Source organism: Streptomyces sp. NPDC048248, from assembly GCF_043201875.1.
Classification (GTDB): Bacteria; Actinomycetota; Actinomycetes; order Streptomycetales; family Streptomycetaceae; genus Streptomyces.
Window position 1 is genome coordinate 84,578 of record NZ_JBICZL010000012.1, and the last position, 56,672, is coordinate 141,249.

The window sequence follows — 56,672 nt, forward strand, 5'->3', positions numbered from 1 at the left end:
CGGGCTGCGGGCTGCGGGCTGCGGGCTGCGGGCTGCGGGCTGCGGGCTGCGGGCTGCGGGCTGCGGGCTGCGGGCTGCGGGCTGCGGGCTGCGGGCTGCGGGGCCAACGAATGTGGGGGTGGTGGGAGGTGGGGTGGGGCGGGGGGGAGGGCCCCAGAGGCGGCGTTTCAGCCTCGGACGCCGCGGAGGACCATCGCCACCGCCGCCTCCGTGATCTGGTCGGGGTCTTCCGCCGCGCCGAGTTCGATGCGGCGTACCGCGGCGTCGACAATGCCTTGGAGCAGCATCGCCGCGAGGCGGGGTTGCTCGTGGCCGAGGGCGGCGAGGGCTTCGACGATCATCGCGATGAGTCCGCCGTGGGCGGCTCGGATCTTCTCGCGTGCGCCTGCGTCCAGTTCGCCGGCCGAGATGGCGACGACGGCTCGGTGGCGCCGGTCGCCGACCAGCGCCAGTTGTCGGCGCACGTACGCCTCGATCTTTTCCTCGGCCGTGTCCGCGCGCGCCATCGCCGTCTCGACCTCGGCGGCCCATACGGGGAAGTCGACAGCGCACAGTTCTTCGACAACCGCGGCACGCGAGCGGAAGTACTCGTACACGGAGGAGCGCGCGAGTCCCGTGCGCTCGGCGAGGGCGGGGAAGGTCAGCGCTTCCGTTCCGCCTTCGGACAGCAAGGTGCGGGCGGCGTCCAGAAGGGCGCCGCGCTGCATCGTCCGGTGCTCGGCCACAGAGGCCGCTCGAATCCTTGGCACGCCTCCACTCTACGGACGGCGCGCCCGTCGTGGCACTCCGCGTCGCATCTCTGTGGCGAGGGTCAGCGTCCGACGTCGGCGAGTTTCGCTCTGAGCTGCAGTACGGACTTGGTGTGGATCTGGCTGACCCGGCTCTCGGTGACGCCGAGGACGTTGCCGATCTCCGCGAGGGTGAGGCCCTCGTAGTAGTAGAGGGTGACCACGGTCTTCTCGCGCTCGGGGAGGGTGTTGATGGCCCGTGCAAGCAGACGCCGCAGCTCTCGGTCCTCGGCGACCTCGACGGGGTTGTCGGCGGCCGTGTCCTCCAGCGTGTCCATCAGGCTGAGCCGTTCACCGCCCTCGCCGCCGGCATGGAGGAGTTCTTCGAGGGCGACGACGTTCGCCAGGGAGAGCTGGCTGAACACGCCATGAAGATCCTCAAGCGCGATGCCCATTTCGCGGGCGACCTCCGCCTCGGACGGAGTGCGGCGCAGTTGTGCTTCGAGGGTGGCGTAGGCGCGTTCGACGGCGCGGGCCTTCTGCCGTACGGAGCGTGGGATCCAGTCCAGGGCGCGCAGTTCGTCGATCATTGCGCCGCGGATGCGGGTGATGGCGTAGGTCTCGAACTTGATGGAGCGTTCGGGTTCGAACTTTTCGATGGCGTCGATCAGCCCGAAGACTCCGGAGGAGACGAAGTCGGCCTGCTCGACGTTGGGTGGCAGTCCTACGCTGACCCGGCCCGCTACGTATTTGACCAGGGGTGAGTAGTGCAGGATCAGCTGCTCCCGCAGTCGCCCGTCACCCGACGCCTTGTAGGAGCGCCACAACTCGTCGAGCGCAGTGGGCGCGGGGGGGCGCACGCTGCCGCGCGCGGCGGGTGGTACTGCCGCGCGGTCGGACCCGGAGGTGTGCTGGGGCATTCGTCGCCTTGAGCCGTTCTGCCGAGACGCTGGTGGGTGGGTGTCTGAAGGGGGGATTGCACGTGAGCGTAGCGTGACCGATGTGTTGCGGTGCGCGAGGATCGGGGGTTCGGGCGTGCGCAGATACGTTCCGCTAGCCGCACCTCGTCGTTACCTCGTACAGCGTGGCGACAGCCGGTCACGGGGTCGGACGCGTGTTCCCGGGGGGTGCGCGGCGGGATGCGGTGACGTGGCCCGCGGGACCCGGGCGGCCGGTTGCGCCACATCGCTATGTCCCCATGGATCGGCTCCGCATGCCGAAGCGAGGCAAACCTGGATTCTGCGGTCATTCCCCTCACCCTTTCACCCGTTCGCCCCAGGTCAAGTACCGCCTCGCCGGGAACCTGGGGTGCGCTCGGCGCGTCGCGCCAACTCCCAGCGGTCACCGCACCTTTGAACGAATCCAAGGGACTGCAGCTCGAAGAGTTTGCTTTGCGCGAGGTCGCGCGGGGTGCCTGATTCGCGTGCCAGGTGGGCGGTATCCGTGCCACCGCGGGCGGGCAGTGCTTCCAGTACGCGAGCTGCGACGGGGTCCAGCAGGTCGCGGGTGAGGGTCGGTCCGCGGCGTTCGGGGGCGAGGTCGCCGATGCTGCCGACGAGTTCGACGACGTCGTCGGGGTCGGTGACCACCACTGCTTCGCCGCGGAGGAGTTGGTGGACTCCTGCGGACAGTGCGCTGGTCACGGGGCCGGGGATGCCCATGGTGTAGCGGCCGAGTGCCGTGGCGCGTCGGGCGGTGACGAGGGAGCCGCTGCGGAGTTCGGCTTCGACGACGACGGTGCCTCGGGTGAGTGCGGCGATGACGCGGTTGCGTTGGACGAAGCGGCTGCGGGTGGGGTGGTCCCCGGGCGGTAACTCGGCCAGCAGGATTCCTTGTTCGGCGATCCGTCCGATCAATTCGGTGTGTCCTCGCGGGTAGGCGTAGTCGACTCCGGAGGCGAGTACGGCGATGGTGGGGCCGTCCGCTGCCATGGCGCCGCGGTGGGCTGCTCCGTCGACTCCGTAGGCAGCTCCGGAGACGACTGTCCAGCCGCGGTCGGCCAGGCCGGCGCCCATGGTGGCGGCGAGGTGGGCGCCGTACTCGGTGCAGGCTCGTGCGCCGACGATCGAGACCGAGCGCAGGGCCCAGAGCCGGAGGTTGGCGCGTCCGCGTACCCATAGGCCGATGGGGCGGCTGTCGCCCAGGTCGTCGAGTTGTCCGGGCCATTCGTCGTCGCCCGGGCAGAGGAATCGGCCGCCGAGTGCGGTGACGGCGGCGAGGTCGGCGGCGGGGTCTGTGCGTTCGGCGCGGAGTCTCAGACCGGCGAGCTTGTCCCGTCCGGCGCCTTTGGGCGGGTCGGCGTCAGGGGAGGACAGTGCCCGCCACAGGGCCACGGGGCCCATTTCGCGCAGCCAGCGGCCGGCGGTTTCGTCGCCTGGTTCGAGGATGCGGGTGAGTGCCGCGCGGGCTGTGCGCTGCGGCGTGTCGGGGTCGTGTCGGGGCGGCTGCTGGGCGTGTGGCGGACGGGGCGCCCGTTCCGGTGTGGTTCGGTGGGCCGCGCCTTCGTTCTCGCTGCCGCTCGGGCGGTCTCGGGTGGTGTCGTGGGCATCGTATGTGGCGAAGCCCCATGCGTCGGTCCCGCTCATCTCTCCCCCGTCCTGCGGCCGTTGTGGCTGCGTGATTTCCCGGTCCGTGTCACCGCTGCGGCAGTTGTTTGCGGGGCCGCAGCGGCTCGCGGGGTGCGCTCATGCTCCGGCGGTGGCCGTCACCGCTCCTCGTCGTACGCCGGTGCGGAGTTCCAGTGCCCAGTTGACGTCTTCGGTTGTCGGGCGGTCGCGGCCGGCGAGGTCCGCTGCTGTCCAGGCGACGCGGAGGACGCGGTCGAGGCCACGGGCTGTCAGCAGGCCGCATTCGAGGTCGCGTTCGGCTTGCGCGAGTGCGCCGGGGTGGACTTGCCAGCGGGTTCTCAGTTCGTGGCCGGGCACTTCGCTGTTGGTGCGCCAGGGGGTCTCGGCGAAGCGTGCCGCTGAGCGTTCGCGGGCGGCGCGTACGCGTTCGGCGACCGTCGCGGTGGATTCGGCGCCGCGGCCGAGGGCGATGAGTTCGGAGCGTGCGACGGGTTCCACGGCGATGCGTAGGTCGACGCGGTCCATCAGGGGTCCGGACAGGCGGGCGCGGTAGCGCCGGATCGTGGAGGGCCTGCATTCGCAGCCGCCGCCGATGGTGCCGTGCCGGCCACAGGGGCAGGGGTTGGCTGCGAGGGCGAGGAGGAAGCGGGCGGGCAGGCGCATCATGCCGGCGGCGCGGGCTACGACGACGTGTCCGGATTCCAGTGGCTGGCGCAGGGCGTCCAGGACGCGTGCGTTGCATTCGGCTGCCTCGTCGACGAAGAGGACGCCGTGGTGGGCGAGCGATACGGCGCCGGGGCGGGGCAGCCCGCTGCCGCCGCCGACGAGGCTGGCCATGGTCGCGGAGTGGTGCGGGGCGCAGTAGGGCGGGCGGTCGACGAGCGGTTGTCCTGGTGGGAGGGTGCCTGCGACCGAGTGGACGGCGGTGACCTCCAGGGATTCCTTGGGTGACAGGGGCGGCAGCAGCCCGGGGAGGCGTTCGGCGAGCATGGTTTTGCCGGCTCCGGGCGGGCCTTTGAAGAAGATGTGGTGGCGTCCTGCTGCGGCCACCTCCAGGGCGCGGCGGGCGGTGTGCTGGCCGGCGACGTCCGACAGGTCGAGGGTGCGGTCACCGGGTGGCAGGCCGGCGCCGATTCCGGTACCGGGCACGATCAGTCCGGCGAGCAGGGGGTCGGGGCGGCCTTCGCCCGGGGTGTCGTCCTCTTCGGGTACCGGTTCGTCGGTGAGGACGGCGATGAGCTGGCGCAGGCTGCGGACTCCGAGGACGGAGATGCCGGGGACGAGGGATGCCTCGGCGACGGTTCGTTCCGGTACGACGACCTGGCGGTATCCGGCGTCTGCCGCGGCCAGGACGGCGGGCAGCACGCCGCGTACGGGGCGGACCCGGCCGTCCAGGCCCAGCTCGCCGATCATCATCAGGTCGGTGAGTTCCCGTGGGTCGAGACGCTCGGCGGCGCCGAGGACGGCGCAGGCCACGGCGAGGGTCGAATCCGGAGTCAAGACATGTTTCAGGCGTACCATTACTGTCATGGCAATACAGACAAATGACGCTCGCCCCATCAGGGCTGCCCTCTACACCCGCATCAGCAACGACCCCACTGGCCGGCAGGCCGGCGTGAAGCGGCAGGAGGCCGACTGCCGCGCCCTCACCGAGGGGCTCGGGTGGGAGATCGTCACGGTTCACCGCGACAACGATCTCTCCGCTTATTCCGGCAAGCCGCGGCCTGGCTACCGGGCCCTCCTGGAAGATCTCCGCTCCGGCCGCGTCAACGCGATCGTCGCGTGGCACTCCGATCGCCTTTACCGGCGTCTCCAGGATCTGGACGAGCTGGTACAGGTCGCCCAGGAGCACGGCACGGAAATCCGCACCTGCCGGGCGGGGATCATCGACCTGAGCATGGCGTCCGGAGTACTCACCGCCGAGATTCAGGCATCTGTCGCGAAGCACGAGGTTGCCCACGCCATAGAGCGCATGGTGTCGGCGAAGGCCGAGAACCTTCGCGACGGCCTATATAGGGGAGGGCCGCGCCCGTTCGGGTACGAGGCTGACGGCGTCACCATCCGCCCTTCCGAACAGCAGCCGATCGAGGCGGCCATGGACGCGATCATCGCGGGCGACTCTCTGCGGTCGGTGTGTCGACGGTGGGAGGCCGAAGGTATCCGCACAGTGCCCCGCCGCAGGCGCTCGCCGGACGGCACCCGGAGCGAGCCCATCGACCACGAATGGAAGCCGACGGAGCTGCGGCGCATGCTGCTCCGCGCGCGCAACGCGGGCTTCACCGAGCATCACGGCCAGGTCATCGGCAGCGCAGTGTGGCCGCCGCTGGTCAGCGAGGAGAAGTGGCGCGCGGTGAAGGCGATCCTGGAGAACCCGACCCGCCGTACGACGACAGGTAACGCCCGTTCCTGGCTCGGTTCCGGCCTCTATATGTGTGGGGTGTGTCGAGACGCGCTGCGTTGCTCGACCAGCGGCGTCGGAGGGAAGACGAAAGCCGGGGTGGACGGGCGTACATGGAAGTCCGCGTACCGGTGCCGCTCGGGCGGGGCGAAGCACGTAGTTCGGGACTCGGCACACCTTGACAAATATGTCGAGCAGATCACCGTCGAGCGCCTCTCCCGTCCAGACGCGACCACCCTCCTGCGTCAACCCGAGTCGCCTGCGCCGACGGTGGATCTGCCTGCGCAAGCGAACGCCCTCCGGGCGAAGCTCGATGCGATCGCCGCGGACTATGCCGACGACCTGATGACCCGAAAGCAGATGATCGACAGCACCGCCGCAACCCGGCGACGCCTGGTCGCCCTTGAGGTGGAGATGACGGAACGCGCCTCAGTACCCGTTCTTGCGTCGCTGCCGCTGGGAACACCTTCGATTGCGGATCTGTGGCCCAAATGCAGCCTGGACCGGAAAAGGGCGATCGTTGACGCATTGATGACCGTCACCGTGAACAAGGCACACCGAGGCCGTCCGCGCGGATATAGACCGGGGGTCGACAATAACGGCTACTTCGATCCGGCCGCAGTCGAAATCGAGTGGAAACGCTGATTGCACGCACCCGCGCGATGAACGCCCACGTCAATTTCACTGTCATGCCGACTATTGACAGTGTGGACTACCCCACACCTGCCGAATTCGGACCCCTCAACACCCCTTGCTTCGCGGCACGTTGGTCAAGCTGAACCCTTGGGATCGAGAATCACCGAAAGCGGCTGAACGATCCACTGGATTCGGGCCGTGCTTCGTGCGTAGCATTTCTCGGTAGCAGCCGCGACTCCTTCGTGGATCACCCTCCTTTCTACGAGGGAGTTCTCCCGATGCCGATCCACCCCGAGCGCTCAAAACAGCGCGCAGCGATCGCCGCAAACAAACGCTGGCACCGTGACCGCCCCGAACTTGTCGAAGACGCCCAGCGTGAGCTGCGCACGCAGACCCTCGCCGACCACATCAAGCGCGTCGTGGACCTCGCCCCGTCGCTGACGGCCGAACAGCGGGACCGCCTCACCGTCCTGCTCCGCCCTGAGGGCGGCGACCGCCATGCCGCGTAATCCGAAGATCCGCCGCACGGGCGCAACAACTGCGGCCGAACGCGTCGCCGCCGCCTACCGCTGCTCCCACTGCCATTCGACGACGGGCGGCACCTGGCGGGACCGGCACGGCATCCAACACCTCGCAGTCGCGCACGACGACGGATGCCCCGTCCTGACGGGCGCCCTGCCCGACGCACCCGACGCACTGCGCGCCGCCGTCACGGCCGGATGCAGCGCCATCCTCGTCGCGTGGCCGCCGAAGGGCGGTGCGGCATGACGTTTCCCGCGCCTCTCCGGTACTTCGCCCTCGGTGCGGACGCCCACGCAGCGAAGGCCGAACTTTGGGCGACCATGACCGCCGACGAGCAAGCCACCACCGTCGCCGTCTGGAGTCAGCATCAGGACTCCGGGCACTGCTACCCCGGCGGGGAGACGACAGCGATGGCCGGTGCCGAGACGGCCCAGGAGCCCGATCTGGTCTTCCGGCCCCTCGCCGACGTGGCCGCCGACGTCGACAGCCGCGCCCCCCGACAGTTCCTCTTCGAACCGGTCATGGTCGCAGGCGACTACGGAGTTCTGTGCGCCGAGGACAAGGCAGGCAAGACGTGGGGCGGACTCGACGCGGCCGTGTCCTGCGCAGCGGGGATGCCGTGGATGGGCCAGTGGCCATGCCACGCCCCCGGCCCTGTCGTCGTCTTCTACAGCGAAGGCAGCGACGCCAAGTTTCTGCGCCGCGTCCGGGCCGTGGCCGCATCCAAGGGGCTCAGCCGAAGGCAGGCTGACGCGCTGCCCATCGTGCCCTGCTTCCGCTCCCCGCAACTCCGCAACCCCCAGCACCTCCACCTCATCCGCAAGGCTCTGGCCAGCCACCAGCCCGCACTCGTGATCATCGACCCGCTGTACCTGGCAGCTGCCGGCGCCAAGAGCTCCGACCTGTTCGGGATGGGCGAACTGCTGCTCGCGGTGCAGAAGATCATTCAGGACGCCGGGGCCAGCCTCCTCATCGCCCATCACTGGAACAAAGGCGGCAGCGGCGACGGCCACGACCGGTCCAGCGGGGTCGGTCCCGGCGCTTGGGGCCGCTTTCTCATTTCCGTGGCCGTCAAGTCATCCCGCACGGACCCGGACACCGGAGAGACGGCCGTCAAGCTCAAGTGGCAGTTCAAGGGCGACGAAATCCCGGAGACCGCCGTGATGCTGCTCCGCCGTGTCCGCGCCAAGGCCCCTCACGATCTGAACTCACCCATGCAGTACAGCGTCGAGTGCACTGATGACGACACCAGCGAGACCGATGACGGCCTGAAGCCCGCCGAGCGCAAACTTCTGGATGCTCTCCGGGCCGAACGGCGGGCGGTGACGGTGCGGGAGATCGGCGACCGCATCGCCGCGAAACACGGGACCGGCCTGCGCCGCGAAACCTGCTCGCGCGGGCTGAACCGCCTCGCCCACCTGGGGCTGGTGGATCAAATCCGCGGCTCCGGATTCGGCAAGCCCGACCAGTGGATCGCCATTGAAGAAACCGCAGGTCAATGACTCTGTGATCCGTTGTGACATCACAGTGACCGCTCACTAGTGACGTGATGTGACGGGCCCTAGAGGGCCGTCACGTCCATCACAACGGGACAGTGACGAGGAAGGACGTAAACCGTTGCCCGAAGTCCGTGATCCGCCCAACGAACCGGCAGCCACAGCATGGGCGGAAGAAAAGCCGCCCGAAACCTCGCCACCTACAGCCCTGGCCGCCCCTCGGAGGCCAAACAGGCGCCGACCGCCCCCGTGGTGCCCGACATGCCACAACTACGGCGAGATGGGCGTACACGACTTCGCGTGCGTGGTCGGCAACGCCATCACCAAGAAGAAAGCGACGAAGGAGAACTGACTATGGGCAGTCAGGACACCCACCGCGACCGCGGCCCGATGGCCGACCCTTTCGGCCCGAAGATCGCCAAAATCATCGGTGCCGCAATCAATCGCCTCACCCCCGAAGAACTCGCCGAACGCATTCGCCGCGTTCGGGAGGGTGAAGCCCCGCCAGGGACCGTCGAGCGGCTGAGCGGCGACGGGATTCGGACATTCATCTGGGCCGGAGAACCCTTGGCAACCGCCCCTACCGAGCACCCCGACTCGGCCACCACCGGAGGTAACGACAACATGCCTGACTACTCAATGGATGAGATCCCCGACTACCCGCCCCTCGCAGAGCCCGGCGACCTCGTGGCCGCCGCCTTCAAGCGGCACGCCCTCACGGGGAGGGACTGGACGAAGTTCGTCGACGGCACGCAGCGCTGGACCACCGAATGGAAAACGATGATCGGCCACCTGGAGCGTCGCGGGGGCGAAATACGCATCTCGCCGAAATGGCTTGGGAGCCCTACCGACCAGATCCAGCACGAGGCCAATCGCCTCGAAGGGCTCGGCGAGCCGGAATGGCGCCTGTGGAATGCCTGGGCGGAAGAACGTCGCCAACAGGGCTAGCTTCCCCCATTGACATTCGGGTACATTCTTCATATCTCCACGGGTTGATGGGGGGTCGCCGGGCTGAACGCTCATGGTGCGGGACCATCCGGCGATTCCTATCAGGAAATGGAGAAGCTCAACGTCACGAAAATTCTGCGGAGGCCGCAGGGTTTCGTGCGGGGGCTACCGGTCACAGCGGGCGGGGTGGCTTCCCTGGCCGTGGACCGCGAGGTCATGGTCCTCGAAAACCGGCGGAGCAGGTCGTGGCCGTCCAACGGAGCAAGCAAGCCGATTCCATCAGCATGCTCCGAAAAGGACGACATCATGACTCAGCACCATTTTCCCGCGCTCACAGAAGTGAAGCGCCAGATCCGGCGAGTGCTCGACGAGATCGGGCCGGATCTCAAGGCAGCGTCGCCTTCCCAGTACCAGGAACTCAAGCGTCTCAACGAACGGGCCGAAGAACTCGCGGGCCTCGGCGCGAAGGCATGCGGCACCGAGTCCGGCGACGGGGCCCGCCCTTATCAACTTGGCGAGGGTGTTGACCGGCGTGGCTCTTCCTCCATCGCCGAGGGCACTCGCAACTGGGCGGCCGAGACGGCCGCGAAGCTCGCCAGGACGGCCACCGACCGGGGAATCAAGGCCCTCACCTCCGGCCAGGTGGACGCGCCGCAGATGGTGCGGACCGGCCTGTTCACGATGCCGACGAACCCGGCGCGGCTCCTCGACCTGATCGTCGATCGCATCCAGATCCCCGGAAACGAATACGAGTACCTTCGGCAAACGACGCGGACCGACAACGCGGCGGCCGTCGCCGACAATGCGACGAAACCCACCAGCGTGTACACGGTGACCAGCATTCAGGACCGGGCGAGGGTCTACGCGCATCTGTCGGAAGCTGTCCCGCTGCGGATTTTCGCCGACCACAAGGACATCGAGCAGTTTCTTGCGACGGAGATGGCGCGCGGCGTGCTGGACCGCCTGGAGAGCGACATCGTAAGTGGTGCCGCCGCACAGGAGAACGTCACCGGGATTCTGAACACCGCGGGCATTGGCATCACGGCCTTCACGACGAGCCCGCTCATCACCCTTCGCAAGGCGCGGACAGCCATGGAGGCGGCACATGAGGAGCCGACCGCATGGGTGCTCCACCCGAACGACGCGGAGGTTCTTGATCTGACGACCACCGCCGACGGCGAATTTGTCGTCGACAGCTCAGGGTATGCGAATGTCTTCGGCACCATCCCCAAGGTCATCAGCACGAGCGTCCCGGCCGGCACGGCGCTCCTTGCGGATTGGCGGCAGTGCAGCTTGTACGTCCGCGAGGACACCACCCTGGACGCCGACCGCAGCGGCGTGCTCTTCGAGAAAAACCAGGTCAAGCTCCGCGCCGAGGGCCGTTTCGGCTGGGCGGTCAACAGGCCCGCAGCGTTCCGGACGATCGACCTGGCCGCGTAGAAGGTCACGTTGGCGGGGCCCTCGGAGTAGACCCGAGGGCCCGTAGCTTCTCTCCGTCTGCTTCGCGTCAAGCCGCAGTTCTCTCACGGCAAGGCGCCCTCACCCGCCCTGGGGGCCTGCGCGAAGCAGACGGGCACTACCACGCTGCTTATTCGGACGGCTGGCGATCAAACCACCGGATGCTGTAATGGAGTTGGGGTGCCAATGACGCGCCCCGATTTTATCCCTACGAGTGTTTTAGTGGCCCGCTTTGGTGTGGGTAGCGTGGCTTACATAGAACGGCCCCTATATATGGGGTTGCAGGCGGATGCCATATGCCGCATGCGCCCCACACCCCATTGGCAAGTGCCCATATCCCCTATTGGCAAATTCCCTAATAGATCATATCCTCATTACCTACACACTCAATGCGGCATTGTTGTATATAGATCAACGCACCCATGTACCAATTGCGCATATGGGCATGCAACCCATGCGCCATTACCCATGCAGCGCCATGGCAATAGCATAGTAGTTAGTGCATGCACCCAATACGCATATACACATACACCTATTGCCAACGTATGCAGTAGTAGCTAATACCCATACACCCTATGCCCATACCCCATGCATGGTGCCTAGCAGTAGCACCCCATACCCACTACCCACTACCCCATGGCGCCCACCCACCCATGCCCCCTACCCCACACCCCCTATGCCCTACCCCATACCCACTACCCATACCCCATGTGCCCATGCCCATAGGTGTATGGCATGTGTGCATAGGCAACACGGTCACATGGGTTTTCGGGTTTTGGGTTTTGGGTTTTCTCGGAATTTCGGAAACCGAATTCGTTTTTCGAAATTCATGAAACGCACCAGCCGACGACCACCATGCAACGCAACGCCACCCATAGGCCGCCTCATGGGCGCGCAAGGTGGCAGCCACGCACGGCACCGATGGGTCCCGTACGACGCCCGAGCGCGGAGACAGCCGTTACGGGCGACCCAGGGTGCACAGGTCAGCAGCCGATGGGCCCCACCCGGCACCCGCCGACCGATGGCCGACAGGAACGCAGCCGGGCCGGAAAGGGGGCCCAATGGGGCCCCGACCAGGCGGTATGTAGCAGGCAATGGGCGAGGACAGGGGAATTCGTGCAACGGCGACGCGATGCGCACGGATAAGGCGGACGGGGGCGGGTCTGACGCGTCGAACGAATTGGGCGTGGGTGACACCGCTGCCACCCCTCTCTCCCCGATGTGCAGATTTTGGGGGAGATGCTCACCCGGAGTAAATATCTCCGTACAGGAAGTGGTATCCGCCCAGCGGCCTTGAGGTCATTGAATTGCAAGGCTAGGCCCAATGCATGGAGGATGCGTATCGCCCGGTCGATTTCTTCGCTCCGGATGGTCGAGGAGTGACTGCTGCTTCCTATCGCCTGGTTCTCCCTTACGTCATAGAGCGCTAGGCACAGTCCTTCAAACTGCTTCATGGTGATGGCTGAACGCTGCTCAGTCATGGCCGCCTCCCATGTGGCTAGGAGCTCTTGATCTCAAGCTTAGCGGTGTGGTTCTGGCTTGTCCTGGCCAGAGATCAGAGGAACGAAAACCGGGCCTCGCGGGCTGCTTCCTAGGGAGTTTGACACCCTGGCTGCACCTATTCGAGCGCGCCAATGGCCGAGGTGATGAGGGCGCGCGCATCGCTGCCGTATACCGCCATCCTCGAAAGTTCGGAGAACGCTTTGACGTACAATCCGATTTCGCTGGGCTGGGAGACGGTGACTCTGGCCGACAATAATTCAACGGAGACCAGTTCATCGTCATAGGTGTGGAATGTTTCCATCGCCCATACGCCTCTGGGGCTAGCGGCAAAGGGAATCACGCCGAGGGATACGGAGGGTAGCGAGCCGACGGCAAGAAGGTGGCCGAGTTGGCCGGCCATCGTGTCGGCTTCTCCGATCTGGTATCGGAGAACGGATTCCTCGATGAGGAGAGCGAATCGATGTTCGCGCCTATGGAGGACTCGGCTTCTGTCCAGGCGGGCTTTGACGGCCTCTTCGACGTCGTTGGGGATTTCCCGGAATTCCGTGATGGAAGTGAGGAGGGCCGTCGCGTAGGCCTCAGTCTGTAGCAGCCCCGGGACCGTGTTCGACGCATAGATTCGGAACAGTCGCGTCTGCTCGAACAGTGCGTTATAGGACTCTTGCAGCCGCCGGAGACCGGTGCGCTGTTTTCTCCGCCATTCGGTCCACATCGAGTCGGCGGTACGAGAAGCGGCGACTATGTCGGCCGCCTGGCCTTCGGCGTCGCAAGCCACGCACCAGGCGCGGATGTCGTCATCTGACGGTGGGGTCTTCGCGTTCTCGATGCGCGATGTCTTCGCGGGATGCCATCCGGCGATCGACGCCAGGTCGCGTCCGGTGAGTCCGGCATCCTGGCGGATTTCTCGGAGCCTGGCGGCGACGGACTCCCGTGCAGCTTGGGCGCTGGAGATGGGGGACTTGGGCATGAGCTTTGGTTAGGTGCTCGTCAAACCTGGTATTCGTCGTGCGGTGTGGCGCGGTCCCATACGGATTCGAACGCCGCCATGCATAGCTTCACGACGGCCAGCTCGTGGCGCATTTCCCCGCCAGCAGATGCGCCGTCTCCGGTGAAGTGGTTGAACCGAACCAGTCGGTCATCGAAGAGCCAGAAGTCCGTACCGGGCAGGCACAGGTCTGCGGCCTGGCGACGGGGGAGCCACCTGACCTCTTCCCCGGCGGCGACATTCGTGAATGTGACGCTGTGCTCGAAGGCGATGTACTCCGTCACTGGCTCGCCGACGATCCTGGCGCGCCGCACGTTTACCCCTCGGGCGACCGTATCGGAGATGAGGTCGAGCCACGGGCGCCACCACGACGCACGGTCCTCAGGCTCCAGCCGGAAGCCCGCGCGCCACGCCTTGAGACCGGACTTCTCATAGTCGACGGCGTAGCTGTCGCGCATCTCCAGGTGGACAGCGGAGCGCTCGCAGCCGCCCAGCAACTCCGCGAAGCTAGGCGTGGGCCCGTTCTGCGGCATCAACAGCCTCCATGATCATGTGCGCCATGCGTGCGGGCACCCGAACGACCGCTTCGGATTCGGGGATCGGACCTACGTCAAGGCATTTCGCCTGGAGGGCTTCATCAGCCTTCCAGCCCTGGATGACGAATTCCTGGGCGGTGTCGTCGAACCAGACGGTCGGGCACTCGCCGTCGGTGCTGTTGGGGTCCTTACCGAAGAACGTTAGAGCCATTGCTGCCTCCTCTGTCGAGCCGGTTGCACCAGCTTGCACGACCCTACCCAGATGGGTGAGGGCGTCAAGAGCACGCTCATGCCCGGGAATTGGCGTGCAATCAGATGCAATCTCCTTGAGCCGGCCAACGGCGCCTCCCTACGGTCCTGAGGCATGGCGAGCACACGAGCAAAGGCGAAAGTCGGCCCTACCGCTGCCGATGCGGTCGAGGAACTGCGGGAAGCCCTGGCGGGTGCGGACATCACCTTGCCGTCTCTGGCCGTCGACCTCGGAAGCATCTACGACGTAGGCCTGGTGGACCTGGGCAGGGTGAACCCTCAGACGGCGTTGAACCTTGCGGCGGCGGTGCGCTGTGAAGGCCGCTGAGCGGCTCCCAGTGGGCACCGTGGCCCGGGACGCTGGCAAGGGCCGTGTCGGGCTTGTCATGGGCCATGAGGGGCCGTACACGCAGCTCCGGCCACTTGCTGGCGGCCGGGAGTGGGATGCCACCCCGGAAGACGTGAAGGCTGCCGAGCGCAGCCAAATTCTGTTGGCGCTCATGGAGGAGACCCCCACGCGCGCCGACCAGCGGGGAGACGACGAGACCCCGCCGTCCACACCTTGAAGCTCTCATCCTGGCCGGACAAGCGGCCGGGCCGGGCCTCCGTCGAGAGGCACACCCACCTCAGCAATAGGGGAGAACCCATGCCGCAGTCTGCCCGATCGTTACTGACCGACGAACAGTTCCGCTCTGTCTGCTCCACTGTCACGGACGCCAACCCCGGTATGGCCGAGGACATGGCGGGACGCATCGTCGAGGAGGGCATCAAGTTCGTCGTCGCGTGCGCCCGCTTCCCCGGGGTCCCCATCGCCCCGTCCCGCATCGTTGACGAGGGCTGGCATGCGCTCATCCTGCACACTCACACCTACGCAGAGCTGTGCGCCCGGTACGGCGTGTTCGTGCACCACTTCCCCGGCTACGACGCCGGCAACTTCGCCGCCGAAGGTCTCGACCGCACCCGCGCCCTAATCGGGGAGGCCGGATACTCGGCCGATCCCGAGCTGTGGTCGTCGCCGGACAGTGAGCTGGTGTCCGTCGCCGCGAAATGCCAGCACAGCCCCAGCTGCGGACCGATCCGCCCCATGCCGAAGCCCGAGTGGCCGTGAGATGGTGGCGGGCATGACCGAGGATCAAGCGCTGATGGTGCAGAAATTCGCCCGGCTCCGTGGCCTCGACGCTGAGGCTGCGCCCCTCGACGATCCAACGGGCGAATGGCGTCTCTACCGTGATGGCGCCGACGTGACGGCGCAGGTTGTGGCGGCGCTCAAGGAAGCGTTTGCCCGACCCGATCCCGCACCCGTCCGGGGTTTCATCATCCCAACGGCCGCGAGTCGCTGACCAGCGGCCTGCGGCAACTCCGGCTACCATTCCAGTCCTCCGGCCCGTCCCCTCTCGGCAAGGGGCCATCGGAGACCCCCGTGGGCGCAGCCCCCCGTTTCCGCCCACAGCGAGCAAGCCACCCCCGTCCGGGGTGGCTTGCTCTTTGCCAGGTGTCCTGGGGTATCGAATTCTGCCGCGCGTAGCCACGCGATCACCGCCCCCACTTCCGCAGCAGCCTTTCCCGAATCTCGGGGTCGCCCTGGTCCGGGTGGTCGCGGAGGAAGGCCGTCAGCGTCGCCTCAGCGACCTGATCGATGGAGCGGCTGCGCCGCGCGGTGATCGGATCGCCGTCGGAGTTGCGGTTCATCCTGTCGAGCGACTCGATGAGCTGTCGTCGCCCCTGCTTCTTGATCTTCCGGTTGCTCGTCATCGCGGCTCACTTCTCGTGAGGTCCGAGGGGGCTCCAGGCCCTACCACCATCATCTCGCTCGTCCAACCCACTCGCCGGTTCGATCCCCCAGGCCGAGGTTCTTGGGCTGGTAAACCTGTCACAAGCGTCTCTAGGCGAGGTCGAATCCGCTGCCGCCTTTGGGGACGGATGCGGGGCTGAGGCCGACGGTGAGCTTCTTCTGTGGCCATTCGGCGCCGGAGTTCACCACCGCGGCGCGTACGCGGTCCTTGGACTCGACGAGGCTCTTGTCGGGCAATCCGACCAGGGTGAAGGCGGCGACCCCTGGTTCGAGGTCGGCCTGGACCTCGACCACGACGCCTTCGACTCCGACGAGGGCCACGGAACAGGTGCGGGCGAAGCCCATCACGCCACCCCCCGTGCGTGGTCGACGACCGGGGCGCCGCGGGCGGGGAGCAGGACGCCGACGACGTCGATGCGCACGCCGCCGGGCGGCGGTCCGCCGTGCCGCTCCAGCCAGCGCTCGGCCAGCAGGCGCAGGCGCTGGGTCTTCTCGGGACGGACGGCTGCCATGGGATGCTCGTACCAGCCGGCGCGGCGGGTCTTGACCTCGCAGATCACGAGGGCGTCGCCGTCGGTGGCCACAATGTCGATCTCTCCGTCGCGGCAGCGCCAGTTGCGATCCAGGATGCGCATGCCGGCCTGGATGAGGCATCGGGTGGCGAGGTCTTCGCCGTAGCGTCCGAGGGCTCGCCGAGCGTCTGGACGCTTGGGAGGGGCTGCGTGGGATTCGGTCGCGTCGGACGTGCCTGGTGGGGGCGATGTGCGTCCGTCGGCCTCGGGGCGGCGTGTCTTGGCGGTAGAGCGGCGCCCCGGGTTGGGGCCGGGCCCGTTGCGGGTATCGGGTGCCGGGTTCGTCCGCGCCTCGCCGTTGCCTCGGCGTCGGGTCCTGGGCCGGCCTCGGTCCCGCTCCCCCGGCGGCGTCTGGTTCCCTGGCGGTGGGCACCCGGCGGGCGTCGCTTCTCCGCCTACCGCTTCACCGCCTACCGCTCCGCCGCCGCTGCCCGGAGTCCCGCCGTCACCGGCCACTCCCCGGCCTAACGGCATCCCCCCGGGCCCGCGCCCCGACCCGTGACCGTGTCCCCCGGACCCGCGCCGTGATCCGTGACCGTGTCCCCCGGGCCCGTTCTCGTTCCGAGCCCCGCCGACCCCGTACCTACTCAACGGCCCGTACGCACTCGACGTCCCGTACGCAGTCGCCATCCGGTACGCGCTCGACGGCCCGTCCGGACCGGCTCCACATCCTGCGTCCTGTGCTCCACTGCCGGCCTGCCGGCCCGCCTGCATGGCGTTCATGCGGCACCACCTCCGGCACCGACTGTGAGGCCTTCACACTGAGCTGTTGGATCTTGGTGGATAACCCTTCAGCTGTGGATAACCCGGTCACCCACATCGGTGATCAGCGGCGCACGCGCAGCACAGCCGGCCTCCGGCAACCCGCCAGGGAGCCGACCAACCAGAAACAACGGACACCCGAACAGGCCGAGCCCAGCCCTCGGGCGGCCCTAGCCTTCGGCTCAGCCCCTCAGCTCCCCGGCAGATCGAGATCGCTCTTGTTGAGCTCCTCGATGTTCACGTCCTTGAACGTCAGTACGCGCACCTGCTTGACGAAGCGAGCCGGTCGGTACATGTCCCAGACCCAGGCGTCAGCCATCGAGACCTCGAAGAACACCTCGCCCTGTACCGAGTGCACCTGCATCTCGTAGTCATTGGTGAGGTAGAAACGTCGCTCGGTCTCGATCACGTACTTGAACAGCCCGACGACGTCGCGGTACTCCCGGTAGAGCTTCAGCTCCATCTCGGTCTCGTACTTCTCGAGGTCCTCGGCGCTCATGGCAGATCCCCTTCAGCCGTGCGTCCCCCTATTGTGCGTCAGACCCTCTCGGTCTCCAGGAGCACCGGCGCACCGGGGGGCCCTTCGTCGAGCAGCGTGCGCAGCAGCTCGGCGAGTCTGGTCGGATACACCGTCTCATGCGACGCGGACAGTTCCTCGAAAGTCCACCACCTCAGTCCCGAGACGCTGCGTCGCTCCAGGTCCGTCTGCCCCCTGGTGTCGGTCTCAGTCCGGTCCGTCCGCCCCAGGTAGTACCACTCGTCCTGCTCCCATTGACGTCCGTCGAAGGGGAATGAGCAGCGGCGTTTCCACAGGACGGGGCCGAGGGCTGCCCGGGTGATTCCGGTCTCCTCCGCGAGTTCGCGACGCGCCGCCTCTTCGCGGGTCTCCTTGCCTTCTACGCCGCCGCCCGGGGTGAACCACCAGGTCTCGGTGGGGCGGGCCGGTTCGAAGCCGTGCAGGAGCAGGATCCGGTCGTCGGGATCGAGCAGGACCACGCGGGAGACCTGGCGCACCTCGGTCTGCCGGCCTGCGACCGCCTCGTCGCGGCCGGCCGTCTCGTCCCGGTCGACTGCCTCGTCCTCGCCCTGGCCGGCTGCTGCCCCGCCCCCGGCCTTCTCGTCGCGATCAGCCACGGGTGCGGCTCTTGCGCCGGGTGAGGGGGCCGTGGGCGGCGCCGCCGAGGATCAGGACGGTGCCGGCGATGACCGCATAGGTGATGGGCCGCAGCGGGCCGGGCTGTGAGGTGCCGCCGGGCAGCTCGGAGAAGGCCTCCGGGCGGTTCATCATGCCGATGCTGCCGACCGGCCAGGCACGGGCGTCCACGCGGGCGCTGACGGCGCTGCGCGGCACGGAGCCGTGGTCGCCGTCCGTGAGGTGGACGCGGGAGTCGAGGGAGTCGCTGCGGTGGTCGCCGAGCAGGAAGAGCTGGCCGGTGGGGACCTTGGCCTTGAAGCCGGTGGGTGAGGCGGGCCCGTCGCTCTGCAGATACGGTTCCTCGACCGGAACGCCGTTGACGGTCAGGCGGCCTTCCTTGGTGCAGCAGGAGACCTTGTCGCCGCCGACGCCGACGACGCGCTTGACCATCGGCAGGTCGCCCCACACCGAGTCCTTGAAGACGACGACGTCGCCCCGGCGTATCTCGGAGCCGTCGACCCGTTCGGCCAGGACACGGGCCCCGGCCGAGATCGTCGGTGCCATCGAGTCGGTCGGAACCGTGTACGGGCGGTAGATCAGCGCCCCCCATACGAAGCCGCCCAGGAACAGCGCACAGCCGACGGCCACGGCCAGACCGGACAGCACACTGCCCGTGGTCCGGCCGCGGCCGTCGGTCCTGCGTTCCGTACTGCTGCTCATCCCAGCGCTCCCACCCCGCGGTACCGGCCCGCGTCGAAGATCTGGGACGGCACCCTACCTGGGGGTACGTTCCGTGGTCAGCCTCCTGCGGCGCCACAGCACGATCGGGACCGCCCCGACGAGCCCCAGCGCGGCCGGCGCCGCGGCCATCGACGTGTTGATCCCCGGCTGGTCGAAGGTGTCCGGGACCGGCAGCGTGGACCAGCGGTTGATGGGCCAGGCGATGGTGAAGGCGCGGCCTACGACCTCGTCCACCGAGACGGTGCCGTTGCCCTTGAGGTTCTGGTGGTAGCGGGAGTCGAGGGAGTCGTCCCGGTGATCGCCCATGACCCAGATCCGGTCCTTGGGGACGTGGATCGGGCCGAACTCCCGGTCGCCGCAGGGGGTGGCCCCGGGGAAGACGTAGGAGTCCTCCTTGAGTGCCTTGCCGTTGACCTTCACCGGGCCGGTGCCGTGGCACTCGACGGTGTCCCCACCGACCGCGATCACTCGCTTGATCAGGTCCTTCTCCTCGGCCGAGGGCATCAGACCGATGAAGCTGAGGACCTTTTGCACGGGGTTCGGCTCGGGGGTCGGTGCTTCGTTCAGCCAGCCGCCCGGGTCGTGGAAGACGACGACCTCGCCGCGCTCGGGCTTCGAGCCGAACCACGGTGTCAGTTTGTCGACCAGGACCCGGTCGCCGCGCTGCAGGGTGTCCTGCATGGAGTCGGACGGGATGGAGAACGCCTGCACCAGGAACGTTTTGATCAACAGCGCGAGGATCAGCGCGATACCGATGAGAATCGGTAGCTCTTTCCAGAAGGCGCGCGGCTTTTTCCCCGTCGTCATGCTGCCGCTCTCCTCCTCGGCCACCGACCGGTCCGTCGGTGATGACTGCTGCGCCTGCGACTGATGCACGGAACTCGTCGCCGCCCGCGGAATTTCACCGCGCCCCGCCGGCTCCTCGGGCTCTTCGGTTCCGGACCGCGCGCCGACCGCCAAGTCCCCCACATCTGCTCCTTACTCCACGCTCACGCCCGCCCGTCAACCGGTGCAGGCCCACCACTCCCATAACGAGCGGGAGTTCCGCAGGGGTCGGGAGTACGGCCAAAGTCTCGGAGGACACCCTATGTGGCGCACCGGCTCCGGACGCCCTGGCGCCCGGCGAGTCGTGCACGGTTGAGAAGGTGTCCGGCTCTTCGAGTTGCCGCCAGTGGCTGAACGGCCAGGCGATCACCACGGCGCGGCCGACGACATTTTCCTCCGAGACCGTGCCACGGTACGGCTCGTCGAGGTGGAAGCGCGAATCCGCGGAGTCGGAACGGTGGTCACCCATCACGAAGATCCGCCCGATGGGAACGTTCACGGTGAATTTCAGCGTGGAGGGCGGATTTCCGGGGTGGACGTACGGTTCGGTGAGTGGCTTGCCGTTGACCGTCACGCGGTTCTGCTTGTCGCAGCATTTGACGGTGTCGCCGCCCACGCCGACGACGCGTTTGATGAGGTCTTGTTCATCGGCGGACGGCAGCAGCCCGATGAAGGTCATGAATTCCTTGAACTGCTTCACGCCCGGTCCGTCTTCAGCGGTTTGCGCCTGCTCGCCCTTGAGCCAGCCTCCCGGGTCCTTGAAGACGACGACCTCGCCGCGCTCCGGCTTCGAGCCGAACCACGGCGTGAGTTTGTCGACCAGGACCCGGTCGCCGATTTTGATCGTCTGCTCCATGGAGCCCGACGGGATCACGAACGCCTGCACAAGGAAGGTCTTCAGCACCAGCGCGATGGCCAGCGCCACCCCGATGAGGATGGGGATTTCCTTGATGTAGGAGCGTTGCCTGCGGCGCTTGATGCGCTTCGCCTGCCGTCGTCGCTCGGCCCGTCCGCCGGTCGCCCGGTGGCCTCCACGGCCGTCTGCGGGCTCCCCGGACTCCGCGGGGGTTCCTTTGCCGTGGCGGGTTCCTGTGCTGTTCTGGTGCCCGTGACGGGGCCGCCCCCGATTACCCATGGGGGCCTGCCGGGGCCGGTATGCCGTCGAAGGCCCGCGGCCGGTCGAGGGTGGTCCAGCGACCCATGGGCCAGGTGATCCAGTCCGCCCGGCCGATCACCATGTCGACGGGGACGGTGCCGCCGCCCGCCTCACCGAGGTGGTCGCGGGAATCGCGGGATCTGGCACGGTGGTCGCCCATCACCCACAACTTCCCCTCCGGCACCTCGATGTCGAACTCCACCGAGGAAGGTGCGTTCCCCGGGTAGAGATAGCCCTCGGTCACGGGCTCACCGTTCACTTCGATCCGCCCCCGTTTGTCGCAGCAGGTCACACGGTCACCGCCGATCCCGATCACGCGCTTGACGTAGTCGGTCTCGGCGGGCCGGGCCAGGCCCAGCGCCGCGCCGGCACCGCGCAGCAGCGCCGTGACGGGATTCTCCCCCGGCTCGCTGTGAACGAAAGACCCCGTGCCGTCGAACACCACCACATCGCCGCGCCGCGGGTCGCCGCCGAAGCGGTACGCCAACTTGTTGACCAGCACCCGGTCGCCGATCCGCAGGGTGTTCTCCATGGAGGAGCTGGGGATCAGAAAGGGCTGCGCGACGAAGGCGCTGAGCAGCAGGAGGAAGGCCACGCACAGGGCGAGGAGGGTGACCGGCCGCTGCCGCATCCGGGCCGAGCGGGCCAGGAAACGCGCGGAGCGCGACCTCTGCTCCGGCCCCTGGTCGGGGGCGGGAGAGCGGTCGCGCTCCGAGAGCTGTGCGTCGTTGTCCATCGGGCCCTGAGCCTATCCGGCCGGGTCCGGACGTCGGACGTGAGCTTGGCTTTGCGTTGCCCCGGCGCAAAAAATCGCGGTCCGGGGCGGCACGACTCAGTTGTCGCGCTTCTCCTTGATCTTCGCGGCCTTGCCGCGGAGCTCACGGAGGAAGTACAGCTTGGCGCGACGGACGTCACCGCGGGTCACGACCTCGATCTTCTCGACGATCGGGGTGTGCACGGGGAAGGTGCGCTCCACGCCGACGGAGAAGCTGACCTTGCGGACCGTGAAGGTCTCGCGCACGCCGGCGCCCTGACGGCGGATGACAACGCCCTTGAACTGCTGCACACGGGAGCGGTTGCCCTCGATGACGCGGACGTGGACGTTGACGGTGTCACCCGGGCGGAAGGCCGGGACGTCGGTACGCAGCGACGCGGAGTCGACGGAGTCGAGAAGGTTCATGACCTACTGCTTTCTTCGCTGATGCCACAGGTCATCAACGGGATATCGGGATGATGTTTCGGATGCCGTTCCGTCGGGCGGGCGTCGTTCCCCCTGTGGCAGGGGCGCGCGCCGGACGCACACAGCAGCGGCCTATTGTTCCACGCCGTCACTCGTACGCCCAAATCGGCCGTCGTCACCGGCGGACCAGCCCAGCGCGGCGAGGATCGCGCGGTCGTGTTTGTCGAACGCGGCGGGGTCGGCACGCTCGATCAGGTCGGGGCGGTTGCGGTCGGTGCGGCGGAACGCCTCGTCGCGTCGCCAGCGGGCGATCTTGCCGTGGTGGCCGCTGACCAGGACATCGGGGATGCCGCGTCCGCGCCACTCCGGGGGCTTGGTGTAGACGGGGCCTTCCAGGAGGTCGGCCATAGCTCCGGGGGCGAAGGAGTCGTCCTGGTGGGAGGCGGCGTTGCCGAGGACGCCCGGCAGCAGGCGTGCGACCGCCTCGACCATGACCAGGACCGGGGCCTCGCCGCCGGCCAGGACGTAGTCGCCGATGGAGACCTCGCGGACGTCGAGGCGGGAGCCGTACTCCTCGATGACGCGGCGGTCGATGCCTTCGTAGCGGGCCGGGGTGAACACCAGCCAGGGCTTGGCGGAGAGTTCGACGGCGAGCTGCTGGGTGAAGGGCTCCCCGCTGGGGGTGGGCACGACGATCACCGGTTCGCCTTCCCCGGAGGCGAGCACCTCATCGAGCGCCTCACCCCATGGCTCGGGCTTCATGACCATGCCGGGGCCGCCGCCGTAGGGGGTGTCGTCGACGGTGTTGTGCTTGTCGTGCGCCCAGTTCCGCAGGTCGTGGATGCGGACGTCGAGCTGTCCGCGGGCACGGGCCTTGCCGACGAGGGAGACGTTCAGCGGTTCGAGGTATTCGGGGAAGATCGTGACGACGTCGAGCCGCATCAGGTGTCCTCGCGGCCGGCGGCGACCTCGGCCTGACTGTCGTCGAGGAGGCCGGGCGGCGGGTCGATGACGGCCCGCTGCTCCTCAAGGTCGATCTCCGGCACGATGTCGCTGACGAACGGGATCATGACCTCGCTGCCGTCGGGCCGCTTGACGATCAGCAGGTCCTGGTAGGGCAGGTGGGAGACCTCGGAGATGCGGCCGATGGCCGTGCCGTCGCGGGTGACGACGTCGAGGTCGACGAGCTGGTGGTCGTAGAACTCCTCGGGGTCCTCGGGGACTTCCTCGGGGTCGACCTCCGCGATCAGCAGGGTGTTGCGCAGCGCTTCGGCGGCCGTGCGGTCCTGGACGCCTTCGAAGCGCAGCAGCAGCCGGCCGCTGTGGACCCGGCCGGTCGCGATGGTGAGCGGTCCGACGGAGGAGGGTTCCGTGGCGAGGACGGCTCCGGGTGCGAGCCGCAGCTCGGGCTCGTCGGTGCGCACCTCTACGGTGACCTCGCCCTTGATGCCGTGGGCGCGGCCGATCCGTGCGACTACCAGCTGCACTATGGCTTTCCTTTTCTCATGCGGCGACGACAACGGGCCGGGGTGGGCCGTAGCCCTCCCCGGCCCGTGCCGGTGTATCGATGCTCAGCGGACCTGGTCCACGTCGACGAGGTCGACGCGGATGCCTCGGCCGCCGATGGCGCCCACGACGGTCCGCAGCGCGCGGGCGGTACGGCCGTTGCGGCCGATCACCTTGCCGAGGTCGTCGGGGTGCACCCGTACCTCGAGCACGCGCCCGCGACGCAGGGTGCGCGAAGCTACCTGCACGTCATCGGGGTTGTCGACGATGCCCTTGACGAGGTGCTCGAGGGCTTCCTCGAGCATGCTCAGGCCTCGGTCGACTCGGAGGTGGACTCGGCCTCAGCAGCCTCGTCCGCCTTCTTGTCAGCCTTCTTCGCCTTCGGGGTGATGGCCTCACCCTTGGGCTCGTCGCCGGAAGCCTTGGCGGCGGCCTCGAAGAGGGCGCGCTTGTCGGCCTTCGGCTCGGCGACCTTCATGGGCGCCGGGGCGGGCAGGCCCTTGAACTGCTGCCAGTCGCCGGTGACCTTGAGGATGGCCATGACGGGCTCGGTCGGCTGCGCGCCGACACCCAGCCAGTACTGGACACGCTCGGAGTTGACCTCGATGCGCGAGGGGTTCTGCACCGGGTGGTACAGGCCGATCTCCTCGATGGCCCGGCCGTCACGGCGGGTACGGGAGTCGGCGATGACGATGCGGTAGTGAGGCGCGCGGATCTTGCCCAGACGCTTCAGCTTGATCTTGACTGCCACGGAAGTGGTGTCTCCTGGTCTTGACGTGGTTGGGCACAACGGGATGCCACGTGGGGTTGCGGTACTCGGTATGCCCGATGGACGCGTCAGCCGGAGGAGAGAGGGGTCCTGTGCGACTGTCGAGTACAGCTAGCCATTGTGCCACACGCCCCGGGGTCAGCCGACCGCGGCCACCTCGGGGATACGGAAGGGCTTGCCGCAGCCGCCGCACACGATCGGCGCCTGGGCCAGCACCGAGGGGACGACCCGGACGTTGCGCCCGCAGTCGCAGACGGCTTTGACGCGGACGCCGCCTCCGGAGGAGCCGTGCCGGGCCGCGGGACCGCGGAAGCTGCGGGTGGTGTCGGTGGCCGTGGCGGCGGTGTGCGCCTTGAGGGCCCTGGCCAGTCGTTCGATGGTGGGGCGGTAGCGCCTTCTGGCTTCGGGGTTGAGCGTGACCAGGGAGAAGCCGCTGCTGGGATGCGGCTCGTCGACGTGGTCCAGGCCCAGCTCCTCCGCGATCGTCAGGAACCTGCGGTTGTGGTAGCGGCCTGCGCGGGAGGTGTCGCGGATGCCGCGGGCGGCGGCGATGCCGTGGACTGCCTCGTGGAGCAGCCTTTCGAAGGAGAGCTCCGCGCCACAGGCGGACGAGGACTCCCCGATGAGGGATTCGGGCGCGGCCAGATCCGGCAGCTCGGGGTGGTGCCGTTGAATATCGGCCCACGCGAGCGCCAGTTCGGCGGCGAGAACAGGCGGTGTCGTGCTCACGTCGTGACAACGAGCCGGGGAGGCCCAGTGTTCCGATTCCGGGGCATCCCAAATAATTTGCACGTACCAGTCAGTTTCTGGTCATGGGTTATGCCGAGGGCCGGGTGCGCCGATCTGCGGAGAAGGCGCCCAGCGGCTACCAAGCCGGTACGTACCCCCGCGTACGCCGCACGGCGTAGTGCGGTCGTATGCCCGGACGGCGATCACGGCCGCGATGGTACGGGTGATCTCCCGTGTCCGCGCGGCCGGGCCCGGGGGCGTGTTCTCCCGTGCGCCGTCGCGGACCGGGGCCGTATGCCCCACCGTAGGGGTACTCGGCGTGGGGTTCGGCGGCGGGAGGCGCAGGTGGCGGTCCTGCCGTGGCGAAACCCGGCGGGCCGGGGCACCCTGGAACGGCGCTCCAGGGAGCGGGCCCGGCGCATACGGGGGCGCGCGGGAGACAACACCGGCGCAACCCCTGGACGCCCGGACGGATGCGCAGTTGTCTGGAACTCGGGGGCGCACAACGCGCGAAAACGGGGGCGATCTGCACTGAACAGCTTCGGGTTCTCGGCGAATAGGGGCGCATTCGATGTCACCCACGCTCGTACGGCACGACCTTCCGAACTCCGGTCCCATGGGATCCGATGAGCTTCCCGCACCGACCGGCACCAAGGCGCGCGCCCGTGACTGGGCCGAGATCCAAGAACGCATGCTGGTGCCGCTGTACGAAGCCGCTTACGACCGTTTGGGGGTCGGTTCCGGCACCCGGCTGCTGGGGCTGGGGTGCGGTTCCGGCCTGGCGCTGCTGCTCGCCGCGGGGCGGGGGGCTCAGGTCAGCGGTGTCGATTCGGATGAGTGCCGGCTGGAGCTGGCCCGCGAGCGGCTCACGCCGGACGGTATGCCGGAGGTCACCCGGCTGGTCAGCGGCGGGCTGGAGGACGCGGCGGTGGACGAGGCGCCGTTCAATGTGGTGACGGCGTTCCATCCGGTGGGCTGTGTCAGCACCGTGCAGGGGCTCACGGATTCGCTGACGGCGGCTGCCGGGCTGGCGGAGCGCGGCAGCGCGATCGTGCTGGGCGGCTGGGGGCCGGAGGAGCGGTGTGCGACGGCCGGGGTGCTGCGGGTTGCGCAGCGGCTGGCCGAGCCGTTGCGGGCGGCGGGCGGTTGGCGGCCCAGTCGCCGGGACGATCTGGAGGACCTGGCGGAGCGTGCGGGGCTGCGGCCGGACGGTTCGGGCCGGGTGGCCTGCCCGTTCGGGTATGCGGATCTGGCGAGTGCGGTGCGTGGGTTGCTGTCGACGGGGCTGTTCGACGCGGCGCTGGAGGTCACCGAGCAGCGGCTGGTGGAGAAGGAGCTGGCGGAGGCGTTGCATCCGTATCAGCGGGCGGACCGGACGGTCTGGATGCCGAATGTGTTCCGGTATCTGATCGCGCGGACGCAGTAGCGGCCGGAGGGCCGGCGGAGGGCGCCGTCGGCCGGCTGCCGTGCATGCGCGAGCCCCCGGTCACCTGGAGGTGGCCGGGGGCTCGCGGATGACAGGGGCCGGGTCAGCCCATGAACTTCTTGAATTCCTCGGGGAGTTCGAAGTCCTTCTGGTCCTGTCCGCCCTGGGGCAGGCCCAGCGGGTTGCCGGACTGGGCGGCCTCGCGGCGGGCCGCCGCGGCCTCCTCGTCGGCCTTGCGCTTCATCGGGTTACCGCTCTTGCGCTTGCCCTTGGCCTGCTTGACCTGCTTCTTCTTCTTGGCGCCGCCGCCACCCATGCCGGGCATCCCTGGCATGCCCGGCATGCCGCCGCCCTGGGCCATCTTCGACATCATCTTGCGGGCGTCGAAGAAGCGCTCGACGAGGTTCTTGACGGCGCTGACGTCGACGCCGGAGCCCTTGGCGATACGGGCGCGGCGGGAGCCGTTGATGATCGTCGGTTCGTGGCGCTCGGCGGGGGTCATCGACTTGATGATGGCGGCCGTGCGGTCGACCTCGCGCTCGTCGAGGTTGTTGATCTGGTCCTTCATCTGCCCCATGCCGGGCAGCATGCCGAGCAGCTTGGAGATGGAGCCCATCTTGCGGACCTGCTCCATCTGGGCCAGGAAGTCGTCGAGGGTGAACTCCTTGGGGCCCTTTTGGAGCTTGGCCGCCATCTTCTCGGCCTCGGCCTGGCTGAAGGTCTGCTCGGCCTTCTCGATGAGCGAGAGCATGTCGCCCATGCCGAGGATGCGGGACGCCATGCGGTCCGGGTGGAACGCGTCGAAGTCGTCCAGCTTCTCGCCGTTGGAGGCGAACATGATCTGCTTGCCGGTGACGTGCGCGATGGAGAGCGCGGCGCCACCGCGGGCGTCGCCGTCGAGCTTGGAGAGCACCACGCCGTCGAAGCCGACGCCGTCGCGGAACGCCTCGGCGGTGTTGACGGCGTCCTGGCCGATCATCGCGTCGACGACGAAGAGGACCTCGTCGGGGCTGACCGCGTCGCGGATGTCCGCGGCCTGCTGCATCAGCTCCTGGTCGATGCCCAGGCGGCCGGCGGTGTCGACGATGACGACGTCGTGCTGCTTGCCGCGGGCGAACTCGATGGAGTCCTGGGCGACCTTGACGGGGTCGCCGACGCCGTTGCCCGGTTCGGGCGCGTAGATCGCGACGCCGGCGCGCTCGGCGACGACGGAGAGCTGGTTGACGGCGTTGGGGCGCTGGAGGTCACAGGCGACGAGCAGCGGCGCGTGGCCCTGGCCCTTGAGCCAGCGTCCGAGCTTGCCGGCGAGGGTGGTCTTACCGGCGCCCTGGAGGCCGGCCAGCATGATGACGGTCGGCGGGGTCTTGGCGAGGCGCAGCCGGCGGGTCTCGCCGCCGAGGATGCCGACGAGCTCCTCGTTGACGATTTTGATGACCTGCTGGGCGGGGTTCAGAGCCTGGGAGACCTCGGCGCCGTTCGCGCGCTCCTTGACCTGCTTGATGAAGGCGCGGACGACGGGCAGCGCGACGTCGGCCTCGAGCAGGGCGATACGGATCTCGCGCGCCGTGGCGTCGATGTCCGCCTCGGAGAGGCGGCCCTTGCCCCGGAGGTTTTTGAAGGTACTCGCCAAGCGGTCGGAAAGCGTATCGAACACGGCGGTCGTCGATCCTCGGGGTCGGGGGCGGAGGCAATCGCCTCCTAGGGTATCCGGCCCGGCAAGCGGGCCACCCCTGCCTGCCGGTAGTGGGGGCGGTGGGCGGACGCCGCAGGGGTGGCCCGGGTCACTCCAGGGCGGTCTGTACGGCGCGGGCGACGGCTGTGGCGCGGTCCGGGGGCAGGGGGTCGCCCTTGGTGTCGGTGACGTAGAACGCGTCGACGGCGTTGGCGCCGAGGGTGCTGGCGTGGGCGCTGCGGACGGTGACTCCGGCCTCCTCCAGGGCACGGCCGATGCGGTGCAGCAGGCCGTGGGCGTCCTGGGCGCGGACCTCGATGACGGTGGCGGTGCGGGAGCTGCCGGGGGCGACGGTGACGCGGGGTGGCGGGGCGAGGACGGCGCGGGAGCGCCGGGCGTAGGCGCGTTCGCGTTCCGCGAGGCGGGCGGGGATGTCGAGGGAGCCGTCCAGGGCGCGGATCAGGTCGGCGCGCAGCAGTACGGCCTGGGGCAGGGAGCCGTATTCGGCGGCGACCCGCCAGCTGAGGAGGAGGACCGGGCCCTGGCCGATGGGGTCGAGGACGCGGAGGTCGGCGGCGCGGACGGTGAGGCGGTGCAGGGCCAGTACGCCGGCCGCGGCGGGCAGGACGCCGGGTTGGTCGGGGACGGCGATGAGGAGTTCGACGCCGACCGGCTCCTGGCCGTCCTCGGGTGGTTCGGTGTTATCGGTGTCGGCCGGGGCTTCGCTGCGGGCGTGCAGGGCCAGGACGGGGCCGCCGGTGCGGCCTGCCTCTATGGCCAGCCGCTCTTCCTCGGCGGTCGGCTCGTCGGTGCCGCGGTTGTCCGGTACCTCTTCGCCCGCGAGTTGCGCGGCGACGCGTTTGACGAGGTCGGCGACGAGGCCGTCGCGCCAGGTGCTCCAGGCCGCGGGGCCGGTGGCGAGTGCGTCGGCCTCGGTCAGGGCGTGCAGCAGTTCGAGGGTGCCGGCGTTGCCGACGGCGTCGGCGACGGCCCCGACGGTGGCGGGGTCGTCCAGGTCGCGGCGGGTGGCGGTCTCGATGAGCAGCAGGTGGTGGCGGACGAGCGTGGCGATCACGGTGACGTCGCGGGTGTCGAAGCCGAGCCGGGTGGCCACGTCGCGGGCGATGGTCTCGCCGGCCACGGAGTGGTCGCCGGGCCAGCCCTTGCCGATGTCGTGCAGCAGTGCGGCGACGAGGAGCAGGTCGGGGCGGTGTACGCGGCGGGTGAGGGCGGCGGCTCGTACGGCGGTCTCGACGAGGTGGCGGTCGACGGTCCAGGTGTGCACGGCGTTGCGCTGGGGGCGGCAGCGGACGCGTTCCCAGTCGGGGAGCAGTCGGGTGATGAGGCCCTCGGCTTCGAGGGACTCCCAAACGGGCACGGTGTGGGCGCCGGCGCCCAGGAGGGTTACCAGCTGTTCGCGGGCTTCGGCGGGCCACGGCACGGGCAGGGGCCGGGCGGCGGCCGCCAGCCGGCGTACCGCGTGCATCGACAGGGGCAGGCCGGCCTGTGCGGCGGCGGCCGCGGCGCGCAGGGTCAGGACGGGGTCGCGTTCGGGGCGGGCGGTGCGGGCCAGCACGGCTTCGCCCTCGTGCTCGACGACGCCTTCGGCGAGGGGGGAGCGTTCGCCCTTGCCCGGGGTGCGGCCCGGCAGGAGGCTGCGGAGGAGGGGTTTGACGGACCGGGCGCGCAGGACCCGGCCGACCTCGCGCCAGGTGACGTCGCCGGCGTAGGAGAGGGTGCGGGCGGATTCGTAGACCTGGCGCAGCAGGGTGTCGGCGTCGAGGAGGCCGAGGGACTCGGCGACCTGGTCCTGTTCCTGGAGGGAGAGCCGGTCGGTGGCGCGGCCGGTCACCAGGTGGAGGGCGTCGCGGGTGTCGAGGAGCCGGGTGCGGGCGGCTTCCAGGCCGCCGCGTGGGGCGTCGGCGAGCCAGGAGGCGGCGACGGCCCGCAGGGCGGTGGCGTCGCGGAGTCCGCCGCGGGCCTCCTTGATGTCGGGTTCGAGGAGGTATTGCAGTTCGCCCTGCCGGTCGGCGCGTTCCTGGCACAGCTCGTGGAGTTCGGGCAGTCGCTTGGGGGCGCTCGCGCGCCAGTCGGCGTAGGCGGCCGTGCGCAGTCCGGCGGTGAGGTCGGGGTCGCCGGCCAGGTGGCGGGCGTCGAGCAGGCCGAGTTGCACCTTGAGGTCGTCGCGGGCGGCCTTGCGCGCCTCGGCGGGGGTCCGTACGGAGTGGTCGAGGTCGAGGCCGAGGTCCCAGACGGGGTACCAGAGGAGGTCTGCGAGGGCGGCGACGGCCGAGGTGTCGGCGCGGCCGTCGTGCAGCAGCAGGAGATCGAGGTCGCTGCGGGGGGAGAGTTCGCCACGGCCGTAGCCGCCGACGGCGACGAGGGCGGCGCCCTGTACGCCGGAGGTGTGGGCGGCGCCGTCGAAGAGCTCGGTGAGCCAGTCGTCGGTGAGCCGGGCGAGCGCGGCGCGGCGGTCGGGTCCGGTGGATGCGTCGTCCTGGAGGAGCCTGCGCCGGGCAGCGGGGTAGCCGCCGTCGGTGCCGGTGGCGGGGTCGGTCTCCGGGGCGGTGTGCGGGTCCGGCGCGGCGTCCGCTCCTGCCGTGTCCTCGACGCTGTCGGTCAACTCGGGTGCTCCTTGGTCGTGTTGTCCCCCGCTGCCACCGGGCCCCGTTCTTCAGTCTGGGCCGGGGCGGAGCCTGCGGCCATTCGCCGCGCGGGCCGCTCCGCCCGCGCACCGGGCGGTTCCCCCGGGAGTGACGCGGCTCCGGCTCCGGCGGCGGGTGCCGCGCGGAGGCCGGAGCCCGGGCCGCGTACCGGTATCCCGGTGTCGTGCCGGCCACGTCCCCGGGTGTGCCGGGGTCCGTGGGTCGTGCAGGTGGGTCAGAGCGCGTCGGGGCCGCGCTCGCCGGTCCGTACCCGGACCGCCTCGTCGACGGGGACGCTCCACACCTTGCCGTCGCCGATCTTGCCGGTGCGGGCCGCGTTGACCACGACCTCGACGACCTCTTCGGCGTCCGCGTCGTCGACGAGCACCTCGACGCGCACCTTGGGCACCAGGTCGACGGTGTACTCAGCGCCGCGGTACACCTCCGTGTGCCCGCGCTGGCGCCCGTATCCGCTGGCTTCGGTGACGGTCAGGCCGTGCACGCCGAATGCCTGCAGGGCGTCCTTCACCTCGTCGAGCCGGTGCGGCTTGATTACTGCCGTGATGAGCTTCACGCGTCCACCTTCTTTGTCAGGGCCTCGCCGAGTGCCGGGCCCTTCCGGGCCACCGTGCCACCGCCAGCGCCGGTGAAGTCGTACGCCGTTTCGGCGTGCGCGGCCTGGTCGACGCCGGCCATCTCCTCGTCCTCGCTGACCCGGAAGCCCATCACCAGGTCGATGACCTTGGCAAGGACGAACGAGACGACGAGGGAGTACAGCAGCACGCAGACCACACCGATCGTCTGCTTGCCGAGTTGTTCGAAACCGCCGCCGTAGAAGAGGCCCTTGGCGTCGCTCTGCACACCGCCGGTGGCGAACAGGCCGACCAGCAGGGAGCCGGCGACGCCGCCCACGAGGTGGACGCCGATGACGTCGAGCGAGTCGTCGTAGCCGAGCTTGTACTTCAGGCCGACGGCCATGGCGCACAGCACACCGGCGATGACGCCGACCGCGATGGCACCGAGGGGGCTGACGGCGCCACAGGCCGGGGTGATCGCGACGAGTCCGGCGACCGCGCCGGAGGCGGCGCCCAGAGTGGTGAAGGAGCCGTGGCGCAGCTTTTCGTACGCGAGCCAGCCGAGCATCGCGGCGGCGGTGGCGACCTGCGTGTTGACGAAGGCGACCGCGCCGATGCCGTCGTCGTTGCCGAGCCAGGAGCCGGCGTTGAAGCCGAACCAGCCGAACCACAGCAGGCCGGCGCCGAGCATCACCAGGGGAAGGCTGTGCGGCCGCATCGGGTCCTTCTTGAAGCCGATGCGCTTGCCGACGACGAGGATCACGCCGAGGGCCGCGGCACCGGCGTTGATGTGCACGGCCGTGCCGCCCGCGAAGTCGATGACGCCCAGGTCGAAGAGCCAGCCGCCCTCGGCCCACACCCAGTGGGCGACGGGGAAGTAGACGATGGTGACCCACAGGGCGATGAACAGGGCCCAGGCGGTGAACTTCACCCGGTCGGCGAGCGCACCGCTGATCAGTGCGGGCGTGATGATCGCGAACATCAGCTGGAAGACCGCGAAGACATAGACCGGGATGGTGGTGGCACCCCACAGCTCGGTCAGGCCGATCCCGCTGAGGCCGGCGTAGTCGCCGCTCCAGCCGATGAAGCCGCCGCTGTCGGTACCGAAGGCCAGTCCGAAGCCGTAGAGGACCCAAAGAATCGTCACGATGCCCAAACTGATGAAGCTCATCATCAGCATGTTGAGCACGCTCTTGACCCGGACCATGCCGCCGTAGAAGAAGGCGAGGGCCGGGGTCATGATCATCACCAGTGCGGAGCAGATCAGCATGAACCCGGTGTTGGCCGGGCTCAGTGTGACCTTGTCTGCTGCGAGCGTCAGGATGCCTGGGGGCATCGGCGTCTCCTCGTCGTCGATGCGGCCCGTGCGGGCGAAACTTTGGTGGGCCGACTTTCGCCATGAGGTTGTCGCAGCGTGGTTTCGGCCAAACCTTGTCGGTGTTTCACCGCAGTGACGAAGACGGCCCCTGTGTTACGCCCCGATGAACGGCGAGATCATTGCGCCCGCCATCCGTTCAAGGCGTCGAAACCGGTCGTCGACGACGCCGGAAAAGGGCCCGGCCACGGCTGCCACCCGCGTGACCTGGCATGGGGGAGCCGAGTCGGGCTGTACGGGGTGGTTGGCCGTGGCCGGGGTCTGGGGGCTGCTCTCAGACGGCCTCCGCCGCGGTCTCGGGCAGTTGGCGGGAGAGCTCCTCGGTCAGCTGGATCACCTCGGCGACGCCTTCGAACTCCCGGGCCGCGGTGTCCACCGTCTTGCGCAACCGGGTGTTGACCCGCTCGGAGCGGACCTGCCGGGCGAAGGGGATCGCCTGCTGTGCCATCGCGGCGCAGGCCTCCGGCTCCTTCTGCAGCAGTCGGACGGTGGCCATCCCGATCAGGTTCAGTGCATATGAACGCTGGTGCTCGGCGTCCTTGCCGAACAGTTCGACGGCGCGCTCCATGACGGGCTCGGCCAGCGAGGCGTAGGTGGGGCTGCGGCCGGCGACATACGCGAGGTCCCGGTAGGAGTGGGCGTTCTCGGCGTTCAGTTCGGCCTCGGAGAAGAAGCGGATCCAGTCCGGCTCGGGCTCGCCGGGCATGGCGTCGGAGAAGGTGTCCTCGGCCATCCGGACCGCACGCTTGACCTTGCTGGGCTGGCCCATGCCGGCGTAGGCGCGCGCCTCCATCGCATACAACATCGCCTGGGTGCGCGCGGTGGCCGTATCCCGGCTGCCGTACTGCGCGAGATGGATCAGCTCCAGGGCGTCGTCCGGCCGGCCGAGGTGGATCATCTGGCGGCTCATGCTGGAGAGGATGTACGAGCCCAGGGGACGGTCGCCGGCCTCCTTGGAGGCGTGCAGGGCCAGCACGAAGTACTTCTGCGCGGTCGGCTGGAGCCCGATGTCGTAGCTCATCCAACCGGCCAGCTCGGCGAGTTCGGCGGCGACCTTGAACAGCCGCCTGGAGACCGGCTCGGGCTGCGGCTCCTGGAGGAGGTCGGTGACCTCGTGCAGCTGGCCGACCACCGCCTTGCGGCGCAGGCCGCCTCCGCACTGCGCGTCCCACTGGCGGAACATCGCGGTCGTCGACTCCAGCAGGTCGAGCTCCGGCTGCGACAGCCGGGCGGGGCGCCTGGGACGGTCCGGCTGCGGCGCCGCGCCGCCCTGCCCCGCGGGCACCGGCACCAGCCAGCGCTGCATCGGCTCGATGAGGGTGGGGCCCGCGGCCAGCGCCAGCGAGGTGCCCAGGAAGCCGCGGCGCGCCAGCATCAGGTCGCTGCGCGAGAACTCGCTGATGAGGCTGACCGTTTGCGGTCCGGCCCAGGGCAGGTCCACCCCGGAGACGGACGGGGACTGGTGCGCCGAGCGCAGCCCCAGCTCCTCGACGCCGACCACACAGCCGAAGCGCTCCGAGAAGAGTTCGGACAGGATCCGTGGAATGGGCTCGCGGGGCTGTTCGCCGTCCAGCCAGCGGCGCACCCGGGAGGTGTCGGTGCTGATGTGGTGGGCGCCCATCTGACGCGCCCGGCGGTTGACCTGTCGTGCCAGCTCTCCCTTGGACCAACCGCTGCGCACGAACCACGAGCCCAACTGCGCGTTGGGACGTTTGACGGTGTCGGTGCCGCCTGTACCGCCGGATCCGGCGGTGCCGCCGTCGCCCACTGGAACGCCCCCACTTCGATAGTCGCCTCGTCGCGAACCACCCACAGCATGCCGCCTGTTGCGACGCCTGTCCGGGGTACATCTACCCGAGCACGGTTTCCGGCCACACCTCCGGCCGGTGCGGGATCGGTGGATTGCCACCGGCATACCCGTGCGAACGATGCCTCTCCGGGGTTCGTGCACCGAAAGTAATCCTACGATCACGCCCCTCGCGAGGGCGATCGGGGAAACGCCACCATTCGCCACCCCTTCGAATGAACTCCCCGACGGGCTCTCGCGATTGACTTGACACGGGTTGAACAGGGCCGGTTGGAGCGGAGTGCGGGAGGGTGCGCACCCCGCGCCGCACCACCCCGCGCACCCCATCGCACCAACGGCACCGCGGACCGTCGACGGAGCGTCACGACTCCACCGCCGGCTCGCCGCCTCGTAACCACAGACACGCACCACCCGTTGGAGGGGGCATGGGCTTCACGATCGCCGGCATCCGGGAGATTCGATCCGGCTCGCGGCGCCGCGCCCGCTCGTCCGAGAGCACGGCCGTGGCGGAATACACCGGGCTGTGGGGCTGGGCCGTCGTCCCGGGAGCCCGCGCGGCGCGCGCCGGCGGCGGACGTACGGACTGCTCGTGCGGGGCCGCCGCCTGCCCCTCCCCCGGTGCCCACCCGCTGGACTTCGGCCGGGAGCTGGCGGCCGGGGCGACGCTGGAGGAGGCCGCCGCGGCCTGGGCGGAGACCCCGGGTGCCGCGGTGCTGCTCCCGGTGGGCCGGTCGTTCGACATCCTCGACGTGCCGGAGGCCGCGGGCCGTGTCGCCGTGGCGCGCCTGGAGCGGATGGGGCTGCCGCTGGGCCCGGTCGCGGTCACCCCGACGGGCCGCGCGCTGTTCTTCGTCGCTCCGGGGGCCGCGGCCGAGCTGCCCGACCTGCTCTACCGGATGGGCTGGGACGACGCCGACCTCGACCTGCAGCCGTTGGGAGCCGGCGACCACATCACCGCGCCCCCTTCCGACCTCGGCGGCCACGGTCCGATGCGCTGGCTGCGCCCGCCGTGCCTGGACACCGCGGGTTGCCCACCCCAGGCCCGGCTGCTGCTGGGCACCCTCGCCTACGTGTGCAACCGCTCCGGCGCCTGATCCCGGCACCTCATTGCGCCGAGAGGCCCTCAGCCTGTCCGGGCGGCGCTGCCGACGGCCGGTGACCTGCCCGGGCCGAGATGTGCGGCGGCCCCCGGTGCCCGCTGGGAGCGGGGCCGGGGGCCGAGGACGGGCGCGGGGGCCGCGGGTGGGCGGCCGGCGCGGCGTCAGTCGAGCAGGGCGTCGACGAACGCCTCGGGCTCGAACGGCGCGAGATCGTCCGCGCCCTCGCCCAGGCCCACCAGCTTGACCGGCACGCCCAGCTCCCGCTGCACGGCGACGATGATGCCGCCCTTGGCGGTGCCGTCGAGCTTGGTGAGCACCACACCGGTGATGTCCACGACCTCGGCGAAGACCCGCGCCTGGACCAGGCCGTTCTGGCCGGTGGTGGCGTCCAGGACGAGCAGCACCTCGCCGACCGGGCCGTGCTTCTCGACGACGCGCTTGACCTTGCCGAGTTCGTCCATCAGGCCGGTCTTGGTGTGCAGCCGTCCCGCGGTGTCGATGAGGACGACATCGGCGACCTCGGCGATGCCCTCCTTCACGGCGTCATAGGCGACCGACGCCGGGTCGCCGGCCTCCGGGCCGCGGACCGTACGGGCTCCGACCCGCTCGCCCCACGTCTGGAGCTGGTCGGCGGCGGCGGCGCGGAAGGTGTCGGCCGCGCCGAGGACCACGGACTTGCCGTCGGCGATCAGGACCCGGGCGAGCTTGCCGGTGGTCGTGGTCTTGCCGGTGCCGTTGACGCCGACGACCATGACGACGCCCGGGATCTCCTCGCCGCCGTTGCCGATGGCGTTGTCGGTGTGCACCGAGCGGTCGGCATCGGTGCCGATGAGGGTGAGGAGCTCCTCGCGCAGCAGCGCGCGCAGCTCCTCGGGCGTACGGGTGCCGAGGACCTTGACCCGCTCACGGAGCCGTTCGACCAGTTCCTGGGTGGGCGCGACGCCGACGTCGGCGGTCAGCAGGGTGTCCTCGATCTCCTCCCAGGTGTCCTCGTCGAGGTGTTCGCGGGAGAGCAGGGTCAGCAGGCCCTTGCCCAGGGTGTTCTGCGAGCGGGAGAGCCGGGCGCGCAGGCGCACCAGTCGGCCCGCGGTCGGCTCGGGGACCTCGATCTCCGGGGCGGCCGGGGCCTCGGGGGCCGCGACCGGTGCCTCGGCGGCCGGCAGTCCGACCTCTTCGATGGTGCGACGCTCTTCGTCGCTTGGGGTCTCGGCCTCCTCACCGACCTGCGGCTCTGCGGGAGGCGCGGTAACGGAGGGCGTGGCAGGGGTGGCCGGCGGGGACGGCGGCAGCTGCTTCTTCTTGCGGCCGCTGACGACGAGCCCGCTGATCGCGCCGAGCACGACCACGGCGATGACTACAGCAAGGATGACGATTTCCATAACCCCTCCAGTATCAGTCACATGCCGCTTCGGGGGACTGCACGCGCCGAACCTGGATGTGCGCTGTCCGGGTTCCCGCCGTCGCCGCCGACGGCGCCCTCGTCGCAGCGGCGTACTGCGGTTGGTGGTGGCGACGGGCAACGCGTTGGCCGCGGTCGGCCGGAAGCGGACCCTGCGGGCACGGCCGGAGGGCTGCGGGGAGCAGCTCAAGCGAGCCGTCAACGCACCACCGAGGAGACCGGCACCCGTCCGCCGGTCGTCGACCCGGTGGACCTGCTGGAGCGGACGGACCGGCGGGTCGCGGACCGGCGGACCGCGGACTCCCGTGCCTGATCAGCGGAGTGCGTCTGGATTCTTCGACGAGAATGGTTCCGGCCCGTCGTCGTGGTGGGATCCAAAGGGATGTACGAGCAGAAGTTGGATCAAAGTACGATGGTCCACGGCCACGCAACGCGCGTAGAGTCCTGGCAACCAACCGGCCAGGCACCACAGCCGCTGCCTGCACCTCCTCCCCCCGGGGGGTGCCTCCCAGATCCCCCGCGCACGGAGAGACCTGCACCATGGGCACCATGTCCGCTCACGAAACCGAAGGCGCCGTCGAGACACGAGGCATCGAGCCCGTACCCGACAACGAGCGTCAAGGCCGCGTCCGCGAGCTCTTCCCCACCTGGGTCGCCGCCAACATCAGTGTGCTGTTGCTCACCATGGGCGCCTCGCTCGTGGTCAACAACGCACTGAACTTCTGGCAGGTCCTGCTGGTGGCCGTGGTCGCCGCGGCCGTCGCCTTCGGCATGGTGGGAGTCCTCTCGGTCTCCGGCAAGTGGGGCGGAGCGCCCGGCGCGATGCTCTCCCGGGCCGCCTTCGGCGTCCGGGGCAACTACTTCCCCGGCGCGATCCTGTGGGTCGCCCGCTTCGGCTGGGAGACGATCAACGCGGTCACCGGCGCGTACGCGGTGCTGACCGTGATGCGCCTGCTGTTCGGCGTCGAGAGCAACAACGTCCTCGTCGTCATCACCCTGCTCGCCTTCGTGGCGGTCACGTTCCTGGTGAGCGGCATGGGCCGCAAGGCGCTGAACGTCTGCAACAAGTACTCGACGTACCTCTTCGGCCTGTTCAGCATCATGGTGCTGGTCTACCTGGTCGCCACGATGGACTGGGAGGCGGTCTTCGCCAAGAAGGCCGGCACCACCGCCATGGTGATCGCCGGTATCGGCACGATCGCGGCCGGCGGCATCAGCTGGGTCCCCACCGGACCGGACTTCGCGCGCTACCTCCCGCACTCCGCCTCCGGCAAGAAGATCGTCGGCGCGACGGTCTCCGGCGCGGCCCTGGTGCTGCTCCCGATGGTGCTGATGGGCGGCGTGATGGCCGTCTCCAACCCGAAGCTGGCCGGTCAGAACACCGACCCGATGTCCTTCCTCGGCAACATCCTGCCGACCTGGCTCGCGGTGCCGTACCTGATCACCGCGCTGGTCGGCATGGTGCTGATCAACAGCCTCTCGATGTACTCGGCGGGCTTCACGGCCCAGACGATGGGCGTCAAGCTGCCGCGCGCCATGGCGGTCAGCATCAACGCCGTCATCAGCCTCATCGGCGGCCTGTTCATGATGCTGGTGGCCAAGGACTTCATCGGGCAGTTCATCGCCTTCCTGACGCTGCTCGCGGTCTCCTTCTCGGCCTGGATCGGCGTCTACGCCGTCGACATGGCCCGCCGGCGCAGGATGGCGGTCCGCTACGACGCCGCCTCCCTGATGGACACCGGCCGCACCAGCCGCTACTGGTACGCCGGCGGCTACTGCTGGCAGGCCATGACGGCCTGGGCGGTCGCGCTCGCCGCGGGCATCTGCTTCACCAAGGTCCAGTGGTTCACCGGCCCGCTGTCCACCACCTGGATCGGCGAGAACGGCCTGGGCTGGGCGGCCACGATCGTGATCGCCGCGGCGGTCTTCGCGGCCCTGCCCACCGCCAAGGAGAACGTCACCCCCGCCGCGTCCGGGGAGCCCACGGCGCCCCGGCAGCCGGTCGGGGCGCGCTGACCCCGGCGTTCTGCCCGGCGACTCCTTCCGCCGCCGACCTAGTGATCTGACGCAACGTCAGCTAGCGTCCCCTTCGCCCACCTCCCTGGCGAAGGGGACGTTCAGCCATGCCCGTCACGGTCCTGCGCTTCAACCTCGTCGACCCCGCCCCCACCCCCACCGCACTGTCCGCGCGCTACCGGGCCGCCGTCGAGATGGCCGCCTTCGCCGACGACCGCGGCGTCAGCATGATCCAGACCGAGGAGCACCACGCCACCGGAAACGGCTGGATGCCCTCCCCGCTCACCTTCGCGGGCGCCGTCTTCGGAGCCACCCGCCGGATCGGTGTCACCGTCTCCGCACTGATCACCCCGCTGCACGACCCACTGCGGCTGGCCGAGGACCTCGCCTGCCTCGACCTCCTCGGACACGGCCGCCTGGTGACCGTCGCCGGCCTCGGTTACCGCCCCGAGGAGTACGCCGCGCACGGCAAGGACTGGCGCCGGCGCGGCGCGCTCCAGGACGAGGTGCTGGAGACCCTGTTGTCCGCCTGGACCGGCGAACCGTTCACCTATCAGGGCCGTACGGTCCGCGTGACCCCGCAGCCGTACACACAGCCGCACCCGGTCCTGTTGATCGGCGGCAGCTCGCGCGCCGCGGCCCGTCGCGCCGCCCGCCTCGGCCTTCCCCTCTTCCCCAGCGCACACCTCCCGGAACTGGAGGCGTACTACCACGCCAAGCGCGCGGAGTTCGGTACCGACGGCTGGGTGCTGCTGCCGCCTGCGCGCACGTCCTTGCTGCATCTTTCGGAGGATCCGGACCGCACCTGGGCGGAGTACGGCTGCCATCTGCTGCACGAGGCCCGGACGTACGCGTCCTGGCAGTCCGCCGACATCCACTCCGCCGTACGCTCCGCGGCCGACGATGTCCAGGCCCTGCGCGAGGAGGGCGTCTACCGCATCGTCACCCCGGACGAGTGCGTTCAGCTCGCTCAAGAGGCGGGCACCCAGGGCTCGTTGATCCTGCATCCGCTGTGCGGCGGGATGCCCGTCGACGAGGGCTGGCGATCGCTGCATCTCTTCGCCGAGCGCGTCCTGCCCCGCATCAAGGACTGAGTCGGCGCCGGCCTCCGGCCCGCGCCTCGGGAGGCAGACCCACGAAAGCTCCCCGGGACGACGCGGAGTTCCTCGGCCGGAAAGCTCCGGAAAAGCTACTGCCCCGGCTCGCTGAGGAGCCGGGGCAGTACCCAGAACTGAGGAGAAGGACTGGCGGGGGGGGGTTAGCCCATCTCCTCCAACGCCTTGCCCTTGGTCTCCTTGACGTACCGCAGTACGAAGGGGATCGAGAGCAGAGCGAAGACCATGTAGATCACGTAGGTGCCCGACAGGTTCCAGTCGGACAGGCTCGGGAAGCTGGCCGTGATGGCCCAGTTCGCGATCCACTGCGCGCAGGCGGCGACGCCCAGCGCGGCGGCCCGGATCCGGTTCGGGAACATCTCGCCCAGGAAGACCCAGACCACGACGCCCCAGGAGAGCGCGAAGAAGAGCACGAAGGCGTGCGCGGCGACCAGCGCGACCGTTCCCTCGGTGGTCGGCAGGGTGCCGGCCGCGGTCTTGGCGGCGAATGCCCAGGCTTCGAGGCCCAGGGCGAGCGCCATGCCGACCGAGCCGATCAGCGCCAGCGGACGGCGGCCGATCTTGTCGACGAAGAACATCGCGATGACGGTGCCGATGATGTTGATGATCGACGTCGTGAAGCTGTAGAAGAACGAGCTGCTCGGGTCGATGCCGACGGACTGCCACAGCGTCGAGGAGTAGTAGAAGGCGACGTTGATGCCGACGAGCTGCTGGAAGACCGACAGACCGATACCGACCCAGACGATCGGCAGGAAGCCCATCTTGCTGCCGAGCAGATCCTTGAACGTCGACTTGTGCTCACGGCGCATCGCGTCCTGGATCTCGACGACCCGGGTGTCCAGGTTGACGGTGTGCCCCTCGACCTCCGAGAGCACCTCCTTGGCCCGGGTGATGTTGCCGACGGAGATCAGGTAGCGGGGCGACTCGGGAATCACGAAGGAGAGCAGGCCGTAGATGATGGCCGGCACGACCATCACACCCAGCATCCACTGCCATGCCTCGAAGCCCGCGAGCTTGCCGCGCTGGTCGCCGTCGGCGAGGTTGAGGATGCCCCAGTTGACGAGCTGGGAGACGGCGATGCCGACGACGATCGCGGCCTGCTGGAACGAGCCGAGACGACCGCGGTAGGCGGAGGGCGAGACCTCGGCGATGTAGGCCGGGCCGATGACCGAGGCCATACCGATCGCGATGCCGCCCAGGACCCGCCACATGGCCAGGTCCCACAGGGCGGTCGGAAGGGCGGAGCCCACGGCGCTGACCGTGAACAGCACCGCGGCGATCTGCATCACCCGGATACGGCCGATGCGGTCGGCGATCCTGCCGGCCGTGGCGGCGCCGATGGCGCAGCCGATCAGCGCGATGGCGATCACCTGGGCGAGAACGGCGGATCCGACGTCGTAACGACCGCGGATCGCCTCGACGGCACCGTTGATCACGGAGCTGTCGTAACCGAAGAGGAAGCCGCCCATCGCGGCAGCCGCGGTAATGAAGATGACATGGCCGAGGTGGTCCGGGTGGGCCTTGCGGCCTTCCGGAACCGTCGGCTGCGCGGTGCTGGTCAACGTGTACTCCAGTGGCCCGGCTGCGCTGCCGGGCGTAGGGGGCTGGCCCTACAAGTGGTGCATAGGTTGGGGGTACCCACCACTTGAAGGTAAAAGCAACGTTGCCGAGACTATGCCTTCAAGTTTCGAAGTCAATAGGGTGTAATGAATTTGTTTCCCGGTCCCGCGAGGGGCGTTTCGTTCAAGTTGTGAACAGATCCGGGCGCCGCCCGCACTTTCCGGCTCAACGCAGCCGCTGACTGATGACCTTTGACACTCCGTCACCTTGCATCGATACCCCGTAGAGCGCGTCGGCGACCTCCATGGTCCTTTTCTGGTGCGTGATCACGATCAGCTGGGAGCTCTCCTGCAGCTCCTCCATGATCCGGATCAGTCGCTGCAGATTGGTGTCGTCCAGCGCGGCCTCGACCTCGTCCATCACATAGAACGGACTGGGCCGCGCCTTGAAGATCGATACCAGCAGGGCCACGGCCGTGAGCGACCTCTCACCACCCGACAACAGCGACAGCCGCTTGACCTTCTTGCCCGGGGGCCGCGCCTCGACGTCCACGCCGGTCGTCAGCATGTTGTCCGGGTCGGTGAGGATCAGCCGTCCCTCGCCCCCCGGGAAGAGCCGGGAGAACACGCCCTCGAACTCGCGCGCGGTGTCCTGGTACGCCTCGGTGAAGACCCGCTCCACCCGCTCGTCGACCTCCTTGATCACCTGCAGCAGGTCCGCTCGCGTCTTCTTCAAGTCTTCAAGCTGTTCGCTGAGGAACTGGTGCCGCTCCTCCAGGGCCGCGAACTCCTCAAGAGCCAGCGGGTTCACCTTCCCGAGCTGCTGATACGCCCGCTCGGCCGCCCGCAACCGCTTCTCCTGCTCGGCCCGGACGTACGGCACCGGCTGGTTGCGCGGGTGCTCCGGATCCTCCGGCAGCACCTCGCCCTCGGCGGGCGGCGACGGAGCGACCATCTGGTCCGGGCCGTACTCCGCCATCAGCCCGGCCGGCTCCACCCCCAGCTCCTCCAGTGCCTTGGTCTCCAGCTGCTCGATCCGCATCCGCTTCTCGGCGCCCAGCACCTCGCCCCGGTGCATCGAGTCCGTCAGCTTGTCCAGCTCGGACTTCAGCTCCCGGCCCTGGTTGCGCTCGGCGACCAGCGCCTGTTCGCGCTCGGCCTTGGCGCGCTCCGCGGCGACCCGCTCCTCCTCCGCCCTGACGACCGACACCTCGACGTGCGCCAACAGCTGCCGCGCGCCGGAGGCGACCGCCCCGGCCACCTCGGCCTCGTGCCGCAGCCGGGCACGCCGCTGCTCGGCCCGCGCCCGCGCCTCGCGCTCCGCGCGCGCCCCCCGGTCCAGCGCGTCCGCCCGCCCGGCGAGCGCCTTCACCCGCTCCTCGTGCGTACGCGCCTGGAGCCTGGCCTCCATCTCCGTCTGCCGTGCATTGGCCCCGTCGGCGGCGAGACGGTCCCGTACGGAGGTGTCGGGCTCCTCATCGGTCACGCCCGGCGCCTCCTCGGCCACCGCAAGCCGTTCGGCCAGCTCCTCGGCCTCCTCGGTGGCCCGTTGCAGCGCCTCCTCGGCCCTGGCGGCCGCCGCACCGGACCGCTCCGCCTCGCCCGCCGCCGCCCGTGCCTGGCCGCCGAGCCGCCCAAGATCCCCGGCGATCTTGGACTTCTCCCGGTCCGCCGCGCGCCGCCGGTCCCCCAGCTCCTCGACCAGGGCGGCACACTCCGTACGCCGTTCCTGCGCGGCCCGCTGCGCCCCTGCCAGCTCCTCACAGCGGCCCGCCAGCTCCTCCAGCTCGGCCGCGGCCTCGTCGACGGAGGCCTGCACCTCGAGCAGGCTCGGCGCACCGGCCGAACCGCCGTGGGCGAAATGCGCCCCGAGAAGATCGCCCTCGCCGGTCACGGCGATCAGCTCCGGGCGCGCGGCCACCAGGTCCTCGGCATCCTCCAGCGTCCCGACCACCACCACGTCCCGCAGCAACCGCCCCACAGCGGCCGTCAACTCCCGCGGTCCTCCGACCAGTTCGGCGGCACCTACCGGCTCGGAACGCGGGCCCGGCACGCGGTGAGCGGCCGGCGGGGGGATACGGCCGGCAGCGCCCACGTCGCCCGACGGCCCGGCAGGCGCACGACCCGCCGCAGCCTCACCAGGCGCCTCAGATGCTTGGGGCCCCTCGGCCGCATCATCCGCCCCCGTCGCCTGCGGGCCGATGACCGCACGCCCAGCCAGGCCGCCGCCCTGTCCCTGCCCCGCCTCGTCCGGGTCCGGAACGCCCGGCGGCCGCGCCGGACCGGGCACCCGCGGCACCCCTCCCGAAGCCGCGCGCACGGCATCGACAGACGCTGCCGCACCACCCGCCTCATCTCTCTGCCCCTCGCCCCCGGCCCCCGGGGAGGACCCCACCGGCTGCCCGTCCGCCGTCCCCGCGGTCGCGCGCGCCGCGAGCTGCTCGGTGTCCGCCACAGCCCCCAGCACCATCGCCGCCCGCCCCGCGTCCTGCTTGCGCAGCAGCCGGATGGCCTCGGCGGCGGTGGCGGCGTCGGTCACGGCGATCGCGTCCGCCGCCGCGCCGAGCGCCGCCGCCACCGGGATCTCGAAACCGGGAGTGACCTGCAGCAGTTCCGCCGCGGGACCGAGCACCCCGGTCAGCCGGTCCGCAGCGGCCAGGAGCGCACCCGACCCGTCCTTCCGACGCAGCCCGAGGGCCAGCGCGTCGTGCCGGGCTGCTGTCGCGGCGCGCTTGCGCTCCGCCCCGGTCAGCGCCTCCCGAGCGGCGGTCAGCGTGCTCTCCGCCTCCACCAGCTCCTGCCGGGCCGCGTCATGGCGGGCCGCGATCGCCTCGTCGTCCGCGTCCAGGCCGTCGACCTCGGCCTTGAGCTGCTCGTACGCCTCCTGTGCTGCGGCCGCCCGCTCCCGCGCGCCGTCGCTGGCCTCGGCGAGCCGGCCGATCTCCGCCTGGGCCGAGGCCGCCCGGCCACGCGCGGCGGTGACCTGGCCGCTCAACCGTGCCAGGCCCTCGCGGCGGTCGGCGATCGCGCGGGCCAGGTCCCGCAGCCGCCTTTCCTCCTCCGCCAACTGCCGCTCCAGCCCGGCGCGGTGCTCGACGGTGTCCTCCAGCGCCCGGCTCGCCGCTTCCAGGGCGGCCTCCAGCTCGGCCTCCTGTTCCCGGATGCGGGCGGCCTCGCGCTCCATGTCCTCGGGGTCGCGCCCGCGCCGCTCGTCCGGCGGGGCCGCAGCGGCGCTCTTGACGCGCGCCTCGGCCAGGGAGATCGTGCCGCGCACCCGCTCGGCGAGCTGGGAGAGTTCGTACCAGGTCTGCTGTGCGCGCTGCACCCGCGGCGTCAGCGAGCGGACCTCTTCCTCCAGCACCGCCTCTCGCTGCTGGGCCGCGCGCAGCCGGGCCTCCGCGGCGTCCTTGCGCTCCTTCAGCGCCGCCTCGTCGGCGATTTCGGCGCGCAGGGCGGTGCGCATGGTGACGAGGTCGTCGGCGAGCAGCCGCAGCCGGGCGTCACGCAGGTCGGCCTGGATGACGGCCGCCCGCCGCGCGACGGCGGCCTGCCGCCCCAGCGGCTTGAGCTGGCGCCGCAGCTCGTCGGTGAGGTCCTGTACGCGAGCGAGGTTGGCCTGCATCGAGTCCAGCTTGCGAAGCGCCTTCTCCTTGCGCCGACGGTGCTTGAGGACGCCCGCCGCCTCCTCGATGAAGGCCCGGCGGCCCATGGGGTCGGCGTGCAGTACGGAGTCGAGCTGCCCCTGACCGACGATGACGTGCATCTCGCGGCCGATGCCGGAGTCCGACAGCAGTTCCTGGATGTCCAGCAACCGGCAGGTGTCGCCGTTGATCTGGTACTCGCTGCCGCCGTTGCGGAACATGATCCGGGTGATGGTGACTTCGGCGTACTCGATGGGCAGCGCACCGTCGGAGTTGTCGATGGTGAGCGAGACCTCGGCCCGGCCCAGCGGCAGCCGGCCGGTCGTGCCGGCGAAGATGACGTCCTCCATCTTGCCGCCGCGCAGCGACTTGGCCCCCTGCTCGCCCATCACCCAGGACAGCGCATCCACGACATTGGACTTGCCGGAGCCATTGGGCCCCACGACGCAGGTGATGCCGGGCTCGAACCGGAGCGTCGTGGCGGAGGCGAAGGACTTGAAGCCTCGCAGGGTCAGACTCTTGAGGTGCACGCCTTTGGACTCTACCGGCCACCTGTCCGGGAACGGCCCCAACATTCCGTCCCTGGTGCCGCGGCCCTGCGCCACCGGCCGGCCCGGTACGGGCCCCGGGTATACGGACGGCGTTCACTTTCGGTTTCACCGGTCAAGGCGCAGGGCACATCATGCGGTAAGAGAGACGCCGCGCGGCTGGTGCGGCCGCTGGGAAAACAGATGGCGGGGGAATGACGAAGGGACGCCGAAGCGTCCCTTGCAGATCTTGAACAGAGCGGTGCGTCAAGCGGCTGTCGAGCAGCCCGACCGGCCCTTGGGTTGAGGTCAGGTGAGCGCGGGCTCCGCCTGGGGTACGTCGATGTCGAGCATCGAGTCGTCGTGCCGTGCGGCAGCTGCCAGCCTGTCGTTCTGGGCCTGCATCCGAATGAGCTCGGATTCCAGGTCCTGGACGCGCTGCTGAAGCCGTCGCATCTCGGAGTGGACTCGGGGGTCGGAACCGCCGACGTAACCGAGAAGCGCCTTTGCCATGATGGATGGTCCTCCACAATGAGTGACCGACCGAAGCGGTGTGGGTCGTGAGGGATTCGCACCCGCGGTGCTTGTCATTACTGGTGCACTCAATGCCAAACAGCTAAGGTGCGCGGGGATTCCAGAGTCTCACCAAAAGGTTTGAGGGTCAACACGATCACACCCCGTATCGTCGGGCACCTGAGAGTGCGCGGCCGTGAAGGCGCTGCGCCGACTCTCCAGAAAGGTCCCGCGGGGCGTGGAGATCATCCGTACAGCGGCAGCCTTGCACGGGTCGGCCGAGTTGGCAACCACCAGGCGTTATCTCCTGTGAGCTGCTGACAAAGGCCGGCCTCGTGATCTCTGCCGCGGGCCCCGCGGTGCCGCTTCCGGGGCACGCTCAGCGAATCGCGAAGGTGTCGTAACCGCCCCGCGGCGTGTCCCATATCTCAGTGACTCCGTCGACCCTGCCGGGCGTGTCTCCGGTCCGCAGCCATTCCAGCAACTGATCGCATCGGTCCCTGGGCCCCTCGGCGACCACCTGGACACGGCCGTCGCCGAGATTGAGCGCGAATCCGACGAGGTCACCGATGCGCAGCGCGTTCGCGCGGGTGAACCAGCGGAACCCGACGCCTTGGACTTGACCGCGCACCCAGGCGGTCAGACGGACATCTTCGTTCATGTGTGCACGTTAACCGGCCAATTGCTCAGTGGCCGCATTGGCCCCTTGCGTCATGGCGTACAGTCCCCCGACAACGAAACTCACCCGTTCGGGTGAACCATGTTGTGCTGAGGACGGAAGGAAGACAGCGGATGGGCCGCCATCGACGCTCTGCTCCCCCCACGCCCGAAGCCCTGCGCACACCGCCTGTTGACACCCCGACAGCCGCGTCCGTCGCTCCGGCCTCGGCCCGGCATCGCGGTCGGCGTGCGGTGCGGGCAGGCCGGAGGGCGCCCGTGCGCACCGGTCTGCTCGGTGCCTCCGCCGCCATGGCGATGGGAGCTGTCGCGGTCGCCTCCGGACTGATCCCCGGCAGCGGCCAGTTCGAGGTGGGCTCGGACGCCGACGGCGAGCGGATACGTGCCCGCGCGCTGCAGGACACCGACCAGCAGGGCCGCACCGCGACGCCCACGGACCGCGGCAGCGACGCGGCCAGCCGCAGCGGCGCTCGCCCGAAGGCTCCGGAGACCGACCGGCCGTCGTCCGCCGCGGCCCCTTCGACCTCCCCCTCCCCCAGCCGGACGGCCTCGTCGCCGAGCGGCAAGACCCGCTCGCAGCAGCCGGCGCGGAACACCGACCGGAGCACCTCCGCGGCGCCGAAGCTCTCGGCGACGCCGTCGAAGACCTCGGACGGGACCTCGTCCGCCGAGGCCCAGGTGCTGTCGCTGGTCAACGAGGAGCGCGCCCAGGCGGGCTGCTCCCCGGTGACCGCGGACAAGGAACTGGGCACGCTGGCCCAGCGCTTCAGCGACGACATGGCCGCGCGCGGCTTCTTCGACCACACCGATCCGGACGGCGACACCCCCTGGGACCGCGCCCGGCAGATGGGCATAAGCGATCTCGGCGGCGAGAACATCGCCCGTGGTCAGGCCGACGCGCAGGCCGTGATGGACTCCTGGATGGACAGTCCGGGCCACCGCGCCAACATCCTCAACTGCGACTACAAGACCCTCGGTGTCGGCGTCCACGTCGGCCCCGGCGGCCCGTGGTGGACACAGGACTTCGGCTTCTGAGGCGTCGGGACCGGCAGGGCCTTTGCCCGGCCGGTCCTGTCGTGCCCGCTCAGCCGATACGGGTCGGACGCGGCGGGCGCTGGCAGCGAGGGCAGAAGTAGCTGGAGCGGTTCATCCAGGGGCGGCGGCGGATCCCGGTGCCGCAGCGGCGGCAGGGCTCGTCCTCGCGGCCGTAGGCGTCCAAGGAGCGTTCGAAGTAGCCGGACTCTCCGTTGACGTTGACGTAGAGGCTGTCGAAGCTGGTCCCGCCGACGGCGAGCGCGGCGTTCATCACGTCCCGCACATGACCGAGCAGCTCCGCCGTGCGGGGCCGGGTGAAGGTGGCGGTCGGCCGCTCGTAGTGCAGCCGGGAGCGCCACAGCGCCTCGTCCGCATAGATGTTGCCGACGCCGCTGATCAGGGACTGGTCCAGCAGCGCGCGTTTGACGGTGGTCCGGCGGCGGCGCAGCGCGTCGTGGAAGGCGGCGTCGTCGAAGGCGGGATCGAGCGGGTCCCGGGCGATGTGCGCGATCACGTCCGGAAGGTGGTCGGGGTTGCCGGGCACGGTGTCGTGCAGCGAGAGTCCGCCGAAGGTCCGCTGGTCGACGAAGCGGAGCTCGGTGTCGGCTGCCTCCGTGCCGGCGGGGGACGTCTCCGGGGTGAAGCGGATCCGGATCCGCAGATGCTTCTCGTCCGGGGCGTCCTCGGGCTGGACCAGCAGCTGGCCGCTCATCCCGAGGTGGGCGAGGATCGCCAGGCCGTGGGTGACGGACGGCGTGATCATCGGGGTGATGCCCTCGGCCGCGGTCTGTGCGGCCGGGCCGCCGCCGGTCACCGGAAGCCAGAGGTATTTGCCGCGGCGGCGCGCCTCCCCGAGGCGCAGGCCTTTCAGGCGTGCCGCGAAGTCGGTCGCGCCCGCGGTGTGCCGGCGGATCGCACGGGGGTGCAGGACCTCGACGGTGTCGATCGTGCGGCCGCTGACCCAGCGCTGGAGTCCGCGGCGTACGACCTCGACCTCGGGCAGCTCGGGCAAGACGGCTCCTCGGGAAAGGCTTCTGACCCTGTCCGAGGCGGCGGGGCCGTCCGGACAGGGTCAGAAGGGGGAATTCAGTGTGCCGACGACGGGGTGTCGTCGGAAGCCGGAGCAAGGTCCTCGGCCGACGGCGGCGTACCGTCGCCGGAAGCCTCCTTGGCCTTGGCCGCTTCGTCCGCCGCGGCGCGAATCGCACGCCACGCGGACTCCGCCGCCTGCTGCTCGGCTTCCTTCTTGCTGCGGCCGGTGCCGGTGCCGTACGAGACACCACCGACGCGGGCAGCAGCAGTAAAGGTCTTCTCGTGGTCGGGGCCGGTCTCACTGACCAGGTACTCCGGGACGCCGAGACCCTCGGTCGCGGTGAGTTCCTGGAGGCTGGTCTTCCAGTCGAGGCCCGCGCCCAGACTGGAGGACTTCTCGATGAGCGGGTCGAAGAGCCGGTGTACCAGCTCGCCGGCCGCTTCGAGGCCCTGGTCGAGATAGACCGCGCCGATCACCGCTTCAAGGGTGTCGGCGAGGATGGAAGCCTTGTCCCGGCCGCCCGTGCCCTCTTCGCCCTTGCCGAGGCGGATGAAGGCGCCGAGGTCGAGGCCGCGGCCCACCTCGGCAAGCGCACGAGAGTTGACCACCGCGGCCCGCAGTTTGGCCAGCTGGCCTTCCGGCAGATCGGGGTGGATGCGGTACAGCGTGTCCGTGACCACCAGGCCGAGCACCGAATCCCCGAGGAATTCGAGCCGCTCGTTGGTGGGCAGACCGCCGTTCTCGTACGCGTACGAACGGTGCGTCAGTGCACGCACCAGAAGGGCGGACTCGAGCTTGTACCCGAGCCGCCCTTCCAGAAGCGTGTGGGACGAGGCTGTGTCCGCCGGTGTCGGTTCCTCCCCGCGCTGGCGAGGGGACGAATTGGCGTCTGACATGGAGCCTGTCACCAGCCGCTCAGACCTCGAGGACCTGGCGCTTGTTGTAGGTGCCGCAGCTCGGGCACGCGATGTGCTGCTGCTTCGGCTCGTGGCAGCGCTCGCACGCCACCAGGGTGGGGACCGCAGCCTTCCACTGCGACCGGCGGTGGCGCGTGTTGCTGCGCGACATCTTCCGCTTCGGAACAGCCACGGCTACTTCTCCTGCTTCTCGTCGACGTGCGCTGATCGAGGCGCGTCGCCGCTCATGTTGTCCTTCTCGCCGTCCTGGTTGGTCCCGGCGAGTCCCTGCAGTGCCGCCCAACGAATGTCGACGGCGTCGTGATGGTGGTCCGGGTCGTCCGCGAGCCGCACTCCGCACTCGGAGCACAGGCCGGGGCAGTCGTCCTGGCACACCGGCTGCAGCGGCAGTGCGAGCACCACCGCGTCCCGCAGCACGGGTTCGAGGTCGAACATGTCGTCCTCGAGGAAGAGGGTGTCCTCCTCGTCCTCGGCGTCGTCGCCGGATTCCGCGGGGCGGGTCCGGGCGTCGGCGTCGGGGTAGGAGAACATCTCCTGGAAGTCCGCGTCGAGCTCTCGCTCCAGCGGCTCCAGACACCTTACGCACTCCCCCTTCACGGTTGCACGGGCGGTGCCTGTGACAAGCACCCCGTCCATGACCGATTCCAGGCGGAGGTCGAGTTCGATCGGCGCGCCCTCGGGCACTCCGATGACCTCATTGCCGAGATCCCGGGGGGCCTCGGCAGTGCGGGAGAGCCGCTTGAGCGTGCCGGGACGACGACCCAGCTCGCGTGTATCGAACACGAGCGGGGAACGGTGGTCGAGGCGGGCGTTGATGGCTTCCTGCTTTCTGTACTGCGGAACGAGCCGCCCGATTTCCCGGATCGGAACCCGGGCAGCAAAGATCGCGGACGTACGCGCGACCGAACAGCCAGGATACTTGACGGGCCCCGTTTGACCCAATCCGCTGCCTGCCGCCCGCCGGACCTCTACTGACGCCCCTCTTCGTACTCCCGGAGCTGATCGAGGTTGATCATGCTGGTGTCGAAGAGGCTGGTCTCGTCGAGGGCGCCGGGCTGGGCGCTCTGGTCCTGCGGGGCGTGCTGCGGCTGCTGGGGCACCTGCTGCTGGAGGTAGCCGGTATTCGGGTCGTAGCCCTGCTGCTGCCAGCCGTAGCCGTACGGATCCTGCTGCTGGACGTACTGGGCCTGCTGGTAGCCGTAGACGTCCTGCTGCTGGTAGCCCGGGTCCTGGTAGTAGCCCTGCTGGGGTTGGAGGGGCTGCTGGTGGTCCTGGTACTGCTGGTGCTCCGGGTGCAGCTGGTGGTCCTGGTGCTGCTGGGGCTCGGGGATGTGCGGCGGCGCCTGGGGCTGCGGCGGGGTCTGGGCCGGCGCCTGCTCCGCGCCGATGCCCGCCAGACCGGCCAGATAGTCGGCGTCGGCCTGCGGCTGCCCGGACTGCGGGTCTCCCTGGGCCGCCATGTGGGCACCCAGCTCGTCGATCGCCCGCGCGCCCTGGAGCTTGTCGCGACCGCGCCCGACGGCTTCCAGCGTCTTGGTCAGCACGGCCTGGAAGGCGCCGAACTTGGCGTCCACGTAGGCGTCGGCACGCTGCCTGAGGGTCTCGGGGTCGGAGCTTCGCTCCGGGGCGCGGGTGCCGTCCTCCTCGGGGTGGCCGGGCTCGTAGGAGCCCGGGTCGCGGCCGAGCAGCTTTTCGCGGCCGCGGTCGACGGACCCGATGGTCTTGGTGAGCACGACCTCGAAGTTCGCGAGCTTGCTGTCGACGTAGTCGTCGGCCTCGGCGCGGATCTCCTCCGCCTCCCGGCGGGCCTCCGCGAGGATCCGGTCCGCCTCTTCCTGGGACTGCCGGGCGACCTCGGTGTCGGAGATCAGGGAGCCGCGGTGGGCGTGTGCGGACTCGATGATCCGCTCCGCCTCGGCGCGTGCCTCCTCGACCAGCTGCTCGCGGCCACCGATCAGCTCCTGCGCCTGCGCGAGGGAGCCGGGCAGTGCGGCGCGCACCTCCTCCAGCATGGCGAGCAGCTCCGCGCGGTTGACCACGCAGGAGGCCGACATGGGCATGGACCGGGCGCTGCCGACGGTCTCGACGATGTCGTCGAGCTTCTTCTGCACGTCCACCTTGGACTCGCCACTCTCTGAAGGGATGGAACGACGGAACGGGACGACTGTACGGCCACGAGCCCTCGGCCCGACACCTGCTGACGTCTCATCAGCCGTGCGGGGCGCTCACCGCGCCCCGCGCCGCGTCACTGCTTCTTCTTCAGGCGTTCGGTGAGGGCTTCATAGACGAACTGCGGGACCAGGTGGGCGACGTCGCCGCCCCAGGCCGCGACCTCCTTGACCAGGCTGGAGGAGAGGAAGCTGTAGGTGGGGTTGGTGGGGACGAAGAGCGTCTCGACACCGGAGAGCCCGTTGTTCATCTGGGCCATCTGGAGTTCGTAGTCGAAGTCGCTGACGGCGCGCAGTCCCTTGACGATCGCGGGGATGTCGCGCTGCTTGCAGAAGTCGACGAGCAGGCCGTGGAAGGCCTCGACCTCGACGTTGCCGTACTCGGCGGTGGCCCGGCGGATCAGGTCGATCCGCTCCTCGACGGTGAACAGCCCCTGCTTGGACTGATTGATCATCACGGCGACGTGAACCACGTCGTACAGCTTGGAGGCACGGGCGATGATGTCCAGGTGCCCGTTGGTGATGGGGTCGAACGACCCCGGACAGACGGCGCGGCGCAACTCGTTTTCCTCGCTCTCCGAACTGGTCATGACACGCTGTTTGACGTCGACTCGGTGGACGCCGAAGCGGCGCGACCGTACCAAAGCGTCCCCTCGCCGTAGCGACGGGCCTTGATCGCTTCGAAACCGTCCGGCCAGGGGAAGGTGCCGCCTCTGGTGCTCCGCTCCACGGTGACGAGTGCCTCCTCCGCAAGCCACCCCTGACCACGGAGTGTGAGCAGGATCTCGCGGAGATCCGCGTCCGTCACGGCGTACGGAGGGTCCAGGAACACGATGTCGTACGGGTCCCCCGGGGCGGGAGTCGCGGCGGTCTGCTCGGCCTTGCCGACCCGTACCTCGACGCCGGGAAGGCCGACCGCACGGACGTTGTCCCGGATGGTGCGGGCGGCTCCGGCATCGGCCTCGACGAGCAGGACGTGCGCTGCGCCGCGGGAGAGGGCTTCCAGGCCGACCGCGCCGGAGCCGCCGTAGAGGTCGAGGACCCGGGCGCCGGCCATCGGTCCGTCGAGTGACTCCCAGGTGGAGAACAGGCCCTCGCGTGCCCGGTCGGAGGTGGGGCGGGTGCCGTTTCCCGGTGGTACGGCCAAGCGGCGGCCGCCGGCCGTACCGGCGATCACGCGGGTCATGGGGCCCGTCCTTACGTTGTGCGGGTCGGTGTGCGGAGCCCGGGGGCTCCCGTCCTCCCACGATATGGCGTCGGCTACCGCCCGGCGCCCGTCCGGGCCGCCCCGTGCCCGCGGGAGCGGTGATCGATCTCACGCGGGCGGCGACCGGTCGGACCCGCGCACGGGCGCGGGAGCGCGTCAGCCCTTGTCGAGGTACTGCTCGCGGTCGTCGTCCAGGAGGGCGGACAGCGCGATCCGCAGCTCCGGATAGCCGGCGAGCTCGGAATCATCGGTGACCAGCGTGGTGGCCTCCTCCCTGGCGGCCGCGATGACCTCCTCGTCCTCGATCACGGTCAGCATCCGCAGCGAGGTCCGCACACCGGACTGCGCCTGTCCCAGGACGTCGCCCTCACGCCGCTGCTCCAGGTCGATACGGGAGAGCTCGAAGCCGTCGAGGGTGCCGGCCACGGCGGCGAGCCGGGCGCGGGCCGGGGCGGCCTCGGGCATCTCGGTCACCAGCAGGCACAGTCCTGGTGCGGATCCCCGGCCCACGCGGCCGCGCAGCTGATGCAGCTGGGAGACGCCGAAGCGGTCGGCGTCCATGATCACCATCGCGGTGGCGTTCGGGACGTTCACGCCGACCTCGATGACGGTCGTGGCGACCAGTACGTCCAGCTCGCCGGCGGCGAACCGGCGCATCACGTCGTCCTTGTCGTCCGGTGCCATGCGGCCGTGCAGCACCGCCACCCGCAGGCCCTGGAGGGGGCCCTTGGCGAGCTGCTCGGCGACCTCCAGGACCGCGAGCGGCGGCCGCTTCTCCTCGGCGTCCTCCGCGGTCCCCTGCTGGGCGGCGGTCCCCTTTTCTCCCTTGGCCCCCTTCTTGGCGCCCTTGGGGGTGTCCTCCTCGTCACCGATGCGCGGGCACACCACGTAGGCCTGGTGGCCGCCCTCGACCTCCTCGCGGACGCGCTCCCAGGCCCGTGCGAGGAAGTGCGGCTTGTCCTGGGCGGGCACCACATGGCTGGCGATGGGTGAACGTCCGGCGGGGAGTTGGTCCAGGACGGAGGTCTCCAGATCACCGAAGACGGTCATGGCGACCGTGCGGGGAATGGGCGTCGCCGTCATCACCAGCAGGTGCGGAGGCTGCTTGCCCTTGTTGCGCAGGGCGTCGCGCTGCTCGACGCCGAAGCGGTGCTGTTCGTCGACGACGACCAGGCCGAGGTCGTGGAACTGCACCTTGTCCTCGATCAGGGCATGGGTGCCGATGACGATGCCGGCTTCGCCGGTGACCAGGTCGAGCAGTGCCTGGCGCCGGGCCGCGACCCCCATCGAGCCGGTCAGCAGCACCGCTTTGGTGCCCTGGTCGGCGCCGCCGAGCATGCCGCCCTCGGCCAGTTCGCCCATCATCTCGGTGATCGAGCGGTGGTGCTGCTGCGCGAGGACCTCGGTGGGCGCGAGCATCGCGGCCTGGCCGCCGGAGTCCACCACGGCGAGCATGGCGCGCAGCGCGACCATGGTGTTGTGCGTGACCGTGAAGTGGTCGGTGACGTAGGCGTGGTCGGGGTGGGCGACGCTGATGCACTGGACGGGGCGGCGTCCGACGCGTTCCACGGCCTGGACGGTGCGCCGGAAGCGGCGGTCGTCCGCGGGCCAGGAGGCGCTCCGGCCGGGGTCCGCGCGGAACGGCGGGTGTGTGTCCGGCAGCGCCAGGAGTACGTCGTGGGCATCCCCATCCCCGGAGGGCCGCAGGCGTGCGTGGCCGCCCAGTGAGCGCACGAGCCAGGCGAGGTCGTCGGCCAGCCGGCAGGGGGCGGCGCGGAACGCCACGGGCTCCTCGTCCTGCGCGTCGCCGGGCTCCTTCGGCACGAGGGTGCCCGCGGTGTCCATCAGTCCTTGGAGCAGGGCGTGCCGGTCCTTGAGCGGGGCGTTGCGGTAGGCGGCCGGGACCGCGGGCGCGCCCGGCAGCACGGGGCCGTGCGGCGCCGCTGCCTGCCGGTCGCCGGCCAGCGCGCACCCGAGGTGATAGGGGTCGAGCGGACGGTCCTCACCGCCGTCCAGGTCGACCGGGGCGGCCGGGGGGATCGACCATGTGGGCCGACCGCCGGCGGCGTGGAGATCTGCCCGCAGTTCGCGCGTCGTCAGCACGCGAGTCCTGGGTCGGTGCCCGGTGGTCGAGTGTCCGGGGGTCGGGTGTCGGGGCGCGGGCTCAAGAGCGTCCTCGGCCGCGACGATCCAGAGGTGCTCGTCGTCGCATTCGACGGAGCTGCCGTCGGACAGCACCAAACGCCACACGTCCCGTTCGCCCTGCGGGAAGACGCCGTCCACCACGGCGAGCTCGCCGCTCGGCACCACCACCTCGCGGCCGACCGCCATCTCCCCCATGGGACGGAACCCCTGGGGCGTCAGCACCAGGGCGTCCAGCGGCTGGGCCTTGCCCGAGCCCACCTCGCCCTGCAGCAGGCGGTGCATGGGATGGTCCGTCGCCAGGTCGTCGAAGATCTCCCGGCTGACCTTCTGCTGGCCTTCGGTGAGGGTGAAGGGCAGCTTGGCGTCGAAGGCGTCCAGGATGCCGTCCGCGACCAACGTCCGCGGGACTGCGGGGAGTTGGGTCTCCGCCAGGCGGCGCCGGGCGAGAGCGACCTGGAGGACGAAGGCCTCGTCCCACTTCAGCCGGGCCCGCGCGTCGGCGATGTCGGCCTTGCTGCGCGGGCGGTGGATCTTCAGCAGCGCCTCGGTGAGCGGCACGAGGGTGCGGCCCTCGCGCAGCGCCTCCGGCAGCGGGTCGACGGCGTCCTGCGCGCTGGGCAGCACCGCGTCGACCGCCTTGGCGAGCTTCCAGGACGCCATCTGCTGGCAGGCCGGGTAGATGGGCATGAGCTGCTGGGCGAAGGCATCGACGGCACCGGCGTCGGCGTCGGCGTCGGAGTCGGAGTCGGTGTCGCGGTCGAGGAGTTCGTATTCCGGGTGGGCGAGCTGGAGTTTGCGGTTGAAGACCGAGACCTTGCCGGCGAACATGGCCCGGCGGCCCGGGGTCAACTCCTTGTGCGGCTTGTGAATGCCCTTGCCGAAGAAGACCAGCTGCAAACGGCCGCTGCCGTCGGTGAGGGTGACCT

General features: G+C 69.7%; 53 protein-coding genes and 2 pseudogenes (1 of these 55 cut by a window edge). 15 read left to right on the plus strand and 40 right to left on the minus strand.

The features are described from left to right. Positions 1-167 precede the first annotated feature (167 nt). From ACGFZW_RS26010 to ACGFZW_RS26025, 4 genes are all read right to left on the minus strand, one after another. The gene (locus ACGFZW_RS26010) at positions 168-707 is read right to left on the minus strand and encodes a TetR/AcrR family transcriptional regulator (protein ID WP_393895834.1); all 540 of its coding nucleotides are present in this window, start codon (positions 705-707) and stop codon (positions 168-170) included. 104 nt (positions 708-811) lie between these two features. Further along, positions 812-1,648, minus strand: a complete 837-nt coding sequence (gene whiG / locus ACGFZW_RS26015) for an RNA polymerase sigma factor WhiG (RefSeq protein ID WP_393895637.1) — start codon at positions 1,646-1,648, stop codon at positions 812-814. A gap of 360 nt (positions 1,649-2,008) precedes the next feature. Next, a complete protein-coding gene (gene dprA, locus ACGFZW_RS26020) occupies positions 2,009-3,313 on the minus strand; it encodes a DNA-processing protein DprA (RefSeq protein ID WP_393895638.1) in 1,305 nt (434 codons plus the stop codon). 99 nt (positions 3,314-3,412) lie between these two features. Further along, positions 3,413-4,795, minus strand: a complete 1,383-nt coding sequence (locus ACGFZW_RS26025; RefSeq protein WP_393895639.1) for a YifB family Mg chelatase-like AAA ATPase — start codon at positions 4,793-4,795, stop codon at positions 3,413-3,415. Positions 4,796-4,823: 28 nt separating this feature from the next. Between ACGFZW_RS26025 and ACGFZW_RS26030 the strand changes: the two genes are divergently transcribed. From ACGFZW_RS26030 to ACGFZW_RS26055, 6 genes are all read left to right on the plus strand, one after another. Beyond that, on the plus strand, positions 4,824-6,338 hold the full coding sequence (locus ACGFZW_RS26030; protein WP_393895640.1) for a recombinase family protein: 1,515 nt from the start codon (positions 4,824-4,826) through the stop codon (positions 6,336-6,338). Positions 6,339-6,607: 269 nt separating this feature from the next. Then, a complete protein-coding gene (locus ACGFZW_RS26035; protein WP_393895641.1) occupies positions 6,608-6,838 on the plus strand; it encodes a hypothetical protein in 231 nt (76 codons plus the stop codon). Continuing rightward, positions 6,828-7,097, plus strand: coding sequence for a hypothetical protein (locus ACGFZW_RS26040; protein ID WP_393895642.1), 270 nt, complete (start codon positions 6,828-6,830; stop codon positions 7,095-7,097). The genes ACGFZW_RS26035 and ACGFZW_RS26040 overlap by 11 nt, the downstream gene beginning before the upstream one ends. Continuing rightward, positions 7,094-8,353, plus strand: coding sequence for an AAA family ATPase (locus ACGFZW_RS26045; protein WP_393895643.1), 1,260 nt, complete (start codon positions 7,094-7,096; stop codon positions 8,351-8,353). The genes ACGFZW_RS26040 and ACGFZW_RS26045 overlap by 4 nt, the downstream gene beginning before the upstream one ends. A 348-nt stretch (positions 8,354-8,701) precedes the next feature. Further along, positions 8,702-9,295, plus strand: coding sequence for a hypothetical protein (locus ACGFZW_RS26050; protein WP_393895644.1), 594 nt, complete (start codon positions 8,702-8,704; stop codon positions 9,293-9,295). A 108-nt stretch (positions 9,296-9,403) separates the two neighbouring features. Next, entirely contained in the window at positions 9,404-10,735 is a 1,332-nt protein-coding gene (locus ACGFZW_RS26055) for a phage major capsid protein (RefSeq protein WP_393895645.1), read from the plus strand. A 1,636-nt stretch (positions 10,736-12,371) separates the two neighbouring features. Here the strand turns inward: ACGFZW_RS26055 and ACGFZW_RS26060 are convergent. The 3 genes from ACGFZW_RS26060 to ACGFZW_RS26070 are packed head-to-tail and all read right to left on the minus strand — an operon-like array spanning position 12,372 to position 13,988. Beyond that, positions 12,372-13,223, minus strand: coding sequence for a helix-turn-helix domain-containing protein (locus ACGFZW_RS26060; protein WP_393895646.1), 852 nt, complete (start codon positions 13,221-13,223; stop codon positions 12,372-12,374). A 20-nt stretch (positions 13,224-13,243) separates the two neighbouring features. Further along, entirely contained in the window at positions 13,244-13,774 is a 531-nt protein-coding gene (locus ACGFZW_RS26065) for a DUF6879 family protein (RefSeq protein ID WP_393895647.1), read from the minus strand. Continuing rightward, positions 13,749-13,988: a hypothetical protein gene (locus ACGFZW_RS26070; protein ID WP_393895648.1), complete on the minus strand. Its 240-nt coding sequence runs from the start codon at positions 13,986-13,988 to the stop codon at positions 13,749-13,751. Before ACGFZW_RS26070 ends, ACGFZW_RS26065 begins: the two co-directional genes overlap by 26 nt. Before the next feature lie 153 nt (positions 13,989-14,141). On the opposite strand from ACGFZW_RS26070, the gene ACGFZW_RS26075 reads away from it, so the two are divergent. The 4 genes from ACGFZW_RS26075 to ACGFZW_RS26090 all read left to right on the plus strand — a co-directional run bounded on the left by ACGFZW_RS26075 (position 14,142) and on the right by ACGFZW_RS26090 (position 15,366). Then, entirely contained in the window at positions 14,142-14,354 is a 213-nt protein-coding gene (locus ACGFZW_RS26075; protein ID WP_393895649.1) for a hypothetical protein, read from the plus strand. Between the two features lie 58 nt (positions 14,355-14,412). Then, positions 14,413-14,592 (plus strand): hypothetical protein, encoded by a 180-nt coding sequence (locus ACGFZW_RS26080; protein WP_393895835.1) that lies wholly within the window; start codon positions 14,413-14,415, stop codon positions 14,590-14,592. Positions 14,593-14,672: 80 nt separating this feature from the next. After that, entirely contained in the window at positions 14,673-15,134 is a 462-nt protein-coding gene (locus ACGFZW_RS26085) for a glycine-rich domain-containing protein (RefSeq protein ID WP_393895650.1), read from the plus strand. Between the two features lie 13 nt (positions 15,135-15,147). Then, positions 15,148-15,366, plus strand: coding sequence for a hypothetical protein (locus ACGFZW_RS26090; protein WP_393895651.1), 219 nt, complete (start codon positions 15,148-15,150; stop codon positions 15,364-15,366). Positions 15,367-15,559: 193 nt separating this feature from the next. Here ACGFZW_RS26090 and ACGFZW_RS26095 read toward each other — a convergent pair whose 3' ends face one another. The 15 genes and pseudogenes from ACGFZW_RS26095 to ACGFZW_RS26165 all read right to left on the minus strand — a co-directional run bounded on the left by ACGFZW_RS26095 (position 15,560) and on the right by ACGFZW_RS26165 (position 25,193). After that, positions 15,560-15,778, minus strand: a complete 219-nt coding sequence (locus ACGFZW_RS26095) for a hypothetical protein (RefSeq protein ID WP_393895652.1) — start codon at positions 15,776-15,778, stop codon at positions 15,560-15,562. Between the two features lie 133 nt (positions 15,779-15,911). Beyond that, positions 15,912-16,163 (minus strand): annotated as a pseudogene (locus ACGFZW_RS26100) (magnesium chelatase domain-containing protein); the annotation flags it as partial. Continuing rightward, positions 16,163-16,519, minus strand: a pseudogene (locus ACGFZW_RS26105) (YraN family protein); the annotation flags it as partial. The pseudogenes ACGFZW_RS26105 and ACGFZW_RS26100, both read right to left, overlap by 1 nt. Positions 16,520-17,342: 823 nt before the next feature. Further along, complete coding sequence (locus ACGFZW_RS26110) at positions 17,343-17,651, minus strand: DUF2469 domain-containing protein (protein ID WP_003980220.1); 309 nt, start codon at positions 17,649-17,651, stop codon at positions 17,343-17,345. Positions 17,652-17,689: 38 nt separating this feature from the next. Beyond that, on the minus strand, positions 17,690-18,166 hold the full coding sequence (locus ACGFZW_RS26115; RefSeq protein WP_393895836.1) for an NUDIX hydrolase: 477 nt from the start codon (positions 18,164-18,166) through the stop codon (positions 17,690-17,692). Positions 18,167-18,278: 112 nt separating this feature from the next. Beyond that, positions 18,279-19,007 carry a signal peptidase I gene (gene lepB, locus ACGFZW_RS26120; protein ID WP_393895653.1) on the minus strand — a complete coding sequence of 243 codons (729 nt, stop codon included), beginning with the start codon at positions 19,005-19,007 and terminating at the stop codon, positions 18,279-18,281. A gap of 54 nt (positions 19,008-19,061) precedes the next feature. Further along, the gene (gene lepB / locus ACGFZW_RS26125) at positions 19,062-19,997 is read right to left on the minus strand and encodes a signal peptidase I (protein ID WP_393895654.1); all 936 of its coding nucleotides are present in this window, start codon (positions 19,995-19,997) and stop codon (positions 19,062-19,064) included. Then, positions 19,930-20,988: a signal peptidase I gene (gene lepB / locus ACGFZW_RS26130; RefSeq protein ID WP_393895655.1), complete on the minus strand. Its 1,059-nt coding sequence runs from the start codon at positions 20,986-20,988 to the stop codon at positions 19,930-19,932. The genes lepB (ACGFZW_RS26125) and lepB (ACGFZW_RS26130) overlap by 68 nt, the downstream gene beginning before the upstream one ends. Next, a complete protein-coding gene (lepB, locus tag ACGFZW_RS26135) occupies positions 20,981-21,745 on the minus strand; it encodes a signal peptidase I (protein ID WP_393895656.1) in 765 nt (254 codons plus the stop codon). Before lepB (ACGFZW_RS26135) ends, lepB (ACGFZW_RS26130) begins: the two co-directional genes overlap by 8 nt. A 96-nt stretch (positions 21,746-21,841) precedes the next feature. Then, complete coding sequence (gene rplS / locus ACGFZW_RS26140; protein WP_393895657.1) at positions 21,842-22,189, minus strand: 50S ribosomal protein L19; 348 nt, start codon at positions 22,187-22,189, stop codon at positions 21,842-21,844. Positions 22,190-22,321: 132 nt separating this feature from the next. After that, complete coding sequence (gene trmD / locus ACGFZW_RS26145; RefSeq protein ID WP_393895658.1) at positions 22,322-23,131, minus strand: tRNA (guanosine(37)-N1)-methyltransferase TrmD; 810 nt, start codon at positions 23,129-23,131, stop codon at positions 22,322-22,324. Beyond that, a complete protein-coding gene (gene rimM, locus ACGFZW_RS26150) occupies positions 23,131-23,676 on the minus strand; it encodes a ribosome maturation factor RimM (protein WP_393895659.1) in 546 nt (181 codons plus the stop codon). Before rimM ends, trmD begins: the two co-directional genes overlap by 1 nt. 84 nt (positions 23,677-23,760) lie before the next feature. After that, entirely contained in the window at positions 23,761-24,000 is a 240-nt protein-coding gene (locus ACGFZW_RS26155) for an RNA-binding protein (RefSeq protein ID WP_003980229.1), read from the minus strand. Between the two features lie 2 nt (positions 24,001-24,002). After that, positions 24,003-24,446, minus strand: a complete 444-nt coding sequence (rpsP, locus tag ACGFZW_RS26160) for a 30S ribosomal protein S16 (RefSeq protein ID WP_393895660.1) — start codon at positions 24,444-24,446, stop codon at positions 24,003-24,005. A 156-nt stretch (positions 24,447-24,602) separates the two neighbouring features. After that, entirely contained in the window at positions 24,603-25,193 is a 591-nt protein-coding gene (locus ACGFZW_RS26165) for a hypothetical protein (protein ID WP_393895661.1), read from the minus strand. Between the two features lie 571 nt (positions 25,194-25,764). Between ACGFZW_RS26165 and ACGFZW_RS26170 the strand changes: the two genes are divergently transcribed. Next, the gene (locus ACGFZW_RS26170; protein ID WP_393895662.1) at positions 25,765-26,619 is read left to right on the plus strand and encodes a methyltransferase domain-containing protein; all 855 of its coding nucleotides are present in this window, start codon (positions 25,765-25,767) and stop codon (positions 26,617-26,619) included. Positions 26,620-26,722: 103 nt separating this feature from the next. Here ACGFZW_RS26170 and ffh read toward each other — a convergent pair whose 3' ends face one another. The 5 genes from ffh to ACGFZW_RS26195 form a co-directional block, all read right to left on the minus strand. Next, on the minus strand, positions 26,723-28,273 hold the full coding sequence (ffh, locus tag ACGFZW_RS26175; protein ID WP_393895663.1) for a signal recognition particle protein: 1,551 nt from the start codon (positions 28,271-28,273) through the stop codon (positions 26,723-26,725). A 127-nt stretch (positions 28,274-28,400) separates the two neighbouring features. Then, a complete protein-coding gene (locus ACGFZW_RS26180) occupies positions 28,401-30,914 on the minus strand; it encodes a [protein-PII] uridylyltransferase (protein ID WP_393895664.1) in 2,514 nt (837 codons plus the stop codon). 257 nt (positions 30,915-31,171) lie between these two features. Then, positions 31,172-31,510, minus strand: a complete 339-nt coding sequence (locus tag ACGFZW_RS26185; protein ID WP_393895665.1) for a P-II family nitrogen regulator — start codon at positions 31,508-31,510, stop codon at positions 31,172-31,174. After that, the gene (locus tag ACGFZW_RS26190; protein ID WP_393895666.1) at positions 31,507-32,847 is read right to left on the minus strand and encodes an ammonium transporter; all 1,341 of its coding nucleotides are present in this window, start codon (positions 32,845-32,847) and stop codon (positions 31,507-31,509) included. The genes ACGFZW_RS26185 and ACGFZW_RS26190 overlap by 4 nt, the downstream gene beginning before the upstream one ends. Before the next feature lie 313 nt (positions 32,848-33,160). Continuing rightward, positions 33,161-34,654, minus strand: coding sequence for a hypothetical protein (locus ACGFZW_RS26195; RefSeq protein WP_393895667.1), 1,494 nt, complete (start codon positions 34,652-34,654; stop codon positions 33,161-33,163). 464 nt (positions 34,655-35,118) lie between these two features. Between ACGFZW_RS26195 and ACGFZW_RS26200 the strand changes: the two genes are divergently transcribed. Beyond that, positions 35,119-35,787 carry a bifunctional DNA primase/polymerase gene (locus tag ACGFZW_RS26200; protein WP_393895668.1) on the plus strand — a complete coding sequence of 223 codons (669 nt, stop codon included), beginning with the start codon at positions 35,119-35,121 and terminating at the stop codon, positions 35,785-35,787. Positions 35,788-35,954: 167 nt separating this feature from the next. On the opposite strand, the gene ftsY is transcribed toward ACGFZW_RS26200, so the two are convergent. Continuing rightward, positions 35,955-37,172 (minus strand): signal recognition particle-docking protein FtsY, encoded by a 1,218-nt coding sequence (gene ftsY / locus ACGFZW_RS26205; RefSeq protein ID WP_393895669.1) that lies wholly within the window; start codon positions 37,170-37,172, stop codon positions 35,955-35,957. Positions 37,173-37,732: 560 nt separating this feature from the next. On the opposite strand from ftsY, the gene ACGFZW_RS26210 reads away from it, so the two are divergent. Both ACGFZW_RS26210 and ACGFZW_RS26215 read left to right on the plus strand, forming a co-directional pair. Beyond that, positions 37,733-39,208 (plus strand): purine-cytosine permease family protein, encoded by a 1,476-nt coding sequence (locus ACGFZW_RS26210; protein ID WP_393895670.1) that lies wholly within the window; start codon positions 37,733-37,735, stop codon positions 39,206-39,208. A gap of 107 nt (positions 39,209-39,315) precedes the next feature. Further along, positions 39,316-40,302 carry an LLM class flavin-dependent oxidoreductase gene (locus ACGFZW_RS26215; RefSeq protein ID WP_393895671.1) on the plus strand — a complete coding sequence of 329 codons (987 nt, stop codon included), beginning with the start codon at positions 39,316-39,318 and terminating at the stop codon, positions 40,300-40,302. Positions 40,303-40,466: 164 nt separating this feature from the next. On the opposite strand, the gene ACGFZW_RS26220 is transcribed toward ACGFZW_RS26215, so the two are convergent. From ACGFZW_RS26220 to ACGFZW_RS26235, 4 genes are all read right to left on the minus strand, one after another. Next, a complete protein-coding gene (locus tag ACGFZW_RS26220; RefSeq protein ID WP_393895672.1) occupies positions 40,467-41,885 on the minus strand; it encodes a sugar porter family MFS transporter in 1,419 nt (472 codons plus the stop codon). 223 nt (positions 41,886-42,108) lie between these two features. Then, entirely contained in the window at positions 42,109-46,053 is a 3,945-nt protein-coding gene (locus ACGFZW_RS26225; protein WP_393895673.1) for an AAA family ATPase, read from the minus strand. Positions 46,054-46,359: 306 nt separating this feature from the next. Further along, positions 46,360-46,563: a hypothetical protein gene (locus ACGFZW_RS26230; RefSeq protein WP_393895674.1), complete on the minus strand. Its 204-nt coding sequence runs from the start codon at positions 46,561-46,563 to the stop codon at positions 46,360-46,362. Between the two features lie 379 nt (positions 46,564-46,942). Next, positions 46,943-47,224, minus strand: coding sequence for an acylphosphatase (locus ACGFZW_RS26235; RefSeq protein WP_393895675.1), 282 nt, complete (start codon positions 47,222-47,224; stop codon positions 46,943-46,945). Between the two features lie 131 nt (positions 47,225-47,355). Between ACGFZW_RS26235 and ACGFZW_RS26240 the strand changes: the two genes are divergently transcribed. Beyond that, positions 47,356-48,276: a CAP domain-containing protein gene (locus ACGFZW_RS26240; RefSeq protein WP_393895676.1), complete on the plus strand. Its 921-nt coding sequence runs from the start codon at positions 47,356-47,358 to the stop codon at positions 48,274-48,276. Between the two features lie 49 nt (positions 48,277-48,325). Here ACGFZW_RS26240 and mutM read toward each other — a convergent pair whose 3' ends face one another. From mutM to ACGFZW_RS26280, 8 genes are all read right to left on the minus strand, one after another. Next, the gene (mutM, locus tag ACGFZW_RS26245) at positions 48,326-49,288 is read right to left on the minus strand and encodes a bifunctional DNA-formamidopyrimidine glycosylase/DNA-(apurinic or apyrimidinic site) lyase (RefSeq protein WP_393895677.1); all 963 of its coding nucleotides are present in this window, start codon (positions 49,286-49,288) and stop codon (positions 48,326-48,328) included. A 74-nt stretch (positions 49,289-49,362) separates the two neighbouring features. Beyond that, positions 49,363-50,205, minus strand: a complete 843-nt coding sequence (gene rnc, locus ACGFZW_RS26250) for a ribonuclease III (protein ID WP_393895678.1) — start codon at positions 50,203-50,205, stop codon at positions 49,363-49,365. A gap of 19 nt (positions 50,206-50,224) precedes the next feature. Then, the gene (rpmF, locus tag ACGFZW_RS26255; protein WP_003951102.1) at positions 50,225-50,398 is read right to left on the minus strand and encodes a 50S ribosomal protein L32; all 174 of its coding nucleotides are present in this window, start codon (positions 50,396-50,398) and stop codon (positions 50,225-50,227) included. A gap of 2 nt (positions 50,399-50,400) precedes the next feature. Beyond that, positions 50,401-51,042, minus strand: a complete 642-nt coding sequence (locus ACGFZW_RS26260; RefSeq protein WP_393895837.1) for a YceD family protein — start codon at positions 51,040-51,042, stop codon at positions 50,401-50,403. A gap of 152 nt (positions 51,043-51,194) precedes the next feature. Next, positions 51,195-52,343 carry an ATP synthase F0 subunit B gene (locus ACGFZW_RS26265; RefSeq protein ID WP_393895679.1) on the minus strand — a complete coding sequence of 383 codons (1,149 nt, stop codon included), beginning with the start codon at positions 52,341-52,343 and terminating at the stop codon, positions 51,195-51,197. Between the two features lie 128 nt (positions 52,344-52,471). Continuing rightward, a complete protein-coding gene (coaD, locus tag ACGFZW_RS26270; protein ID WP_393895838.1) occupies positions 52,472-52,954 on the minus strand; it encodes a pantetheine-phosphate adenylyltransferase in 483 nt (160 codons plus the stop codon). A gap of 26 nt (positions 52,955-52,980) precedes the next feature. Beyond that, the gene (gene rsmD, locus ACGFZW_RS26275; RefSeq protein ID WP_393895680.1) at positions 52,981-53,580 is read right to left on the minus strand and encodes a 16S rRNA (guanine(966)-N(2))-methyltransferase RsmD; all 600 of its coding nucleotides are present in this window, start codon (positions 53,578-53,580) and stop codon (positions 52,981-52,983) included. A gap of 177 nt (positions 53,581-53,757) precedes the next feature. Continuing rightward, positions 53,758-56,672 carry the 3' portion of a helicase-related protein gene (locus ACGFZW_RS26280; RefSeq protein ID WP_393895681.1) on the minus strand. 250 nt of this gene lie beyond the right edge of the window, so 2,915 of the gene's 3,165 nt are visible here — the last part of the coding sequence; its start codon lies beyond the right edge, outside the window; the stop codon is at positions 53,758-53,760.

Coding starts and splice junctions, on each gene's coding strand:
- ACGFZW_RS26010 (WP_393895834.1), bottom strand. CDS start 707: ATGCAGCGCGGCGCCCTTCTGGACGCCGCCCGCACCTTGCTGTCCGAA.
- whiG (WP_393895637.1), bottom strand. CDS start 1,648: ATGCCCCAGCACACCTCCGGGTCCGACCGCGCGGCAGTACCACCCGCC.
- dprA (WP_393895638.1), bottom strand. CDS start 3,313: ATGAGCGGGACCGACGCATGGGGCTTCGCCACATACGATGCCCACGAC.
- ACGFZW_RS26030 (WP_393895640.1), top strand. CDS start 4,824: ATGGCAATACAGACAAATGACGCTCGCCCCATCAGGGCTGCCCTCTAC.
- ACGFZW_RS26035 (WP_393895641.1), top strand. CDS start 6,608: ATGCCGATCCACCCCGAGCGCTCAAAACAGCGCGCAGCGATCGCCGCA.
- ACGFZW_RS26040 (WP_393895642.1), top strand. CDS start 6,828: ATGCCGCGTAATCCGAAGATCCGCCGCACGGGCGCAACAACTGCGGCC.
- ACGFZW_RS26045 (WP_393895643.1), top strand. CDS start 7,094: ATGACGTTTCCCGCGCCTCTCCGGTACTTCGCCCTCGGTGCGGACGCC.
- ACGFZW_RS26050 (WP_393895644.1), top strand. CDS start 8,702: ATGGGCAGTCAGGACACCCACCGCGACCGCGGCCCGATGGCCGACCCT.
- ACGFZW_RS26055 (WP_393895645.1), top strand. CDS start 9,404: ATGGAGAAGCTCAACGTCACGAAAATTCTGCGGAGGCCGCAGGGTTTC.
- ACGFZW_RS26060 (WP_393895646.1), bottom strand. CDS start 13,223: ATGCCCAAGTCCCCCATCTCCAGCGCCCAAGCTGCACGGGAGTCCGTC.
- ACGFZW_RS26065 (WP_393895647.1), bottom strand. CDS start 13,774: ATGCCGCAGAACGGGCCCACGCCTAGCTTCGCGGAGTTGCTGGGCGGC.
- ACGFZW_RS26070 (WP_393895648.1), bottom strand. CDS start 13,988: ATGGCTCTAACGTTCTTCGGTAAGGACCCCAACAGCACCGACGGCGAG.
- ACGFZW_RS26075 (WP_393895649.1), top strand. CDS start 14,142: ATGGCGAGCACACGAGCAAAGGCGAAAGTCGGCCCTACCGCTGCCGAT.
- ACGFZW_RS26080 (WP_393895835.1), top strand. CDS start 14,413: ATGGGCCATGAGGGGCCGTACACGCAGCTCCGGCCACTTGCTGGCGGC.
- ACGFZW_RS26085 (WP_393895650.1), top strand. CDS start 14,673: ATGCCGCAGTCTGCCCGATCGTTACTGACCGACGAACAGTTCCGCTCT.
- ACGFZW_RS26090 (WP_393895651.1), top strand. CDS start 15,148: ATGACCGAGGATCAAGCGCTGATGGTGCAGAAATTCGCCCGGCTCCGT.
- ACGFZW_RS26095 (WP_393895652.1), bottom strand. CDS start 15,778: ATGACGAGCAACCGGAAGATCAAGAAGCAGGGGCGACGACAGCTCATC.
- ACGFZW_RS26110 (WP_003980220.1), bottom strand. CDS start 17,651: ATGAGCGCCGAGGACCTCGAGAAGTACGAGACCGAGATGGAGCTGAAG.
- lepB (WP_393895653.1), bottom strand. CDS start 19,007: ATGAGCAGCAGTACGGAACGCAGGACCGACGGCCGCGGCCGGACCACG.
- lepB (WP_393895655.1), bottom strand. CDS start 20,988: ATGGGTAATCGGGGGCGGCCCCGTCACGGGCACCAGAACAGCACAGGA.
- lepB (WP_393895656.1), bottom strand. CDS start 21,745: ATGGACAACGACGCACAGCTCTCGGAGCGCGACCGCTCTCCCGCCCCC.
- rplS (WP_393895657.1), bottom strand. CDS start 22,189: ATGAACCTTCTCGACTCCGTCGACTCCGCGTCGCTGCGTACCGACGTC.
- trmD (WP_393895658.1), bottom strand. CDS start 23,131: ATGCGGCTCGACGTCGTCACGATCTTCCCCGAATACCTCGAACCGCTG.
- ACGFZW_RS26155 (WP_003980229.1), bottom strand. CDS start 24,000: ATGCTCGAGGAAGCCCTCGAGCACCTCGTCAAGGGCATCGTCGACAAC.
- ACGFZW_RS26170 (WP_393895662.1), top strand. CDS start 25,765: ATGTCACCCACGCTCGTACGGCACGACCTTCCGAACTCCGGTCCCATG.
- ACGFZW_RS26190 (WP_393895666.1), bottom strand. CDS start 32,847: ATGCCCCCAGGCATCCTGACGCTCGCAGCAGACAAGGTCACACTGAGC.
- ACGFZW_RS26200 (WP_393895668.1), top strand. CDS start 35,119: ATGGGCTTCACGATCGCCGGCATCCGGGAGATTCGATCCGGCTCGCGG.
- ftsY (WP_393895669.1), bottom strand. CDS start 37,172: ATGGAAATCGTCATCCTTGCTGTAGTCATCGCCGTGGTCGTGCTCGGC.
- ACGFZW_RS26210 (WP_393895670.1), top strand. CDS start 37,733: ATGGGCACCATGTCCGCTCACGAAACCGAAGGCGCCGTCGAGACACGA.
- ACGFZW_RS26215 (WP_393895671.1), top strand. CDS start 39,316: ATGCCCGTCACGGTCCTGCGCTTCAACCTCGTCGACCCCGCCCCCACC.
- ACGFZW_RS26230 (WP_393895674.1), bottom strand. CDS start 46,563: ATGGCAAAGGCGCTTCTCGGTTACGTCGGCGGTTCCGACCCCCGAGTC.
- ACGFZW_RS26235 (WP_393895675.1), bottom strand. CDS start 47,224: ATGAACGAAGATGTCCGTCTGACCGCCTGGGTGCGCGGTCAAGTCCAA.
- ACGFZW_RS26240 (WP_393895676.1), top strand. CDS start 47,356: ATGGGCCGCCATCGACGCTCTGCTCCCCCCACGCCCGAAGCCCTGCGC.
- rnc (WP_393895678.1), bottom strand. CDS start 50,205: ATGTCAGACGCCAATTCGTCCCCTCGCCAGCGCGGGGAGGAACCGACA.
- rsmD (WP_393895680.1), bottom strand. CDS start 53,580: ATGACCCGCGTGATCGCCGGTACGGCCGGCGGCCGCCGCTTGGCCGTA.